The organism is Streptococcus sp. ST16 (assembly GCF_046098135.1).
Classification (GTDB): domain Bacteria; phylum Bacillota; class Bacilli; order Lactobacillales; family Streptococcaceae; genus Streptococcus.
The window spans coordinates 1-41,415 of record NZ_JBJUSE010000014.1; the positions used below are offsets into that span (position 1 = coordinate 1).

The window sequence follows — 41,415 nt, forward strand, 5'->3', positions numbered from 1 at the left end:
CATAGTCCGTACGGGATTCGAACCCGTGTTACCGCCGTGAAAAGGCGGTGTCTTAACCCCTTGACCAACGGACCTTGAGCTTTTCAACTCTTTCTATTATACCTACTTTTCCTACTTTGTCAAGATCTTTTTTTCAATGAAGTTGATTTTTTATTTTCTTCACTAACTTAACAACTGCTTCTGTTCGTGCAGTGTGGGGAAACATATCGACCGACTGGATATACTGGAGATCATAGACTTTTACCAGTTTAACTAAATCTCGCGCCAAGGTAGAAACATTGCAGGATACATAGACCATTTTTTCTGGAACATAGGTTAGAATGGTATCCAACAGCTTATCATCTAAACCCGTCCGAGGAGGATCGACTATCAATGCATCTGCTCGGTAACCATCTTGATACCAGCGGGGAATAATCTCTTCAGCTGTACCAGCTTCGTAATGAGTATTGTCAAATCCCATTTTTTTAGCATTTCGCTTGGCATCTTCTATGGCTTCTGGGATAATATCCATCCCTCTGAGACTCTTGACCTTCTTCGCGAAGGCAAATCCAATCGTTCCAACACCGCAATAGGCATCAATCAGATGATCTCTTTCGCTAACATCCAGAGCCTTAACTGCTTCACTATAGAGAATCTCAGTCTGCTCCGGATTAAGCTGATAGAAGGCTCGAGGGGAGAGAGAAAACTCATAGTCGAGCACTCCTTCTCGAATACTCTCTTGGCCCCAGATGATTTCTGTCTTTTCACCATAGATTTCACTTGTTTTTGCTGTATTTGTATTGACTGCAACCGTAACGACTTCTGGAAAATCTTTGACTAAGTCTTTGATTAGTTGATTTAAATTAAGCTGGCGATTTGTGACGATGATAATCTGGACTTGTCCAGTTTTTCTCGCTCGACGTACCATGATGGTGCGAACACCTTGCGTTTTTCTCTCATCGGTGATGGGGATTTGATGGTAAGTGAGAAGCTCAGCTAGGCGATTCGCAATCACTTGGGTTTCCTTATCTTGCACCAAGCAGTCTTTCAATTCTACGAGGTAATGAGAGTTTTGCGCATACAAACCTGCCTTGACCTGATTGTTGAATTTTCGGGTCTGAAATTGCAACTTAGCACGGTAGTACTTTGGTTCCTGCATTCCGATAGTTGGACGGATTTCATAGTTTTCATATCCTGCAGGAGCAAATTTTTTCAAGGCTTGGCGGAGCAAATCCGTTTTGAACTCTAACTGTTTATCATAGTGAAGGTGCATGATTTGGCAACCACCACATTCATTGTAAATCGTACATGCTGGTACCACTCGAAATTTAGACTTCTTATTAACCTTTAGCAATTTGGCTTCAACAAAGTTACGTTTAATAGAAGTAATCTGACAATAGATGTCTTCTCCTTTGAGGGCGCCTGGCACAAAAACGAGGGTTTTCTGGTAGAAACCGATTCCCTCACCATTGATACCCATCCGCTTGATTTTTAAAGGTATTTTTTGTTTGACTTTCAGATTCATACCCCTATCTTATCACATTTTAGGGTATAATAGAACCATGAAAATCACAAAACTCGAAAAGAAAAAACGTCTCTATCTGCTAGAACTCGATAATGACCAATCCTGCTACATTACCGAGGATACGATTGTTCGCTTTATGCTGTCTCGAGATAAGGTCATTAGCAAAGAGGAACTTGCCGAGATTCAGGACTTTGCCCAGTTTTCTTATGGCAAAAATCTTGCTCTCTACCATCTATCCTTCAAGGCCCGTACTGAAAAAGAAGTGCGAGAGTATCTGGACAAGTATGATATTGAAGATACAATCGCTAGTCAAGTTATCGCTAATCTAAAAGAAGACAACTGGATTAATGATCGTCAGTATGCCTACTCTATTATCAATGCCAATCAACTTTCTGGAGATAAGGGACCTTATGTGCTAGCTCAAAAACTATCTCAAAAAGGGATTGCCAAATCAACTATTGAAGAGGTTTTAAAGGATTTTGATTTTTCAGAGGTTGCTCATCGTGTGGCGGAGAAACTACTTAAAAAATACACGGGAAAGCTTCCCACTCGTGCCTTGCAGGATAAGATTATTCAAAACTTGACCAACAAAGGCTTCTCCTATGCTGATGCTAAAAATGCCTCTGACGACTTGGATAGTAAAGTTGACCAAGAAACGACTCAAGAACTTATTTTTAAAGAGCTAGATAAACAATATGCTAAGTATGCTCGAAAGTATGAAGGATACGAACTTAAACAGCGTTTAACCCAAGTTTTAGCTCGAAAAGGCTATGATTTTTCGGATATAGCTAGCGCTCTCAGAGAATATCTTTAACATTTTCGTGTAAAATTCAAAAAAATTAGACCAATTTATGATATAATAGTAGACGATAAACTTATAAATTGTAGAAAGTTGGTTAGTTATGAAACTTCCAAAAGAAGGCGACTTTATTACAATTCAAAGTTATAAGCATGATGGGAGTCTTCACCGTACTTGGCGGGACACCATGGTACTAAAAACAACAGAGAACGCCATTATCGGCGTCAACGACCACACACTTGTTACCGAAAGTGACGGTCGTCGTTGGGTGACTCGAGAACCGGCTATTGTTTACTTTCACAAAAAATATTGGTTTAATATCATTGCTATGATTCGCGATAATGGGATTTCCTACTATTGCAATATGGCTAGCCCCTACTATCTAGATGAGGAAGCCCTGAAATACATTGATTATGATTTGGATGTCAAGGTCTTCACTGATGGTGAAAAACGTCTCTTAGACGTTGAGGAGTATGAGCGCCATAAACGCAAAATGAAGTATTCTGATGATTTAGACTATATTTTGAAAGAGCATGTTAAAATCCTTGTTGATTGGATTAACAATGGACGCGGTCCTTTCTCAGAAGCCTATGTCAACATTTGGTACAAACGCTACATAGAACTAAAGAATCGGTAAAGTTGTCAAACTGGGGTGAAAGCCCCGGTTTTTTTATTTGAAAAACCCAGCTTTACAGCTGGGTTGATTTCTATATATCTAATTTAGTAACAGTAAACTTGATGTGGGAATAGTCTTTCTCAACATCCTTATCCAACAAGAAAGCCGTGGCATCCTTCTTAATCTGAACAAGATCAATGTCCTGGGCTTGAGCTGCATAGACGCATCCACAATAACATTGACGATAGATATCATACTCCTCGCACATCTCCACCGAACGCTTGTAGCCTTGATTTTTCTTGAAATCACTTGGGAGATAGTGGGTGGTATAAATCTTTTGCACATCAATTCCGATACTGTTGATGGTTTGAGAATTCTTATGGGGACTGATGGTCAAGGCTGAACCAAAGTAGTCAAAGCCCAAATCCATAGCCACTTGCGCTGTTTTGTCCAGACGGTAGTCAAAACAAACCTTGCAACGGTCACCACCTTCGGGTTCTTCTTCCAGTCCTCTGACTAACTTCCGGTATTCATTTGGTTCGTAGGGAGCTTCAAGGTACTGAACCGTATTACCTGTTCGCTCATTGAAATCACTGACAAATTTCTTGGTGACGTAAGCCCGCTTGTGGTATTCTGCCTTGGGATGGATATTGGAGTTGGCAAAATAGATGGTCACATCCGCGTACTTGGTCAGATACTCTAGGGTGTAGGTACTACAAGGAGCACAGCAAACATGCATGAGAATAGTTGGACGTTGCTCATTTTTCTCCCAAACCTGAACCATTTTCTGCATGACACGGTCATAATTAATCTTCTGATTGGGATTCATCTTGCTCAGAATTTCTTCTACATCGATCATGTTCTTCTCCTTTTACTATTAGTTATTTTACCATATATCACCAACCAGCTCAAATCTATTTTATAAAAAGGAAGCGATAAAAGGAGGGATGCTCATTCCCTCCTTTTGTGTTTCTTATGAATTGTTTAGTATAAACAGCTTACATCATTCCGCCCATCATGCTTGGATCCATGGCTGGAGCAGGTGCTACTGGTTCAGGTTTATTGGCTACGACTGCTTCTGTAGTCAAGATCAAGCTAGCTACAGATGCTGCATTTTGAAGGGCAGAACGGCTAACCTTAACTGGGTCGATGATTCCTTCTTCAATCATATTAACCCACTCACCAGTTGCTGCGTTGAAACCTGTACCAAGCTCAGCATTCTTCAAGCGATCGATAACGATAGACCCTTCAAATCCTGCATTGTGGGCAATTTGACGAACAGGTTCTTCCAAGGCACGGAGAACAATATTGCGTCCTGTTGCTTCATCACCTGTCAATTCCAAATCAGCAACGGCTGGAATGACATTGGCAAGAGCAGTTCCACCACCAGCAACGATTCCTTCTTCAACAGCTGCACGAGTAGCGTTGAGGGCATCTTCGATACGAAGTTTCATTTCCTTCAACTCAGTTTCAGTTGCTGCACCGACCTTGATGACTGCGACACCACCTGACAATTTAGCCAAGCGTTCTTGGAGTTTTTCACGGTCGAATTCAGAAGTTGTGGTTTCGATTTGTGACTTGATAACCGCAACACGGTGGGAAATGGCTTCAGGATTGCCAGCACCTTCTACGATAACCGTACTGTCTTTGTCCACAGTCACTCTAGCAGCTTGACCAAGCGCCTCAATTGTAGCATCTTTCAACTCAAAACCAAGATCTTCTGTGATGACTGTTCCGCCTGTCAAGATAGCGATGTCTTCTAACATAGCCTTACGACGGTCACCAAAGCCAGGTGCCTTAACAGCAACTACATTAAAAGTACCACGAATCTTGTTCAATACAAGGGTTGGAAGAGCTTCGCCATCTACATCATCCGCAATAATCAAGAGAGGACGATTGCTTTGGAGAATGCTTTCTAGAAGTGGCAAGATTTCTTGGATATTGGAAATCTTCTTGTCGGTAATCAAGATATATGGATTTTCAAGGTCAGCCACCATTTTTTCGCTATCTGTCACCATGTACTGTGATAGGTATCCGCGGTCAAACTGCATTCCTTCTACGACTTCAAGCTCTGTTTCCATACCACGTGACTCTTCAATGGTGATAACACCGTCTTTACCAACTTTTTCCATGGCTTCAGAGATGTATTCGCCGACTTTTTCAGAACGAGAAGATACGGCAGCAACCTGAGCGATGGCTTCCTTATTGGCAACAGGGATGGCATTGTTTTTCAAGGCTTCTACTGCAGCAGCAACTGCTGCTTCAATCCCCCGACGGATACCGATTGGATTGGCACCTGCAGTAACGTTTTTGATTCCTTCGCGGACGATGGCTTGAGTCAAGACAGTTGCAGTTGTCGTTCCGTCACCTGCGATATCATTGGTCTTTGAAGCGACTTCTGATACCAACTTGGCACCCATATTTTCAAAATGATCTTCCAACTCGATTTCTTTGGCAATGGTCACCCCGTCGTTGGTGATGAGTGGTGAACCGAATGATTTTTCAAGAACAACATTACGACCTTTTGGTCCTAAGGTTACTTTAACAGTGTCTGCAAGGATATCGACACCACGAACCATAGCTGAACGAGCATCAGATGAAAATTTAATTTCTTTTGACATACTTACTTTCTCCTTCTATTCTTCAATGATCGCCAAGATGTTGGCTTCGCCTACGATGATATACTTTTCATCGCCATCTTTGACATCAATACCTGCATGGGCTTCCACTAAAACACGGTCTCCAGGCTTCACGCTTGGAGCTACCAAGTCACCGTTCAAAGTACGAACACCTTGTCCAGTAGCTACAACTTGGGCTGTTTTTGTTTTTTCTTGGGCTGAGCCTGCAAGGACAAAGCCTCCAACAGTTTGTTCTTTTTCTTCGATTTTCAAGACCACACGGTCTCCTAATGGTTTCAACATCTGTCTTCCTCCATGATGAGATACATATTATTAGCACTCTTTATATCTGAGTGCTAATTCATAGTTCTATTGTATCACTTGGTCAGAAATAGTCAAGAAAAAAGTCTGACTTTCTCAACATAAAAAAGCCTAAGATTGACTCAGGCTTTTCTATGCTTAAAATGGCAATTCCTCCTCTTCCAAAACCAAATCCGCCAAATCCTGACCTGCGTTATTTTCACGCATAGCACGTTGAGCGCGGCTTTCCAAAAGTTGGAATCCTGTGGCAAGAACTTCAGTCACGTAGTTCATCTGGCCATTTTTCTCAAAGCGACGGGTACGAAGTTCTCCATCCACAGAGATAAGACTACCTTTAGTTGCGTAACTTGCCAAGGTTTCAGCCAATTTCCCCCAAAGAACCAGATTGACAAAGTCAGCTTCGCGTTCCCCATTTTGGTCTTTGTAACGACGGTTCACAGCGATAGTTGCTCGCGCTACTGACTTGTCATTGTTGGTTTTGTGCAATTCTGGTGTAGACGTCAAACGCCCAATCATGATAACTTTATTATACATATTTTCTTCCTCCTACTTATCTATTCGTAGGAAATCAAAAAAAGTTACAGAAATTTGTAACTTTTCGAGGAAATTTTTTACTTTTTATGAACCATAAAACCAGTCGCCTGTTGATTGGCCATAATGGTCATATCTGTAATCTGCACACGACGGGGTTGGCTGGTCACATAGACTACTGTGTCTGCGATGTCTTGTGCCTGCAAGGCTTCAATTCCCTGATAGACTGTCGCAGCCCGCTCTTTGTCACCATGAAAACGTACTGTAGAAAAATCTGTTTCGACAATCCCCGGTTGAATGGTTGTCACCTTGATATCCGTTGCGATAGTATCAATTCGCAGTCCATCTGAAAAAGTCTTAACCGCAGCCTTGGTCGCTGAATAAACAGCGGCTCCCGCATAGGCATAGATTCCTGCGGTCGATCCCATGTTGATAATGTGACCTTGATTGGCTTTTACCATTGCTGGCAAGAAAAAGCGAGTCACTGCCATTAAACCTTTGACATTGGTATCTAGCATGGTCAGCATATCCAACTCTTCATAGTCTTGATAGGGAGCCAAGCCAAGAGCTAGTCCAGCATTATTGACCAAGATATCAATCTGCCCTATAGTTTCTAGAATATCGGAGCAGACAGTCTTGACCATGGTCATATCCGTGACATCCAGTGGAAAAGTCCAAACTGTTTGATTTGGAAAAGTTTCTGCAAACTCTGACTTGAGGACTTCTAGTCTGTCTGTCCGTCGCCCTGTTAGAACGATATTCTCACCCTGCTCCAGATAAGCACGTGCAATCGCTTCACCGATTCCTGAGGTCGCCCCTGTAATCACTACATTTTTTGCCATCTTATTTCCTTCTATCTAGTGTATCAGATACTAACAACTTCTTAAACAGTCCAGTGCTTAGCTGGGTCGAATGGTGTTCCGATAACTTGGTCTTCTGATAATTCAAGCACCCCACGTTTTTGCGGAGCATTTGGCAAATGCAACTCACGAGGACTGCACATCATGCCAAAACTCTTTTCACCACGAAGTTCACCTGGGAAAATGAGATTGCCTTTGGGCATCATAGCTCCAGGAAGAGCGACAATGGTTTTCAACCCAACACGCGCATTAGGTGCTCCTGCAACGATTTGCACTATCTTGTCACTTGCGACGGCCACTTGGCAGATATTAAGGTGGTCACTATCTGGGTGAGCTACCATCTCGACAATTTCACCAACAACAAACTTAGGTTCCTTGTCATTGACAATTTCTTCTGTAAAGCCTTCCGCCTGCAATTCTTGGTTCAAACGTTCTACTTGCTCATCTGTCAAAAAGACTTGGCCGCGCTCCGCAATTTCAAACAAACTTGAAACTTCGAAAATATTCCAAGCTACTGTTTCTCCATTTTCTTTGATGAAAACACGGGCAATATTGCCTTTGCGCTCCACGTCCAACTTGGCATCTCCGCTGTTTTTCACGATAACCATAAGGACATCGCCAACATGCTCTTTATTATATGTAAAAATCATTCTTTCCTTTTTCTCCTATTTCAGTCCTGCTAAAAAGTCGTTAATTTCTTCCTTGCTTTTACGGTCGCGATTAACAAAACGGCCGATTTCCTTGTCCTTTTCTAGAACAACAAGGCTAGGGATTCCATAAACATCCCAGAGTTTGGCCAGATCCAGATACTGGTCTCGGTCCACTCGAATAAAGGTGAACTCTGGATTAGTCTCCTCAATCTCTGGCAAGGATGGATAGATATAACGACAATCGCCACACCAGTCCACCACAAAAAGGAAGACCTTCTTGCCATCTTTTTCTACTAAAGATGCCAATTCTTCTATACTTGCTGGTTGTATCATAAGACTTCCTCCTCATAGACTAGGTCTTCATTTTCATAGACAAAGGTATAGTGACGACCATCCTCGAAAATGACTCCTCCGACGAGTCGCTCTAGACTACTTTCGTAGACTTGAACATAGAGAGTCGCAATCTCACCCATATCCGAGAAATAGTCTCGTACAATCGCTGTCAACTCTTCTTGAGTCTTCATGAGTTTGTGGTTATCTGCTGCTTTTTTGGCACCCAAAGCGAGTGCACTTAGACCAGCCACAGTCAGGCCAGTCATCCATAATTTCTTAGCTTTCATACCATTCATTGTAACACAAAAAGGGCTCTAGGACAAATAGGGAAGCCGTATAGGAGCAAGGCAATTAAAAAACCTCTGAGATTGTTCTCAAAGGTTAAGATTTTGCTAATTACTGTTCTCAACTGCTGCAGTGACAAAGGCAGTATAGAGTTCTTCTGGACGGTTTGGACGGCTGGAAAGTTCAGGGTGATACTGACAAGCCACAAAGAATTTATTTTCTGGAATTTCCACAATTTCTACCAAACGATTATCTGGAGAAACTCCTGAGAAGACAAAACCTGCCACCTCAAACTGTTCACGAAAGGCGTTGTTAAACTCATAACGGTGACGGTGACGGCGTTGCACCACTTCTTGATTGTGATAAGCAGCTGCTGCCTTAGAACCACGTTTCAACTTAGATGGATAAAGTCCCAAACGAAGGGTTCCACCCATATCTTCAACATCAACCTGGTCACGCATGATATCAATGATAGGATATTTTGTATCAGGATCAAGCTCTGCAGAATTGGCACCTTCAAGACCTAAAACGTTACGAGCAAACTCGATACAAGTCAACTGCATTCCCAAGCAGACTCCCAACATTGGAATATCATTCTCACGCGCATAACGGATGGCTTGGATTTTCCCTTCCGTACCACGTTGACCGAAACCGCCTGGTACGATGATTCCGTCCGCATCAGACAAAATCTCTGCTACATTCTCTGCTGTCACATCATTGGCATTGATCCAATTAATCTTCACTTCTGCATCGTTGGCATACCCTGAGTGTTTCAAGGCTTCGACCACTGAGATGTAGGCATCTTGCAACTCCACATACTTACCAACGAGGGAAATCTTGACTTGTTTCTTGAGGTTCATGACCTTGTCCACCATGGCTGACCACTCTGTCATATCCGCTGCTGGTGCATCTAATTTCAAATGATCACAAACAATTTGGTCCATACCTTGTGCCTGCAAATTCAATGGAATTTGGTAAAGGTGTTCGACATCCAAAGACTCGATAACAGCTTCTGGTGCCACGTCACAGAACTGAGCTAGTTTATTTTTAATGCCCTGACCAGCTGGTTTTTCTGTACGAATGACTAACATATTTGGCTGGATTCCCAAACCACGCAATTCTTTTACAGAATGTTGAGTTGGCTTGGTCTTCATTTCACCAGCAGCCTTGAGGTAAGGAAGCAAGGTTGTATGGATGTACATGACATTATCTGCACCCACATCTGCCTTCATCTGACGAAGGGCCTCTAGGAATGGCAAGGATTCGATATCCCCAACGGTTCCACCAACCTCTGTGATAATGACATCAGAGTCTGTCGTTACAGCAGCACGCTTGATTTTCTCTTTCAAAGCATCTGTGATATGAGGAATGACTTGGACAGTTGCCCCAAGGTATTCGCCACGGCGTTCCTTACGAAGAACTTCACTGTAGATTTTACCAGTTGTCACGTTGGAATATTTGTTGAGATTGATATCGATGAAACGTTCATAGTGACCCAAGTCCAAATCGGTCTCAGCCCCATCATCTGTCACAAAGACTTCCCCGTGCTGGTAAGGACTCATAGTTCCCGGGTCGATATTGATATAAGGGTCAAACTTCTGAATAGTCACTTTGAGACCACGATTTTTCAAAAGTCGCCCCAGACTTGCTGCGACAATCCCTTTCCCAATAGACGACACCACACCACCAGTTACAAAAATATATTTCGTAGACATAGATTCCTCTTTCTAAAATGCTCAAGGCCTTGTTAACTACGAGGGGAAATAGAAAACAAGACCCTTATGAATAACGACTTTTCAAGAAAACTTCCTGAAAAACAAAAATAGCTCCCTAGTAACTAGGGAGCCCCGACCTCTAAAAGAGGTGCCCGAACAATATAATACCTTAAAGCAGAACATTTGTCAACCCGAATTGGTAAAACATGAAAAAAGGAGATTGTTTTCAGAAAATCAACTAAAGATCCACATCCAAACAGATGACTTGCTCAAGGAACGAAAAAGGAGATCAGGCGATCTCCTCTGTGAAGTCTTTTACTCTTCTTCACTTGTTTCAGCGTCATCGTCAGAAAACTCATCGTCTTCTTCGTTGAGATCCACGTCTTCACCCAAGTCATCAGGGGCGATTTCATTGATTTCTGCATCGTAAGCTTCCACTTCATTTTTCTCATCATCTGGATTTTCATCATCGTATGAAAGAGCTGGATCTGCTTCGTATGCATCTTCGTCTTCTGGATCATCTGCGTTGTAGTCAATGGCATCTGAATCACCATCCATAAAGGCATTGACACGTTTTTTCTTAGCTTTTGGTGCTACTTCATCATCGTCACTTTCTTCAAGAGCGATGATTTCTTCGTCTATTTCGTCCACACCATACCATGAACGAAGCCCCCATTTATTGTCTCCAAGAGAGATAAAGCTACCGTCAAAGTTCAACTCTGTGTAGAACAAAGGCAAAGCTTCGCGGATATCGCTGTTTGATGTTCCAAGGTAGTTTTGAATTTCGTTTACAAGATCGCTAAAATGCATCTCATGATCGCGACCACGAAGTTCCAAGATAGCACGCGCTACCTCAATCATAGATAGTTCACTTTTTTCTTGCCCAGCAAATACTTCTAATTCCAAAGCGTTTCTCCTCATTTTTACTACTATCGCCAGAGCGAACAGACTCTGACCTCATTTTATCATGTACTCTTTATTGTACGATAATTTTGCGGAATAGTCAAAGGTTAAATGGGGTAAAGTTACAGGACTTTTTATTTCTTTGCTACCCAGCCGATGGTGTCGCTTGGTGGAGTTTTAAGAACAAATTGACTGAGTTTTTTATGTGGTAAGACGATTTCTAAAATATTGATTTTTTCCAGTATAAGGATGAATAAATCTTTTACTTATAATTTTCATTCAAGAAGATATAACCAAATCAAATATTCAACTATTTCTTTAGATAATCTATGGACAAAACGAAATGAAAAAATCACAGATTGCTGCTTTTCTTCTAGTGATGGATATACCTCGTTTATTTCCTTCTCCCGTTTTCATCAAAGTTTTTCTTCAATGCAATCTCTGTTGAAATCATCGCGCCAACTAAAGGGGTTGTCTGAATCATCGTGATAATAAAGCCAACAGTACTCATTGTCTCCGTTCCCTTTTCAAAAACAATGGCCATGGCAATCACGGAGAGAGGTGCTGAAAGTAGTCCGCAAAGATACCATACTTTCCCAAAATATTGATTCGCAAACTTCCATGTTTCTTCATTCCTCATGGACCTTTTTGTTCGGTATCCGAATACATAATTGATTTCTTTCGGTGTTCTCCTGAAAAATAGCCAGCCAAATAAAAGCATAGTTAACGGAATAAGTAAAACTACGATTAGCATGAATATCCTAAATCCCATTTAAATTCCCTCCATTACTTTTACCTCTAAATGATAGATTCCGATCATGTCAGCAATCTGCTTGTCTTTTTGATCGATTTGATCCACTAGTTGAGTACGTTCACGCTCAAAATCATCGCGCAATTGCTCAATTTGACTTTGTAGCATTTTTTTACACGTGCGCTAGAACGTGCTACATCATCTATAATACATCTATCTAAAACATACTGAGTCAGACTTTTGTTCTGTTTTTTAGATATTTCTACAAGTCTTTCTTTCTGTTCTTTTGATACACGCATACTAATTTGCACGCTCATATTCTCACCTCTTTTTTGTCGATTATATACGTTGTACATAACGTTATGTATAACGATTATAGCACTTTCTATACATTTTCTGTACAGATATTTTGTTAAAATCGATTCTAAACTCTCATTTCCTTATCAATTACTGTAGAAAACAAAATTAAAGTGGTCGGTAAGGTAAATATACCACCCCGATTTTTAATTCTTCAAAACATAATAAAACAATTATAAAATGCAGCTAAAAATTGAAGCCCTATTTTTTACGATTTAATAATCTAACTAGGCTATTAACCTAGTTAAAAACAAAGCAATAAAAAAGACGGATAAACCGTCCTTTTTATTGTTCTCTCGGATCGTCTAATTTTGCAATCATTCTTTGGACAAGTTAATCGATATTCTTCATTCATACTTAATATTAAGTTTTGAATTTTTTCAGCTCTTCTTTTTTGTTTTATTTCTTCTTCACTCTCAGCTTCTGTAATTTTGTTTTGGACGAAAGTTCCAATTATTCCTCTATCCAAATAATTAAAACAGATTTCTGAATACAACATACTGTTATAGAAATCATTATATTTTCTCCCATCAGACTCATAAGATAACTTTTTAAATTCTGGAAGAGAAAACTCTCTCTCTCCTTTCTCGTATAGCTTGAATAGCTTATTTAATTTAAAACGTAAAAAATCTTCATTTTGATCTTGCAATTCTTTCTCATCTTTGGAATTTAATTCATTCTTCAATTCATAGAGAATAGAAATAAGAAAATCCCGATTAAAATAAACATATACCCTCCGAGATAAGTTTTCTCTCTTCAAATTATACCAAAAAAACACGGTTCATCACCGTGTTTCTGTGTTTATTTCACCAACTTCTTCATCTCATCAATACGTGCTACGGTCGCATCGTACTTGGCTTGGTAGTCGGCTTGTTTGTCGCGTTCTTTTTGGACGACTTCTGGTTTGGCATTGGCTACGAAGCGTTCGTTAGAGAGCTTCTTGCCTACCATGTCCAGTTCTTTTTGCCATTTAGCGAGTTCCTTGTCAAGACGAGCCAGTTCTTCTTCGACATTGAGGAGGTCTGCCAGTGGCAGGTAGATTTCTGCTCCTGTGATGACGCTTGACATCGCGAGTTCAGGTGCAGGGATGGTTGACGCGATTTCCAAGTGTTCTGGATTTGTGAAGCGTTTGATGTAGTTGACATTGCTGTTAAAGAAGGCTTCCAAGTCGCTATCGCTTGTCTTAACTAGGATAGTGATAGGCTTGCTTGGGGCTACGTTTACTTCCGCACGCGCATTACGAACGGCACGGATCAAGTCTTTGAGGCTTTCCACGCCAGTGTGAGCCGCCAGGTCTTCAAAGGCTGGGTTGACAGTTGGGTATTCCGCTGTAACGATAGATCCTTCTGAGATTTGTCCAAAGATTTCCTCTGTCACGAATGGCATGATTGGGTGGAGGAGACGAAGGATCTTATCCAAGGTGTAAAGGAGAACAGAACGTGTGATGACTTTCTCTTCTTCGTTGTCGCTATAAAGGACTTCTTTGGTCAACTCAACGTACCAGTCCGCAAACTCATCCCAGATGAAGTTGTAGAGGATGTGTCCAGCCACACCAAACTCAAATTTATCAAAGTTTTCAGTGACTTTTCCAATGGTTTCATTGAGGTTGTGGAGAATCCAGCGGTCTGTGACATTTCCAGCTTCCTTGTTGGCAACTTTTTCCACATTGGCAGTTGCTTGCTCAAGGGTCAAGCCTTCATTGTTCATGAGGATGTAGCGAGAGATATTCCAGATCTTGTTAATGAAGTTCCATGAAGCATCCATTTTCTCGTAAGAGAAGCGCACGTCTTGTCCTGGTGCAGAACCGTTTGAAAGGAACCAACGAAGGGCATCAGCACCATATTTCTCGATAACATCCATTGGGTCAATCCCGTTACCGAGAGACTTCGACATCTTGCGTCCTTGCTCGTCACGGATGAGACCGTGGATAAGAACGTTTTGGAATGGCTGACGTCCCGTGAATTCCAAAGATTGGAAAATCATACGAGACACCCAGAAGAAGATGATATCGTAACCGGTTACCAAGGTTGAAGTTGGGAAGTAACGTTTGAAGTCTTCTGAGTCCACATCCGGCCAGCCCATGGTTGAGAAGGGCCAAAGGGCAGAACTGAACCAAGTATCTAAGACGTCTTCGTCCTGAGTCCATCCGTCACCTTCTGGAGCTTCTTCGCCGACGTACATTTCACCCTCAGCATTGTACCAAGCAGGGATTTGGTGCCCCCACCAGAGCTGACGAGAGATTACCCAGTCGTGGACATTTTCCATCCATTGAAGGAAGGTATCATTGAAACGAGGTGGGTAGAAGTCAACCTTGTCCTCTGTGTCTTGGTTTGCAATAGCGTTCTTAGCCAATTGGTCCATCTTGACGAACCACTGAGTAGACAAGCGTGGCTCAACCACTACACCTGTACGCTCTGAGTGACCAACACTGTGGACACGTTTTTCGATTTTAACAAGGGCACCGATTTCTTCCAACTTAGCTACGACTGCCTTACGAGCTTCGAAACGATCCATGCCTGCAAATTCAAAGGCCAAGTCGTTCATGGTTCCGTCGTCGTTCATGACGTTCACTTGCGGAAGATTATGGCGTTGACCAACCAAGAAGTCGTTTGGATCGTGGGCAGGAGTGATTTTCACGACACCAGTACCAAACTCAGGGTCTGCGTGTTCGTCCCCAACGATTGGAATCAATTTATTAGCGATAGGAAGGACGACGTTTTTACCGATCAGGTCCTTGTAGCGTGGGTCTTCTGGATTGACCGCAACCGCAACGTCCCCAAACATAGTCTCAGGACGTGTTGTTGCTACTTCAAGGGCGCGTGAACCGTCTTCCAACATGTAGTTCATGTGGTAGAAGGCACCTTCCACATCCTTGTGAATCACCTCGATATCCGAAAGGGCTGTACGAGCTTTTGGATCCCAGTTGATGATAAATTCACCACGGTAAATCCATCCTTTCTTGTAAAGCTCCACAAAGACCTTGCGAACAGCTTTTGACAAACCTTCGTCAAGGGTGAAACGCTCGCGAGAGTAGTCTACAGAAAGCCCCATCTTGCCCCATTGTTCCTTGATAGTCGTCGCATACTCGTCTTTCCATTCCCAGACTTTATCTAGAAATTTTTCACGACCGAGGTCGTAACGACTAATACCTTCACCACGCAAGCGCTCCTCAACCTTAGCCTGAGTGGCAATCCCAGCATGGTCCATTCCTGGAAGCCAAAGTGTATCGAAGCCTTGCATGCGTTTTTGACGGATGATGATATCTTGCAAAGTTGTATCCCAAGCGTGACCAAGGTGGAGTTTACCAGTTACGTTTGGTGGTGGAATCACGATTGAATAAGGCTTAGCCTTTTGATCTCCTGAAGGCTTGAAAACATCCGCATCAAGCCATTTTTGGTAACGACCAGCCTCAACCTCGGCTGGATTGTATTTAGGTGAAAGTTCTTTAGACATGTGTGTGTCCTTTCTCTATTGTATTCATTTTATCTTGAATCTGCTTGGCAACTTCGGCTACAGACAGATTCGTATTATTTATTTTAAGGTAGTGGTGCAACTCATTCGGTTGGTTTTGAGAATTTAATTGAAGGGTTTCAGTGGTCTCTAAAATTTCTCTTTCAGATATCTCAATATGCCGTTTCAAGGGCTTGTGCTTCAACCGGTTCTCCGTTCGATTTCGACGTAAACGCTCTTCAAGACTTGTTTCCAACTCAACAAACAGAATCTCTTGATGAAAGTTATCCAATAAATCCTGAATTTGCTTTAAATACGTCAACTGGTACTGATTTGAAAAATCAATTACGTCTGTTAAAATCATCAACCTATGATTCCGAGCGCTTGTTTCCAGAAATGAAAAGGTAATCCCTCGAACAAACTCCCACATTTCTTCTGTAAAGTCCTGATAGATTTCTAGTGCAAAATCAATGGCTTGATGGTTATAAAAGAGGGTAGCATTCGTCTTTCGAGATAGTTCTTGACCTATCGTCATTTTTCCTGATGCTGGAGCACCAATGATGAAAAAATGCATCAAATCACCTCCCACTCACTCCTTAGTAAGCCATATATCAGACTGTCACAACGGTTACCTTGAGCATCTTTGCGGTCTCTTATGCGAGCTTCGAGGGTGAAACCAAGTTTCTCAGCGACTCGTTGACTTTGGACATTGTATCCAAAGCAGACCAGTTCTATCTTGTGAAGGCCCAATTCTTTAAAGCCTAGGTCAATCAAGGTACGCGCTGCTTCTGGTACATAACCGCAACCCCAATAGTCTGGATGCAAGGTATAGCCGAGTTCCAACACATCATCTTCGTGACGGTGATTGAAGTCAACAGACCCAATGACCTTATCGGTTCCTTTGACGACAATTCCATAACCAGCTGGGAGATTTTCCTTTTGATTGCGCTCAGGAAGAATATGTTTCAGGTAATAAATCTCATCTTCCAAGGTCTTGACGGGGTGAAATGCTGCTGGATAGGCGACCTCTGGCAAACTAGCGTAGGCATGAATATCCTCGGCATCCGCCACTGTACGGACGCGTAAGACAAGTCGCTCCGTTTCGATTTGTTCTGGCAATTCAGTTCTTGTCATCCTTCTTCCTCGCTTTCTTGATGAAGCTTCCCATGGGATCGACCCGGTCATCCAGATAACGGTAAACGCGCTGATGCCCGTCCCCCATAAAGTAAGTTGGCGCAAAACGGTCATTTTTCAAATGACCCTTGTCATCTAGCAAATCAGAATCAACAAGTCGCTCGAGAATCTTGGCAAAGATATGGCAAATTCCATCTTCCTCGATAATCCTATCTACCTGGCAATCCAATACAACTGGACAGGCCTTTAAAATCGGTGCCTGAGTCCGTTCAGAAATCTCGTAGGCAAGCCCCAGATGTTTCAATTTCTCTAGATGACTGATAAAACCAGCCTGCTCCGTCTCGAGCATGAGATTTTCATCAGGGATATTCACAGTAAACTTCTGGTAATGCTTGATTTGCTCAGCTGCATTTTCATCAGCACCAACACCAATGACTAGCCAATCTCCCAAGCTATAAGAGGAGCTACAGGTCGTAATATTGTGCCCAAAATTCTGATCCTGATACCCCAAAACGAAAATAGGAAAACCATAGTAGAGCTTACTTGTTTTAAAGGATTGCTTCATGAAAACCTCCTTTGACTAAGACGCAAAAGAAAAGCCCTGCCATCTACATGACAGGGACGAATGTGTTTATCCGCGGTACCACCCAATTTCGGGCAGAGCCCGCAACTCTCGTCTTTATAATAAAAAGACAATATTATTCATTTTTCATCCATCAGCAACTAGTTTTGACACATTTGTGGACTTCTCAGCTCCGCCACTTTCTGTAAAATGTGGGATTCAAAACACCTCTAATGGCTTTATTGTAGCAAGTTTTTGACGGAAATGCAAGGGGCAAGAAAAATTACTTGAACTTGATGCCATTTTCTTTCAATTTCTTGATGGTAGCTGGGCCGATTCCTTTCAAGGCAAGGAGTTCTTTTTCAGTCCAGTTTTTGAAATCAGAAACTGACTTGATGCCTTCATCATAGAAAGTCTTAGCGCGATCTACTGAGAGGCCACCCAGACTAGCTGCAAAATCTTCTACTGAATTCGCCACTTTTTGAGCTTGTTCCTTGGTCGCTTCTACTGCTTGTTCCACTTTTTTAGAGACGACTTTTCCTGCTTGGTTGGCAGATTTTTCCGCATGTTTCACGACTTTTTTGGTCTCTTCTACAACTTTGGTCACTGTAGTTGAAAATGCACCTGAACGGCGAAGGCTATTTCGCAATTGTTTTTTACGTTGGAGTTTCTTTGACATGATAAAATCCTTTCAATAAAAAATCCCTGCTCTGACAAGGATTTAATAAAAATATTCTATCAAGATTTTGAGAAAAAATCAAGAAAGTATCTGAATTTTAATAGTTTCGCTCACCAAACAAGCCCTCTGGTAAATCATGGAAACCCTTGCCTGCTTTGAAGTTTTCAAACTTACCTAGCAAGAACTGATAAGCATCCAAGCGGCTTTCGTAGCGAATCATGGCATCTTTGGCACGCTCGTCTTGGTCTTCTTCGTAAACCTTTTGACTTTCCTTGTGCGCCATGTCATTGATCATAATCTGGGTATTGACCCAAGCTTCAAATTCCTTCATAAATTCCTGTTCGTAACTCATTGGTTCTCCTTATTCTAATCCACGGAAATAGTCCGTATCAATCTCTCGGTAGGGCTGGATATCCTGAACATACTCTAGCACGCCTTGGAATTCCCCGTTTTCATCGTGTACCGCAGCATAGGTGATGTGGACAAACTTGCCTCGCGACTCCGACTTGAACCACATTTCATACTTGTCCTTTTTACCTTCACGAAGACCTTTCATAACAGCCTTCACCTTGTCTAAGTACTTGGGCGGATGGCAGAGTTCTACATTACGCCCGACTTGGGACGGCGTCCGTTTGAAAATCATCTCATCAGCTGGCGCATTGTCATTGTAATACTGGAAAATATCGTCTTTATTGACAAAGGTGATCTCCATGGGAAGGTGATTGAGAATAAGGTTGGCCTGCTCAACTGAGAGATAGCCATTCCCAAAAGCCTGTTGACTATGGCGGTCCAGCACTGCTTCCTTTTCCTTAGGGGTAAAGGTAATAGTAAACTGACCTTCTGGCGTATCGATAACTTGATGTACTGGGCCTTCAGCAGTGTCTAGCTGCACGGGCTCCTCTGCACTCTTTTCCTCAACAAAGCTCTGGCGTTCTGGAACCCATTTCTCAGACGGACGGATGATGGCATAGCCGTAGGCATCGCTCTCCTCCGCAATCTGAATCCAATCATCCTGGGTGAAAGACTCAAGGAGAATCATGAGGAGGATGGACTCTTCCTTGAAAATCATACTTTCAAACTCTGTCGCAAAAGCTTCGAAAGTTTCCTTTACAGTGGAAATCGGCACTTCTGGTAGTGACTTGGCTGTCGCTAGAGCTGTCTGAAAGAGTTCTCTATTCTGATCATCCACTCCCCACATGACCTTAGGGGGTGAATCGTGACCATAGCGCTCCATGATGGGAAAGAAGAGCTCTTCCTTGCGCTGGTAATGGACATCAAATTGCCCCAAAAGTCCCATTTGACGAACCAAACCCTTACGCATCTCTGCCAGCATTTCCTCGTCTTCCATAGACTCATAGGTATCTAACAATCTCCGAATGCGAATCAAGGCTGCACGAAGAGCCAGATTTTCATCCTTGAAGACGCGAACGGGGTGGCCAGGATGCTCGGTATCCTCTACTTCGACACCCTTAACTGCATTTTTAAAAAGATTAGCATGAACATCACAGAGTTCCATGACATCTTCAAAGGTGACACCTGAGTCTGAGTTCATCAGCTCGTGCTCCATGAGGGAAATCTCGATGGCTGAAACACCCGTAAAAGTCGCATCAAAACGCTCCTGAACTGACTCAGGAGAGGCACCATTGTGCAATTCTAACAAAATATCCCGTAGGATATGAATCCGTTCATCTGCCATTAGTCTAATCCAATCACTTCATAGCCGTTCGCTTCTAGCGTGCGGACAATCTTGTCCATAGGAGTTCCTTCAAGTTTAGAACCCTGCTTCAGCGATACTTTGCGACCGACTGTGCTGCGCATCAGGGGATTAGCAAGTGGCTTAAAACCCAGCTCCACTAGGATTTCCAAGACTTCTGGATGCTTGTCCACTACTTCTGCAACGGGAATTGACACATCGATGATATTATCCATGACGACCTCCATGTATGTTCTAATACTCTTTGAAAATCTCTTCAAACCACATCAGCGTTGCCTTAACGTAGGTATGGTTACTGACTTCGTCAGTTCCATCCACAACTTCAAAACACTGTTTTGAGCAACCTGCGGCTAGATTCATAGTTTGCTCTTTGATTTTCATTGAGTATAAAATGATTTTACTGATTATATTATACCATATGGGAAGAGATTAAAAAACTAGCAGCGGAGTTCCTGCTAGTTTCTTTCATTTCAAGTTATTCCTTATCCTCTGGTTTTGCGAGCCACTGGGCTACATCCATCAGCATGTCAGCAAGCAGTACTTTCCCGAAACCTACTAGAGCATTGTCATCTTTTTTCATGTTTTTCAGAACTTTGACGCTTTGCATCACAAAAAAGTAATTCCCGTAAGTCTTGGCTAGAATTTTAATGAATCCCATATTACCTTCCCTCGTCTAGCTGCAGTTTCTAGCTGATTGCTCTACCAGACTAGCTAGTTATTGATAAGAAATCATTTCATCTCACTCTTTCCAATTTCTATACTATCATACAAGCTGAGCTTTATAAAGCTTTTTAACAATTTTTTACTCTAGAGAGATTCCCCCAGTATTTTTTATTGCCATTTCTCCACCAAGAAAGAGGGTTCCCCCTCTTTCTTAGTTCTTATCCAGATTGCGTAGCATCTCGTCAATCTTGTTCCCATATTCGATGGATTCGTCTTTGACGAAGGTCAAATCTGGGATTTTGTACAATTTCAAATTGCGACCAAGTTCACGTTTGATAGTACCAGTTGCTTTTTCAAGCCCGATTTGGGCTTTTTGGTTATCCGAAGCAAGGTTACTCAAAATGGTGTAGTAGACCTTAGCAACAGACAAGTCACCCAGCATCTGAACATCTGTGATGGTCACACCTTGGACACGCGGATCACGGACTTTCTTATGCAAAATCTCATTGACTTCACGCTTGATTTCCATGCCCACACGATCCGTACGGAAATGATTTGCCATGATATTCCTTTCTCTACTTTGAACCAAAAGCTAGGCCAGCAGACCTAGCTATTTTAAACTTCTTGATTTTCATTTCAAATTGAAACAAAGTTCAATTTGAAATCATCTGCTTCTTTCGCCGTGGTGAAAGTGATGGAACTGATTTATCAGTCCCATCACAGGGGATTTTTGAGACCCTAGGCTCAAAAATAAGCAATGAAACCATCGGTTTGCTTGCGTCCCTCCCCACCTAAGAAAGGAGCAAAAATCTTATCTCTTAATTTCTTCCATGATGTAGGCCTCAATCACATCATCCATCTTGATATCATTGTAGCCATCAATCATCAATCCACCTTCACGGCCGTTTGTAACTTCTTTGACGTCATCTTTGTAGTGTTTCAAGCTTGCAAGTTCACCATCATAGATAACAACACCATCACGAATAACACGGACTTTAGAGTCACGGGTAACTTTACCACTCGTAACCATGAATCCACCGATGGTTCCCACTTTAGATACCTTGAAGGTTTCACGGATGATTGCTTCACCGATAACTTTTTCTTCGAATTCTGGATCAAGCATTCCTTTCATGGCTTCTTCCATCTCTTCGATAACCTTGTAGATAATGCTGTGGAGACGGATTTCTACATCATCTTCTTCTGCTTGTTGACGAGCTTGTGGTGTAGGACGCACGTTGAAACCGATGATAAAGGCATTTGAAGCTTCCGCAAGAGTCACATCGGATTCGTTGATGGCACCGACCGCTGAGTGAACGATGGTAACTTTGACACCTTCTACATCGATCTTTTGAAGCGAGGCAGAAAGGGCTTCAACCGAACCTTGTACGTCGGCCTTGATGATGACGTTAACAGACTTGAGCTCACCCGCTTTAAGCGTATCAAAGAGGTTTTCAAGGCTGACACGTTGGGTTACTTGACGTTGCTTCATAAGAGCACGTTTTGCACGTTCTTCACCTGCTGCACGCGCAGATTTTTCATCTTCGTAAACAGCAAAATGGTCACCCGCCATTGGCGCTTCGTTCAAACCTGTGATAGAAACTGGCGTTGATGGTCCTGCTACCTTGACACGACGACCAAGATCATTTGTCATAGCACGGACACGACCGAAGGTATTTCCGACAACGATAGGATCTTGCACATTCAGAGTACCTTGTTGGACAAGAAGGGTTGCGACCGCACCTTTCCCTTTATCCAAGCGAGCTTCGATAACAGTACCAATGGCACGAACTGTTGGATCTGCTTTGAGTTCTTGGATTTCAGCCACAAGTAGAACCGTTTCCAAGAGTTCATCGATATTTTGGTTGAATTTAGCTGAGATTTCTACAAACTCAGAATCTCCACCCCAGGCAGTTGACATGACACCGTGTTCAGCCAATTCACCGATAACACGTTCTGGATTAGCACCTGGTTTATCAATCTTGTTGATGGCTACGATGATTGGAACGTTCGCTGCTTTTGAGTGGTTGATGGCTTCGATAGTTTGAGGCATAACCCCGTCGTCTGCCGCTACAACCAAGATGGTAATGTCGGTAACAGAGGCGCCACGCGCACGCATAGATGTAAAGGCCGCGTGTCCTGGTGTATCAAGGAAGGTAATCTTCTTGCCATTTTCCACAATTTGGTAGGCACCGATATGCTGAGTGATACCACCCGCTTCACCCGTCGCAACACGAGAGTTACGAAGGGTATCTAGAAGGGTTGTTTTACCATGGTCAACGTGTCCCATAATGGTGACAACTGGTGGACGCTCTACCAATTCATCTTCATTGAGATAACCATCTTCGACGAAGAAACGTTCGATGTCCGCATTGTCCACTTCAACCTTTTGTTTGGCTTCGATACCGTAATCCACCATGAGAAGTTCAATGGTTTCTCCATCCAAGGATTGGTTTTGTGTGGCCATAATTCCCATCATGAAAAGCTTCTTAACGATTTCAGCTGGTTCACGTTTGATACGTTTTGCGATTTCTGCAACAGTCATACCATCTGTATATTCGAATTCTGTTGGCAATTCGTGGAACTTACGCTCTGTAACAGGTTTTGGAGTCTGATTACGATTGTTCTTGTTATTGCCTTTTTTGTTCTTCTTATTGTTATTCCAGTTACTATTTCTTTGATTTCTCACTTGATTTTGACTACTTCGATTCTTTTGTTGTTTTCTAGGACCATCTTCTTCGTGATCATAATCGTCACGTTCTTTGTCTGGTCGAGCCTGTTTTTTACGACGTGTATCCACTGGCGCTTCTTTCGCTACAGGAGCTACTGTTACGGCTGGCTGCGTTTGTTCAGCTAGCTTAGCAGCTTCTTCAAAGATTTCCTCTGGCTCCTTGCGTTTATTAGCTTGAGCCAAGGCTTCTTTGGCAGCTTGCGATTGTTTGAAGCGCTCCTCGCTTGAGCGTGCGTACTCTGCATTTTGCTCTGCTTTTAGGGCTGCTGCACGGGCTTTAAAGTCAACACGTGGTCCAGCTTGTTTTGGCTGGAAGTCTTGTTGCTGACGGCGATTATTGCCACGATTCCCTTGACCTTGTGGTTTTTTCCCTTGATCGTTAAAACGGCGATTGTCGCGGTTTCCTTGACCAGGTTTGCCACCATTACGGCCGTCGTTTTTCTGACGGTTACCGTTTTGTTGTTGGTCACGGTTATTGCCCTTGTTTTGTTTGCGTCGCTCTGCCTGCTCTTTGGCACGCGCCTCACGCTCCGCCTTGAAGTTTCGACTTTGTGGTCTCGCTGCCACTACTTTTTCTTCCTTAGGAGCTGCGGGTGTAGCTGGTTTACTTTCTTCCTTAGCAACAGCTGGTTTAGCTGATGCAGGCTTTTCTGCTTTCTTTTCTACACTTGCTTTTGGTGCTACAGGTTTTGCTTCTGCCTTAGGAGCAGGTGCAGATTTAAAGCTCGCTGCGATTTGCTCAGCAGCAGCAGCTTCCACGCTCGATGAGTGGCTTTTCACATCCAAGCCCAACTCTTTTGCACGCGCTACAACTTCTTTACTTTCTTTTCCAAGTTCTTTTGCGATTTCGTACAATCTTTTCTTAGACAAATCATGTCCTCCTCTTCTATTCCATAAGAGACCTCATTTTCTTTGTAAATCCAGCATCTGTCACAGCCAAAACCTTTCTCGGCTTCCCGACTGCTATGCTTAATTCCAGTGTTGAAAACACGGTTATAACTTCTACTTGATAATAGTCACTTTTATCTTGAATCTTCTTGGTCAGATTAGGAGCAGCATCATGGGCTAGAAAGACTAGCTTGGCTTTCTGGTCTTGGATGGCCTTGACCACCAATTCCTCACCCGATATAATCCGGCCTGCTCGCTGAGCAAGTCCCAAGAGATTGCTTATCTTTTGCTTATTCAAGTCCTAACTCTCTTCTTTTTACTTTGTGATCCACATAAGCGATCAACTCGTCATAAAAGCTTTCTTCCACTTCCATGTTAAAGCTGCGGTTAAAGACTTTCTTCTTTTTTGCCTCTAGGGCTTCGGCATTGTCTAGCTTGATATAAGCGCCACGGCCATTGGCCTTGCCTGTCGGATCGATAAAGACCTGTCCTTCTTTGTTCTTGACAATGCGGAGCAAATCACGCTTATCAATCACTTCGTTGGATACAACAGACTTGCGCAAAGGGATTTTTCTTGTTTTCATCTTTCCCTCCTCTAGCAGCTTTTATTCTTCTGTCAATTCATCCGCAGCTGCGTAATCCACTTGACCTGCTTCTTCCATAGCTTCAAATTCACTTGCAGACTTGATATCGATACGGTAACCTGTCAAATGAGCTGCTAAGCGAACGTTTTGTCCACGGCGACCGATTGCAAGAGAAAGCTTGTTATCAGGTACAACGACCAAGGCTCGTTTGCTGTCATTTTCATCAAAGATAACTTGGTCAACTTCAGCAGGAGCAATGGCATTGTAGATAAACTCAGCTGGATCTGCTACCCACTCGATAACGTCGATGTTTTCTTCGACAGGAATCATGCGATCGCTCTTGGCATCGTAACGAGCTGGGTGGAATTTGCTGGTGATTTTCTTGATGTTGGCACCACCACGCCCAACGATTGTCCCAATAGCGTCCACGTTGGGATTGTGGCTACGAACAGCAACCTTAGTACGGTCACCAGCTTCGCGGGCTACGCTCATGATTTCAACAGTTCCATCGTACACTTCTGGAATTTCTTGCTCCATCAAGCGTTTGATCATTTCTGGATGGCTACGGCTAACAAAGACGTTGACACCACGAGGATTGTCTTCAACCTTGTAGACATATACTTCGATACGGTCGTGGGAAGCAAAGACTTCTCCAGGGATTTGGTCTTGTTTGGACAATTGGGCTTCGATGCTGCCAAGGTTGACGTAAATAAAGCGGTTGTCAAAGCGTTCTACTGTACCAGACATGATTTCTTGTTCATGTTCTTTATAAGTATTGTAGGTGATGGCACGTGTTTGCTTGCGCATTTTTTCCATGATGGTTTGTTTGGCAGATTGGGCTGCTACACGACCAAACTCAGCTGGTGCTTCTTCAAACTTGATTTTGTCACCAAGCTCATAGGCTGAATTAATGGCAAGAGCATCTTTCAAGCTGATTTCCAAACGGCTATCAAATACTTCATCAACAACTTCACGAACAGTATAGACAGTAAAGTCACCTGTTTTTTCGTTGAAGTCAATGGCTACACTGTCAGATTGACCATAGCGTCTGCGATAAGCGGAACGAAGCGACTCTACTACTGCGTCGATGATGTCTTCTTTTTTGATTCCCTTGTCTTCTTCCAAAATGCGGAAGGCCTCTAGCATTTCTTTACTCATGTTCTTTTTACTTTTGAATCCTCAAAAGCTATCCTTTCTTTTCTATAGTTTTACTGCTAAACGTGCTTTTGATACTAAACTGTATGGAATTTGGACAGTTTTCTTACGTGTTTTGTCCATATACTCCATAGTCAACTCATCCCCTTCAAAGGATACTAAGGTCCCTTCAAAGACTTTTTGCTTATCGATGGCTTGGTAGAGCCCGACATGAATGTATTTCCCAACTGCTCCAGCGACAGCATCCTTGGCTTTCAAAGGACGTTCCAAACCTGGACTGGTGATTTCTAGGAAATATTGTTCCGGGAAGGGATCGGGCTTGATGGTGTCTAGGACAGGACTGATAATTTCTGTCAGGTCTGCCGTGTCGTTCAAGGTAATTCCTTCGGGTTTATCTACAAAAATACTGAGAATCATGTCACTGCCAATCTTTCCATACTCGATATCCACGAGTTCGAAAGGTGCTTGGATGACAGGTTCTACAACTTCTCTGACTAATTCTACGATTGTTGCGATTGCGTCCACCTCCTCATAAGCAAGAGGCGAAGATATTTCCCCGCCTCTCTTTCTCATATTCTTACTATCAGTATAGCACGTTTGTCAATTTATGTAAAGCATTAGCACTCAAACAGCTGGTTTTCAAGCTATTTCTTAAAATTCTGCTTCAACTCGGTAGATCACTTGACCTTTGCTGGAGAATTTTTGCTCATACTCTGTCATGACATTGCCTTCAAAATCACTGGCATGCAAGTTCAGCCAAACACCATTGAGTTTCATCCCATACTGGGAAAAGCTCACTAGACTATACTCAAACAAGCCACGGTTATCTGTCTTGAAATGGATTTCCCCATTCTCAGGCAAGATGCGCTTGAAGGTATCCAAGAAACTCTTGTAAGTCAAACGACGTTTTTCATGGCGTTTTTTAGGCCAGGGATCTGAAAAGTTTAGGTAGAGACGATCAATCTCACCGTCTTCAAAGTAGTCAGTCAAATCTGAACCATCTACCCACAGCAACTTGATGTTGGGCACTCCAACTTCTAATACCTTATCCAAGGCATAACTCAATACCGACTTTTGAATGTCAATCCCGATGTAGTTGATGTCAGGGTTTTGTTTGGCCATTCCAGATACGAAGGCCCCTTTCCCACTTCCAACCTCAACATGAATAGGATGATCATTTCCAAACAAGTCTCGCCATTTCCCTTTTGCTTCTAAGGGATTGAGGACCACATACTGAGGATTCGCCTCTAGTAATTCTGTCGCCCCTTTACGATTTCTAACTCTCATCTCTTCTTTCCATACTTGTCACGGAAGACACGCAAGGCGTAAATCTCCCGGTTTACATTGTCTAAATCTTGATTTTCACAGTATTTGGCAATCTGGTTCAAATAAGAATACTGACCATACCAATACAATTTATCTAACACTGTCTGATTGTACTTATAGCCGTAGTCTCTCAACCATTGACGCCACTGATGATCTGGAATGTAGTGGCATAGCAAATGCGCCACATCAAACATACGATCCGTCAGGCGAACCGAATCCCAATCCACTAGATAAACGAGTCCACTCTCTGTCTCAATCCAATTACTATGGCGAAGATCCCCATGCACAATCGTTGCATGGTCTTCCCTAAAACCTGGAACCGTCTTACCTAGCTCCGCAATCACACTGTTCAAATAGTGATTCTGCTTCAAGATTTCTGGCACTCCTTGCTGCCAAGAACGCAATAAATCAACTGGTGTTTCCATGGTATATCCCAAACGGCTCAACTGCTTCATCAAAGGACGCGAGCGGTGAAGGCGGTTCAAGATATTGATAATCTGCTTACGATTCATGTCGTAAGGGGTCAAGATTTTGCCCGTCAGCCATTCCTGAGCACACATATCACTGCCATCTGGCAAACGACGAGTCCATAGTAATTGAGGAGCGATCTGTTCTCTGGCTAGGCCAGGTAGGATTGGAGAGGTGTTCATTTTTACAAAGACGCGCTTCCCATCAGGGTAGCTTCCCATATAAGCCTTGCCGCTCTTCCCAGGTATCGGGGTCAGCGTTAGCTCATTATCACCCAAGTCCATTTCTTTCCTCCGTATAAAGTTTCCTTACTATTCTACTAGTTTTTGGTCTATTCGTCAACCAATCTTTTTAGTTGGTAAGGCAAATAAAACAATTGTAGGAAGAGACTAGCTCCTACAAGAGCCAACAAGGCTATTTTTTCTTGAAAAACTACTGCTCCGACCAGCAATTCTAACAAAAGAACTGCACTTCCCACACCGACTACAATCTGTTTCAATCCCTTTTCTTTCTCCCCTTTTTCTAATGGAAAGAGCTGGGTCAAGTATTGGTAGTCAAAGGCGTGATAGAGGGCTAGCAATTGGAAGAGCAAGAGGTAGTTAAATAGAACCACCACTGCTGTCGCTATCCAAGCTTGCTTGATAAAAACTAGAGCTAGCAAGGATAGGAGCAAGAGGCGCAAACTGAGAGCAAAGAGATCTCCATTTCGCAGATAAGAACGAAGATAGAGGTTTTGCCAAATCTTCCCTGGAACCTTTTGAACAGTCTTTAGGATAAAATCCAAATAAGCGCGACGTCTGACACTATTTGAAACGCCCTTGACCTGCGTAAAGAGAGCAAAGAAACGAAGCAAGACTTGCTTTCGCTTGCTTTCTTGGGAAATGACAAAGTCCCAGTCGAGACCAGTCTCAGTAAAAAATTTACTGGCTTTTTGGCGAAAGAGGAGGTATTTCCCAGCTCCCAGTAAAAGCACATAGATGAGAAAGACTGGCAAACCATAGCCCATGGCTAAAAATAAGGGCGCAAATAAAAGCAAGAAAAGGGTTTGGACAAAGAGCCAAAAGACCAGTGAGCGCACCGTCTGCCCTTTGAGGTGAGACTTAACCTCCTCTTCACTGACTAAGAGAAAGAGCTTGTCTGGTGCCTCCATATAGGTCGCGATTCCTCCCCAGGCCAAAAGCAAGGCAGATACAATCCCCAAAAACAAGAGGATAGGCCAATGATTTCCAGGAAAATGTTGCAAGAGTTGACTGTACTGGTAGGCTAAAAAACCGATGAGAACTAGCAGGAACAAGACAAAGTGGTCATTGAGGACATAGCGCAAATAACCAAGACACTCCTTACGAAAAGCCTGCTTTCGCTTTAAAAACAAGTCTTTCATAGCTCCTCCTCTTTGGTCAGAGCCAAGTAAATGTCATTCAAACTCGCTTCAGGCATGTCAAATGCTTCGCGCAGTTGCTCCAAATTTCCCTGAGCCCGAACCTCTCCCTTGTGGAGAATGACAAAGGCATCACACATCTTTTCCGCCGAGTCCAGAACATGGGTACTCATGAGAATGGACTTGCCTTTTTGCTTTTCTACTTCTAGAAGCTGAATCAAGTCAGAAATGGCCAGCGGATCGAGCCCAAGGAAAGGCTCATCAACGATGAAAAGACTCGGATCCACGACAAAAGCACAGATAATCATGACCTTCTGCTTCATCCCTTTGGAAAAATGCACTGGGAACCAGTCTAATTTTTGATCCAAACGAAACATTTTTAACAAAGATTCTACTCGCTCAAAAGCCACTTTTTGATCAATACCATAGGCCATGGCCACCGTCTCGATATGCTCTCTAAGAGTCAATTCCTCATACAGACTAGGCGTTTCTGGGATATAGCCAATCTGTTTGCGATAGTTGGTTGCATCTTCCCGCAGGGTGAAACCATTAATCCTGATTTCCCCACTGTAAGGTGTCAACAGACCAATAATCTCATTGATTGTCGTTGATTTCCCAGCACCGTTGAGCCCAATCAAACCGACCAACTGCCCACTTTCAACTGTAAAGGACACATCTTTCAAGACAGGAACGTGAACATAACCTCCTGTCAGGTTTTTAATTTCTAACATATTTTCTCCGAATCTGGTATAATGTAGCTATATTATATCAAAATTCAATACAGTAGAGGTGGATTTTATGTCAGATTGCATTTTTTGTAAGATCATCGCAGGGGAGATTCCTGCTTCAAAAGTATACGAGGATGAGCAGGTGCTTGCCTTTCTTGATATCTCTCAAGTAACGCCTGGACATACCTTAGTCGTACCAAAAGAACATTATCGCAATCTTTTGGAGATGGATGCAGCAAGTGCCAGCCAACTCTTTGCCCAAGTGCCATTAGTAGCTCAAAAAGTTATGAAAGCTACCAAAGCTGCTGGTATGAATATCATCGCCAACTGCGAGGAAGTCGCGGGTCAAACGGTCTTTCATACACACGTGCACCTCGTACCTCGCTACAGTGCAGAAGATGACCTTAAGATTGACTTTATCGCCCACGAACCAGACTTTGACAAACTTGCTCAAGTCGCTGAAACTATTAGAAATGCCTAAGGAGATGCCATGAAACTATCCAATCTATTGCTATTTGCAGGTGCTGCAGCTGGAAGTTATTTTGTCGTAAAAAATCGCCAAGCCATCACAGAGGAATTTATGGATACTAGCGACCGTGTCGAAGCTATGAAGGAGGATTTAGATGTCATTCAAAACAGCCTGCAAATCATCGACCAACAAAAAGCCCTTATCAAGGAATACCAAAAAGACTTGACCTACAAATTCAAAGTCTTGGAAAAAGATTTCCAAACCAGAATGGCGGTCCTCCAAGAAGAAAAACAAGAATAAGAAAGCCTCCAACTTTCCTTAAATCCATTTTGGGTTACTAGATTCGAACAGAAAAGGGAGGGAATGAAAGTGAAACAGTTTTTAAAAGTTCTAGCGAAGGTCATCGCGATCCCTTGCGGCTGCCTCTGCCTTCTTGTAGCCTTGGCATTTCTACTAGTGGCCAATCTTTTCAAGGCTTCACCGAGTGACATCCGTGAGGGAAATGAAGCCTTAAAACAAATCTTTATCTCCCTTGACCTCCCTCCCGAGAAAGTCGAATCAGATGGACACTATCAATACGAGGGTGGAGGCCTAGATTTTTATGTTACTTTCTCAGACGAGGTCATCAATAATCACCCCGTCCTAAAAGAAAGTCCAAAACTCACCAAAAACCGACTGGAAGTCTATGTCCTACAGGCAGGGGATATTTCATACCATAAGGTAGGAGACAACTTGTTCAATCACGGTTTAATACAATTTTTAGAGGAGGAGGGCGAGAAGTATTTCCAAGAAAAAGGAAAGAAATCAAAATCTTCTTACACAATTCTAAATTGGAATGATCAGGAAAGTCTTAAAAAGGGAATTGCATTCTATGAAAAAGCTTTGACCTTAGTGGATATTCAGGATAATTCGGCGATCAAACATATCGATACTGTCACTGTGAAACCTGGTAAAGAAGCGGAACTCAAGCAACTCATTCAGGAGATGGATACAGCTAGCTTGCTCACTCAAAAGTATAAATAGTAGACTAACTGGAAAATGATTTTTCGACGCTAAATTTTCAATGATAACAAAAAAGAGCCCACCGGCTCTTTTTGTTTTATTCTCCTTCAAAGGCATCTTTTATGTGGTCAAAGAAGCCTTTTTTCTTTGGATTGACTTTCAAGTCACCTGCAGCTGCGAATTCTTTAAGCGCAGCTTTTTGGCGGTCGTTCAAACCTGTCGGAGTCACGACATTAACTGTAACATATTGGTCACCAACGGCACCACCACGAAGGCTCGGTGCTCCCTTGCCACGTAGACGGAATCTCTTGCCAGTCTGAGTTCCCTCTGGGATGACCAATTCAACATCACCATGCACGGTTGGAATTTCCACAGTATCACCAAGAGCTGCTTGGACAAAGTTGAGGTTCAGATTGTAGAAAATAGTCGTTCCTTCACGTTCAAACTTATCACTAGCTTCCACAGAAACCACTACATACAAGTCTCCGTAAGGTCCACCGTTAAAGCCAGCTTCACCTTGACCAGCTAGACGAATTTGTTGGCCTGTTTCCACACCAGCAGGGATTTTTACATGTACGCTATGAGCTTGTTTTTCATGACCTGTACCGTGACAAGTTGTACATGGGTCTTTGATTTCTTTTCCACGACCATGACAGACATCACAGGTTACTTGGCGACGCATCATACCAAGAGGAGTCTGCGTATCGACGTTAATAACACCAGCGCCATGACAGCGTCCACAAGTTACTGGACTTGTCCCTGACTTAGCACCAGATCCATTACATGTACGACAGCTTGCTTCACGGTTGTACTTGACTTCTTTTTCAGTTCCGAAGATAGCTTCTTCAAAGGTCAAGTTCACACGATACTGGAGGTCATCCCCTTGACGAGGGGCGTTTGGATTGCGCGAAGCACCGCCTCCACCAAAGAAACTTGAGAAAATATCCTCAAAACCACCGAAGCCACCTGCTCCGTCAAAGCCACCGAAACCGCCAGCACCACCAAAGCCACCGTTGGCACCTGCAGCACCATATTGGTCGTAGGCTGCACGTTTTTGGTCGTCACTCAAAGTCTCATAGGCTTCTTGAACTTCCTTGTATTTTTCCTCAGCGCCAGGCTCCTTGTTGATATCTGGGTGGTATTTCTTCGAAAGCTTACGATAAGCCTTTTTGATCTCGTCTGCCGAAGCGTTTTTTGACACCCCCAGACGATCATAAAATTCAGTATTGTTCATACAAGATACTAAGAGCGAACAGAAAGCGACTGAAATTTAGGAAACCGACAAGAAATCCTGATTTCTTAGGAGTTTTATCTAATTTCCAAGCTTTCCGCTCGAGTTCAATTACGAACACCCTTATTCCTTTCTGTTAATATTGCGGAACGAGACCACGATTTAGGTCGGATTCAATTCCTTTCTTTTATATTGAGTCAGAAATTTTGGAACCCGTGTTCAGTTACGAACACTCTTTGTTCCTTTCTATAATTTATAGGTAAATCATTAGAGGGTATTTTCTATACTCTGCTTCACTTCATCAAACTCTTTGTCCGATAGAGTAAAAATCAAGTCCTCTTCTGAATATTCGTTCTGTTCTTTAAAATAGTTGTCAGTATTTTCGGCCAAACCTAGACCAAGAATCACTTTTCTTGCAAACTCTTGATGTGCAAAGCCAATAGCAGTAATGATATTTTTATCTTGCAGGACAGCTTTTGCTTTGAAATTTTCCCGAGGAAGAAACTCAAAATAGTCAAAGAAGTTTTGCCAAATCCCACCAGTAAATTTCGTGTTATTCAACAAGCCAGCTTTCGCTAACAAAATGGGCGCAGAAGAAATTGCTGTAATTAAGATATCCTGCTCACCGAGTTCTCTCAAAAAAGAATTTAATTTTTCATCCTGTAGAGCAGGTCCTATATTTACCATTCCTGGTAAAATGATACAAGAATACTCTTCTATACAGATTCGATCCAATGTTTTTGTAGGTTGACAAGGTAAACCATCATCAGATATAACTATCGAATAATCTGAAGCAACATAATCAATCGTGATGTCAAAAGACAGAGCTAAAGTACTTGTTAAAGCGGTTATCTCATAAAGAGAAAAATTAGAATAAATGATACAAAGTACTTTTTTCATACGCAACATCCTCTATTTTACCGAAAAACAGAGGCTGGGTTGCAACCTCTGGATTTCTTCCTATCATTACGACGTTCGAGTTTTAAAAATCAAACTAGTAATGCTAAATCGAGCACTCCCTAACCTCTTGGCGAAAAAGACAAATCTTCCTAGAAACTAAAGTTTCTGCGTCAGATTCCTATTTTCACTGTGAGGTTTTAACGGGCTTTGCATCTTATTTTTCAGTAAACTCTCCGTCTACGACGTCATCGCCTGCGTTTCCTGTTGCTTGTGCACCTTCTGCTCCTGCTTGAGCTTGTTGTGCTGCTGCAGCTTGTTCGTAAAGTTTAACAGCAAGGCCTTGAGCTTTTTCGTTCAAAGCTTCGAGTTTTGCTTTCATTTCGTCCAAGTTGTTGTCTTCTTGGGCTTTCTTAAGCTCATCAAGGGCAGTTTGGGCAGCATCGCGTTCTGCGTCGAAGCCTTTGCCTTCAGTTTCCTTGATGGTCTTTTCAGTCGCAAAGATAGCTTGGTCTACTTCGTTACGAAGATCAACTTCTTCTTTACGTTTCTTATCTGCTTCAGCGTTTGCTTCTGCATCTTTCATCATGCGGTCGATTTCTTCGTCTGTCAAACCTGAGTTTGATTGGATAACAATTGTTTGTTCTTTTTGAGTTCCAAGATCTTTAGCCTTAACAGATACGATACCGTTCTTGTCGATATCAAATGTTACTTCGATTTGTGGGATACCACGAGGTGCAGCTGGGATATCAGTCAATTGGAAACGTCCAAGAGTCTTGTTATCTGCTGCCATTGGGCGTTCACCTTGAAGAACATGAATATCAACGGCTGGTTGGTTATCTGCTGCAGTTGAGAAGACTTGTGATTTAGATGTTGGAATAGTAGTGTTGCGATCGATAAGTTTTGTGAAGACGCCACCCATTGTTTCGATACCAAGTGACAATGGCGTTACGTCAAGAAGGACAACGTCTTTAACATCACCAGTGATCACACCACCTTGGATGGCAGCACCCATAGCAACTACTTCATCAGGGTTTACTGATTTGTTTGGCTCTTTACCAGTTTCAGCCTTAACAGCTTCTACAACAGCTGGGATACGAGTAGAACCACCAACAAGGATGACTTCATCGATTTCTGACAAGCTCAAACCTGCATCTGAAAGGGCTTGACGAACTGGAACTTTTGTACGTTCTACAAGGTCACGAGTCAAATCGTCAAATTTCGCACGAGTCAAAGTCATTTCTAAGTGAAGAGGTCCAGATTCACCAGCAGTGATGAATGGCAAGCTGATTTGTGTTGAAGTCACACCAGAAAGGTCTTTCTTCGCTTTTTCTGCCGCATCTTTCAAACGTTGCATTGCCATCTTATCAGTAGACAAGTCAATACCGTTTTCTTTCTTGAATTCTGCAATCATGTGATTGATGATTTTTTGGTCAAAGTCGTCACCACCGAGTTTGTTATCCCCTGCAGTCGCCAATACATCGAAGACACCGTCACCCAATTCAAGGATAGATACGTCGAATGTACCACCACCAAGGTCAAATACCAAGATTTTTTCTTCTTTGTCAGTCTTGTCCAAACCATAAGCAAGAGCTGCTGCAGTTGGTTCGTTGACGATACGTTCTACTTCAAGACCAGCGATTTTACCAGCGTCTTTTGTTGCTTGACGTTGAGCATCGTTAAAGTAAGCTGGAACTGTGATAACTGCTTTAGTAACTTTTTCACCAAGGTAGTCTTCAGCATAACCTTTCAAGTATTGAAGGATCATAGCTGAGATTTCTTGTGGAGTGTATTCTTTTCCATTTGCAGAAACTTTTTCAGAAGTTCCCATCTTAGATTTGATAGAGATCACTGTATCTGGGTTTGTTACTGCTTGACGTTTTGCAGCGTCACCAACAATGATTTCACCATTTTTGAATGAAACTACAGATGGAGTTGTGCGGTTTCCTTCTGGGTTTGCGATGATTTTACTTTCAGTTCCTTCAAGAACTGCAACTGCTGAGTTTGTTGTACCTAAGTCAATACCTATAATTTTAGACATGTGTTTTTCTCCTTAAAATTTATATTCTATTTTTGACTTTTCTTAATATTCCCCTTAAGTGGTGGGGACGTGAGCAACTCCCTCTGGGACTTCATCACTTATTTTTGAGCCTATTGTCTCAAAAATCCCCTGTTTCACCACGGCGGGCAATATCTTCCTTGCAAGCCTCTGGCTTGCCTTTTATCTTTCTTCATAGTTTATTGTCGTTTCGGACAAGATTTTTCAAGTTTTCTAGCCTAGTTATAGACTACCACCATTGCTGGGCGTAGAATGCGATCATGGAGTTTGTAGCCTTTTTGAAAGACTTGGGCGATGGTATCTGCTGGATGTTCATCGTCTGCTGGGAGAGTTTGGATGGCCATATGATAGTTATGGTCAAATTCGCCATCAGCTGCGATTTCTTCGATTCCTTCTTCTTTCAAAGCATGAATCAAGCTTTCTTGCACCATCTCCAATCCTTTTTTGACGTCATCTGTCAAACCTTCAACGGCGAGTGCACGCTCAAGGTTGTCTAGTGAAGGAAGGATAGCCTTTCCTAAGTCTTGGCTTCGATAGCGTTGCAAGTTTTGACGCTCTTCATTAGCACGGCGTTGGATATTTTGCATTTCTGCATGAGCGCGAAGGTATTTATTTTCGAACTCGTCCGCACGTTCATTTGCCAAGTCCAACTCAGACTTCTCAGGAGTTGTTTCTTCTGTCGTCTCAACAACTTCCTCTTCTTTTATTTCTTCATTTTTTATATCTTGGGACATTTTCGCCTCCTTTAATGATTTCAATCTTAATGTACTTCATAATGATTACTGCTGAGATAGCGGTAAAAATCTGTCAACTTCATGGTCAAAACACGATTGACCACATTGACTTGATTGACCAATTGCTGGTAGTCCAGATTGACTGGACCGATAATCGCCAGAATTCCAAAACCTCGATAAGGGATGAGGAATTTACTGCTAATCACTGCCAGATCAGCTAGACAAGATTCTTGACTGTCCGCAACACGGACATTTTGCATCTGATCTTCATGCAGACCTTCACGAATTTCTAAGGCCACCTTCTGTGGTTGGTCAAAGAACTGATAGGCCGCTAGATTAGCAAAATTCAAGAGATTGACCTTGCCTGCCACCACAATATTTTCATTGAACATTTCTTTAAAAATGTGTTCAAAGAGATCCATGACATTGTCCGTTATTGTGAAGTAACGCTGGATAATCTGCGGAATCTCCGTCCGAATCTTGTAGTGAATATCTAGAACGGTGTGACCGAGGAAACGTTCCTGAATGATGCTCTTCAGTTTCAGTAAATCCTCCTGCAAGAAGTTCCTTGGAATCAGAAACTGACTAGTCACCGTTCGCGACTCGTCTAGGGTGAATACTGCCAAGGCTGTATGTTGCCCCAAAACAACGATATCAAAGGCTGTCAACCGTTGCCTGCTCGGCTCAACATCCAGTGCTACTACCGTACAGCCACTCAGGTCTGTCAGTAGATTAGCGGCCTCTTGCAGAATATCCTCCAATTTGAAGAATTCCTGATCAAGGGCTTTGACAATCTCGTATACCTCATTTTCAGCCAATCGGTCAAAATCCAGTGAGTGTTTCACATAGTATTGAAAACCAGCGACACTTGGCATCCGACCACTGGAAGTATGAGCCTTCTCAAGCAAACCTTGCTTTTCTAGAGCCGCCATGTCATTACGAATGGTAGCACTGCTAGAGTTAATAGACTCTTGCAAAGCTTTGGATCCGACAGGTTCGTGCGTTTTGGTAAAGATGTCGATAATCAGATTTAGAATATCCTGCTGACGCTCTGTAACCATCTCATCACTCCTCTCTGCCAGATTGATTAGCACTCGATACATCCAAGTGCTAACTCATGATTCTATTATACACCCTTAAAAGAGAATGTCAAGACAAAAACTCAAAAAATTAGCACTCTTTTATCAAGAGTGCTAAAAATCAGTCTGAAGACCTAGAAACTTACCTTCCATCTACTCGATATTTCCTTCTAAGTCTGAAAAAACCATAGATTAGATAAGAAATCATAAAGGCATATAGGGCAAAAATGACGAAGAAAGATTGCGACAGTTCTTCTCGAAACAAACTCATACAAACAACAAGACCACCTGAGAAAGCAGCTATACAGGAACGAAGCCTATACCGCATAACTTCCCACCTGATGGTCTTACTCATATAGACTTGATCCTCCGGAAGTAAATCAGAAAATGATTTACGAAGAATTGAACAAGAACCTGTTTCTATCAGTTCCCAACCTCTATTTCTAAAATCTTGCAGTTCATGCTTATACTTTTTAAGAAATCTAGAATCATAGATACGGTAGATGATATCGTCTGGTTGACATTGGTCAAAATAGAAAAAACCAAAGCGACTCGTTCTATACCTCCAACCTTTCAAATGCATCTCATGTAAATATTCTTCTACCTTATCCAAATCAAGAATAGTGAAGATCCTGAATTGCTTTTTATTTATCATGACTTCCCCTACAATTTTGAGCATAGGTACCCTATCATAAATCTGATAATTCCTTCTTTTTATGCCATAACTTCCAGCTAATATGAACGACTAAGAGCAGAAGGAGTAAAAACAAGAACAGATCTAGCCCAACCACAAGAAGCGCCCATAAACTAAAACCATTACTTCTTAGGAGAAATCTAAATAAGATTGGTGTCAGTATAGCTAACAAAAATAGAATGGGTAATAGTCTCAACTTTAAAATCCGATTAATCATACATAACTTACTCGTAGCATCGTTATAAATTTCAAACTCGGCATCCGACTCAATTCCAGAATGAAGCTTTCTAAAGTAGGAAAAACCATTAAAGTCTGTAATATGCTCCCATCCACAGTCTTTAAACAGTTGTAAATAGGAAGCTCTCTCTGATTTTTTCATAGGATAAAAATCCAACTGATAAGATACTTGCTCAGGTTGGCACTTTTCAAAGATATACTTAACTGTAGCCACTAAGATAGAATAGCTCACTTTTCTAAGTTTCCACCCCTTAGAATGCATTTCCCCTAGAAAAACTGCTTCCCTCTCATCATCCGCAATTGTAACAATTCTATAAACAACCTTCTTTTCCATCAACCTTCCTCCCGACTGTTTCTATAGAGCCGTCCAATACGTTTGACTTCGATTTCTAAAACTTTCCGACCCAAGTCTGTTATCTGATAGATTTTCCGTTTTTCCTCTTCGCGGACAAAGGAAATCAAACCATCCTTTTCCATCTTTGACAAGGTTCCATACATAGTCCCTGGACTAATCGAAACTTGCGAATCCGTCATATCTTTGACCTTTTGCGTAATACTATAACCATGACGTTCCTTTTGCAGACAGAACAAAATATAAAAACCCGTTTCCGTCATCGGAAGATAAACTCGACGAATCTTATCCGTTAATTCCATTTATAACCACCTCCTATCCAGTTCGATATATCGCAATTCGTTATACAAAATATATCACAGCTCGATATAAAACGCAAGAAAAAAGACCGCCCTCAGGTAATCTTTCTTCTATATTAGTAAAGATCTAAATAATTATCAACTTCCCATTGTGAAACAAATGTTGCATAGCTAGCCCACTCGATACGTTTCGCTTCAAGGAAGCTAGTGTAGATGTGTTCACCTAGGGCTGCCTTGACCACTTCATCTTCTGTCAAAGCTTTCAAGGCGTTATGAAGAGTTGATGGAAGGTCGGTAATTCCAGCTTCCTTACGCTCTTCTGCTGTCATGATGTAGATATTTTCTTCGATCGGAGCTGGTGCTTCGATTTTGTTTTCAATACCATGCAAACCAACTTCCAAAAGAACCGCCATAGCGATGTATGGGTTTGCCATTGGGTCCACTGAACGCAACTCAAGACGAGTTCCCATACCACGTGAAGCAGGCACGCGCACAAGTGGCGAACGGTTACGACCAGCCCAAGCAATGTAAACAGGCGCTTCATAACCTGGAACCAAACGTTTGTATGAGTTAACTGTTGGATTCATGATGGCAGTATAGTTGTAGGCATGCTTGATCAAACCACCAAGGAAATGGTAAGCCGTTTCTGACAACTGCATTCCTTTTGGATCGTTTGGATCAAAGAAGGCGTTATTTCCTTCAGCGTCAAACAAGGACATATTGCAGTGCATGCCTGATCCAGCAATACCAAATTTTGGTTTCGCCATAAAGGTTGCGTAAAGCCCGTGTTTACGAGCAATGGTTTTTACTACGAGTTTAAAGATTTGAATCTTATCACAGGCACGGAGGACTTCATCATACTTGAAGTCAATTTCATGTTGTCCAACCGCGACTTCGTGGTGACTTGCTTCTACTTCAAATCCCATTTTGGTCAAGACATTCACAATCTCACGACGTGTATTGTCCGCAAGGTCAGTAGGCGCCAAATCAAAGTAGCCACCCTTGTCATTTACTTCAAGTGTTGGGTCTCCATCTTCATCCAGTTTAAATAGGAAGAATTCTGGTTCTGGACCAAGGTTGAAGGATTTGAATCCTACTTCTCCCATGTGACGAAGAGCACGTTTCAAATTGCCACGAGGGTCACCTGCAAATGGTTTACCTTCTGTTGTATAGACATCACAAATCAAACCTGCAACACTTCCGTTTTCATCTCCCCAAGGGAAGACTGTCCATGTATCCAAGTCTGGGTACAAGTACATATCTGACTCATTGATACGTACAAAACCTTCAATAGAAGATCCATCAAACATAGCCTTATTTGACAAGACTTTATCTAACTGTTCATCTGTAGCAGGAATTTCGACGTTTTTCATCGTTCCCAAAATATCTGAGAACATGAGACGAATAAAGGTAACATTTTTTTCCTTGACTTCACGACGAATATCTGCAGCTGTGATTGGCATGGTTTTTCTCCTTAATATATGACTACTTGCGATTGCCTAACCGCGACCAAAAGGTGAATGTGCTGAAGCAAAGCGTCCCTGCTGGAGGAGTTCATTATGAAGTGCGCGACGCACCTCCGTCTGACTCACCACTTTCTTGGACTTCGCCTCACGTTCAGCATATTTTTTCTTAATGGCAGCGATATTGTAGCCTTCAGAGATATAATCTTTGATTTCAAGCAGACGATCCATATCATTCAACGAATACATGCGACGGTTTCCTTCGTTTCGATCAGGTTTAATCAACTCTTGATCTTCATAATAACGAATCTGACGCGCCGATAAATCGGTCAACTTCATAACACTGCCGATAGGAAAAACAGCCATGTTTCGGCGAAATTCTTTTTCCTTCATTTACAATTTCCTTCCTTCTGTCTATTATAGTCTAAAAAAAAACAAACGTCAATCGATAATGTTATAAAATGTAACATTATTTTTCTTTTTTCTCCAAAAAGAGATGAATACGATCAATATCATAATTTACGAGAATTGCGACAAAAACTCCCATAAAAGTTTCCGATACGCGTGCAAACACGTACAAAATTGTTTCACCGCTCGGTATTGATAGGGTAATGATTAACATAGCTGCTACACCACCAATAACCCCCGATTTATTATTCATGGCCACATTTGTCATAATGGTTAACATAGTGCAGATTGGAACAACCACCAAGGTCACCCAAAAGGCTCCGTGAAATAAGGTATTTAAGAGAAAAAAGATAAGGGCGTAAAAACCACCGATACTATTTCCTAGAATACGTGAAGTTCCAAAATGAACACTCTTATCAAAACTCTCCCTCAGACTAAAAACCGCTGTCAAAGCACCAATTTGAAGACCTTTCCAGCCAAAAAAGCCAAAAAGCAAAAGAACTAGAAAAACAGCAATTCCCGTTTTGAAAGTTCGCATACCAAGTTTGAACTGTGACTTATCAAATTTATATTTTTTAAAATAACTCATAATCTCAACTTTCTACTACCATTTTAACATAAATTAGTTGATTTTATGAGCCAGAATCAATCGGAAACGTTTTTAATTTAGGATATAAAAAAGAGGAAACAGAGTTCCTCTTTTCTATTTAACTTGGCTCTATAATTTCTGTAGTGGGTAAAACCACCATAGGGATTATGGAGCCTATTTTGTTGTAGAAAAAAGTCCCATA

General features: G+C 42.2%; 50 protein-coding genes and 1 tRNA gene. 5 read left to right on the plus strand and 46 right to left on the minus strand.

Annotated features, from left to right (window positions below):
- Window positions 1-2: 2 nt before the first annotated feature.
- Window positions 3-74: transfer RNA gene (locus ACIY14_RS08105), tRNA-Glu, on the minus strand.
- Window positions 75-133: 59 nt separating this feature from the next.
- Complete coding sequence (gene rlmD / locus ACIY14_RS08110; RefSeq protein ID WP_409002206.1) at window positions 134-1,504, minus strand: 23S rRNA (uracil(1939)-C(5))-methyltransferase RlmD; 1,371 nt, start codon at window positions 1,502-1,504, stop codon at window positions 134-136.
- Between the two features lie 37 nt (window positions 1,505-1,541).
- On the opposite strand from rlmD, the gene recX reads away from it, so the two are divergent.
- Window positions 1,542-2,318: a recombination regulator RecX gene (gene recX, locus ACIY14_RS08115; RefSeq protein ID WP_409002207.1), complete on the plus strand. Its 777-nt coding sequence runs from the start codon at window positions 1,542-1,544 to the stop codon at window positions 2,316-2,318.
- Window positions 2,319-2,406: 88 nt separating this feature from the next.
- Window positions 2,407-2,940 carry a DUF402 domain-containing protein gene (locus ACIY14_RS08120; protein WP_000775318.1) on the plus strand — a complete coding sequence of 178 codons (534 nt, stop codon included), beginning with the start codon at window positions 2,407-2,409 and terminating at the stop codon, window positions 2,938-2,940.
- Window positions 2,941-3,010: 70 nt separating this feature from the next.
- Here ACIY14_RS08120 and ACIY14_RS08125 read toward each other — a convergent pair whose 3' ends face one another.
- The 33 genes from ACIY14_RS08125 to ACIY14_RS08285 all read right to left on the minus strand — a co-directional run bounded on the left by ACIY14_RS08125 (window position 3,011) and on the right by ACIY14_RS08285 (window position 29,703).
- Window positions 3,011-3,778: an epoxyqueuosine reductase QueH gene (locus ACIY14_RS08125; RefSeq protein WP_409002208.1), complete on the minus strand. Its 768-nt coding sequence runs from the start codon at window positions 3,776-3,778 to the stop codon at window positions 3,011-3,013.
- 139 nt (window positions 3,779-3,917) lie between these two features.
- Window positions 3,918-5,540: a chaperonin GroEL gene (gene groL, locus ACIY14_RS08130; protein ID WP_409002209.1), complete on the minus strand. Its 1,623-nt coding sequence runs from the start codon at window positions 5,538-5,540 to the stop codon at window positions 3,918-3,920.
- Window positions 5,541-5,555: 15 nt separating this feature from the next.
- Complete coding sequence (gene groES, locus ACIY14_RS08135) at window positions 5,556-5,840, minus strand: co-chaperone GroES (RefSeq protein WP_000917326.1); 285 nt, start codon at window positions 5,838-5,840, stop codon at window positions 5,556-5,558.
- A gap of 156 nt (window positions 5,841-5,996) precedes the next feature.
- Window positions 5,997-6,392 (minus strand): single-stranded DNA-binding protein, encoded by a 396-nt coding sequence (locus ACIY14_RS08140; RefSeq protein WP_000282459.1) that lies wholly within the window; start codon window positions 6,390-6,392, stop codon window positions 5,997-5,999.
- A gap of 77 nt (window positions 6,393-6,469) precedes the next feature.
- On the minus strand, window positions 6,470-7,231 hold the full coding sequence (locus ACIY14_RS08145) for an SDR family NAD(P)-dependent oxidoreductase (protein ID WP_409002210.1): 762 nt from the start codon (window positions 7,229-7,231) through the stop codon (window positions 6,470-6,472).
- 41 nt (window positions 7,232-7,272) lie between these two features.
- Window positions 7,273-7,899: a YtpR family tRNA-binding protein gene (ytpR, locus tag ACIY14_RS08150; RefSeq protein WP_409002211.1), complete on the minus strand. Its 627-nt coding sequence runs from the start codon at window positions 7,897-7,899 to the stop codon at window positions 7,273-7,275.
- A 15-nt stretch (window positions 7,900-7,914) separates the two neighbouring features.
- The gene (locus ACIY14_RS08155) at window positions 7,915-8,232 is read right to left on the minus strand and encodes a thioredoxin family protein (protein ID WP_409002212.1); all 318 of its coding nucleotides are present in this window, start codon (window positions 8,230-8,232) and stop codon (window positions 7,915-7,917) included.
- The gene (locus ACIY14_RS08160; RefSeq protein ID WP_061415744.1) at window positions 8,229-8,528 is read right to left on the minus strand and encodes a DUF4651 domain-containing protein; all 300 of its coding nucleotides are present in this window, start codon (window positions 8,526-8,528) and stop codon (window positions 8,229-8,231) included. The genes ACIY14_RS08155 and ACIY14_RS08160 overlap by 4 nt, the downstream gene beginning before the upstream one ends.
- Before the next feature lie 96 nt (window positions 8,529-8,624).
- A complete protein-coding gene (locus tag ACIY14_RS08165) occupies window positions 8,625-10,232 on the minus strand; it encodes a CTP synthase (RefSeq protein WP_409002213.1) in 1,608 nt (535 codons plus the stop codon).
- A 315-nt stretch (window positions 10,233-10,547) separates the two neighbouring features.
- The gene (rpoE, locus tag ACIY14_RS08170) at window positions 10,548-11,138 is read right to left on the minus strand and encodes a DNA-directed RNA polymerase subunit delta (protein ID WP_000418415.1); all 591 of its coding nucleotides are present in this window, start codon (window positions 11,136-11,138) and stop codon (window positions 10,548-10,550) included.
- A 391-nt stretch (window positions 11,139-11,529) separates the two neighbouring features.
- Window positions 11,530-11,907: an SdpI family protein gene (locus tag ACIY14_RS08175; protein ID WP_409002214.1), complete on the minus strand. Its 378-nt coding sequence runs from the start codon at window positions 11,905-11,907 to the stop codon at window positions 11,530-11,532.
- Window positions 11,908-12,054, minus strand: a complete 147-nt coding sequence (locus ACIY14_RS08180) for a hypothetical protein (protein WP_156025221.1) — start codon at window positions 12,052-12,054, stop codon at window positions 11,908-11,910.
- A 433-nt stretch (window positions 12,055-12,487) separates the two neighbouring features.
- Window positions 12,488-12,892 carry a hypothetical protein gene (locus tag ACIY14_RS08185; protein WP_409002215.1) on the minus strand — a complete coding sequence of 135 codons (405 nt, stop codon included), beginning with the start codon at window positions 12,890-12,892 and terminating at the stop codon, window positions 12,488-12,490.
- A 152-nt stretch (window positions 12,893-13,044) separates the two neighbouring features.
- A complete protein-coding gene (locus ACIY14_RS08190; protein WP_409002216.1) occupies window positions 13,045-15,696 on the minus strand; it encodes a valine--tRNA ligase in 2,652 nt (883 codons plus the stop codon).
- A complete protein-coding gene (locus tag ACIY14_RS08195; protein WP_409002217.1) occupies window positions 15,689-16,267 on the minus strand; it encodes an AAA family ATPase in 579 nt (192 codons plus the stop codon). Before ACIY14_RS08195 ends, ACIY14_RS08190 begins: the two co-directional genes overlap by 8 nt.
- The gene (locus tag ACIY14_RS08200) at window positions 16,267-16,827 is read right to left on the minus strand and encodes a GNAT family N-acetyltransferase (protein ID WP_409002218.1); all 561 of its coding nucleotides are present in this window, start codon (window positions 16,825-16,827) and stop codon (window positions 16,267-16,269) included. Before ACIY14_RS08200 ends, ACIY14_RS08195 begins: the two co-directional genes overlap by 1 nt.
- Entirely contained in the window at window positions 16,814-17,392 is a 579-nt protein-coding gene (locus ACIY14_RS08205; protein ID WP_409002219.1) for a flavin reductase family protein, read from the minus strand. Before ACIY14_RS08205 ends, ACIY14_RS08200 begins: the two co-directional genes overlap by 14 nt.
- Before the next feature lie 280 nt (window positions 17,393-17,672).
- Complete coding sequence (locus tag ACIY14_RS08210) at window positions 17,673-18,068, minus strand: helix-hairpin-helix domain-containing protein (protein ID WP_409002220.1); 396 nt, start codon at window positions 18,066-18,068, stop codon at window positions 17,673-17,675.
- A gap of 97 nt (window positions 18,069-18,165) precedes the next feature.
- Complete coding sequence (locus ACIY14_RS08215; protein ID WP_000119707.1) at window positions 18,166-18,420, minus strand: DUF1912 family protein; 255 nt, start codon at window positions 18,418-18,420, stop codon at window positions 18,166-18,168.
- Window positions 18,421-18,429: 9 nt separating this feature from the next.
- Window positions 18,430-19,764 carry a DUF438 domain-containing protein gene (locus ACIY14_RS08220; RefSeq protein WP_409002221.1) on the minus strand — a complete coding sequence of 445 codons (1,335 nt, stop codon included), beginning with the start codon at window positions 19,762-19,764 and terminating at the stop codon, window positions 18,430-18,432.
- Entirely contained in the window at window positions 19,764-19,997 is a 234-nt protein-coding gene (locus tag ACIY14_RS08225; RefSeq protein WP_084932749.1) for a DUF1858 domain-containing protein, read from the minus strand. The genes ACIY14_RS08220 and ACIY14_RS08225 overlap by 1 nt, the downstream gene beginning before the upstream one ends.
- A gap of 19 nt (window positions 19,998-20,016) precedes the next feature.
- Window positions 20,017-20,163 (minus strand): hypothetical protein, encoded by a 147-nt coding sequence (locus ACIY14_RS08230; RefSeq protein WP_409002222.1) that lies wholly within the window; start codon window positions 20,161-20,163, stop codon window positions 20,017-20,019.
- A gap of 94 nt (window positions 20,164-20,257) precedes the next feature.
- Window positions 20,258-20,440 (minus strand): hypothetical protein, encoded by a 183-nt coding sequence (locus tag ACIY14_RS08235; protein ID WP_084920428.1) that lies wholly within the window; start codon window positions 20,438-20,440, stop codon window positions 20,258-20,260.
- Window positions 20,441-20,656: 216 nt separating this feature from the next.
- A complete protein-coding gene (rbfA, locus tag ACIY14_RS08240; protein ID WP_061599029.1) occupies window positions 20,657-21,007 on the minus strand; it encodes a 30S ribosome-binding factor RbfA in 351 nt (116 codons plus the stop codon).
- A 249-nt stretch (window positions 21,008-21,256) separates the two neighbouring features.
- Entirely contained in the window at window positions 21,257-24,043 is a 2,787-nt protein-coding gene (gene infB, locus ACIY14_RS08245) for a translation initiation factor IF-2 (RefSeq protein WP_409002223.1), read from the minus strand.
- Window positions 24,044-24,059: 16 nt separating this feature from the next.
- The gene (locus ACIY14_RS08250) at window positions 24,060-24,359 is read right to left on the minus strand and encodes a YlxQ-related RNA-binding protein (protein ID WP_409002224.1); all 300 of its coding nucleotides are present in this window, start codon (window positions 24,357-24,359) and stop codon (window positions 24,060-24,062) included.
- Window positions 24,352-24,645: an RNase P modulator RnpM gene (gene rnpM / locus ACIY14_RS08255; protein ID WP_000857560.1), complete on the minus strand. Its 294-nt coding sequence runs from the start codon at window positions 24,643-24,645 to the stop codon at window positions 24,352-24,354. The genes ACIY14_RS08250 and rnpM overlap by 8 nt, the downstream gene beginning before the upstream one ends.
- 21 nt (window positions 24,646-24,666) lie before the next feature.
- Window positions 24,667-25,803 (minus strand): transcription termination factor NusA, encoded by a 1,137-nt coding sequence (gene nusA, locus ACIY14_RS08260; RefSeq protein WP_000032278.1) that lies wholly within the window; start codon window positions 25,801-25,803, stop codon window positions 24,667-24,669.
- A 42-nt stretch (window positions 25,804-25,845) separates the two neighbouring features.
- Window positions 25,846-26,325 carry a ribosome maturation factor RimP gene (gene rimP / locus ACIY14_RS08265; RefSeq protein WP_409002240.1) on the minus strand — a complete coding sequence of 160 codons (480 nt, stop codon included), beginning with the start codon at window positions 26,323-26,325 and terminating at the stop codon, window positions 25,846-25,848.
- Between the two features lie 126 nt (window positions 26,326-26,451).
- Window positions 26,452-27,087: a tRNA (guanosine(46)-N7)-methyltransferase TrmB gene (trmB, locus tag ACIY14_RS08270; RefSeq protein WP_409002225.1), complete on the minus strand. Its 636-nt coding sequence runs from the start codon at window positions 27,085-27,087 to the stop codon at window positions 26,452-26,454.
- A complete protein-coding gene (ccrZ, locus tag ACIY14_RS08275) occupies window positions 27,084-27,878 on the minus strand; it encodes a cell cycle regulator CcrZ (protein ID WP_221161125.1) in 795 nt (264 codons plus the stop codon). The genes trmB and ccrZ overlap by 4 nt, the downstream gene beginning before the upstream one ends.
- A 47-nt stretch (window positions 27,879-27,925) precedes the next feature.
- Window positions 27,926-28,975 (minus strand): ABC transporter permease, encoded by a 1,050-nt coding sequence (locus ACIY14_RS08280; protein ID WP_409002226.1) that lies wholly within the window; start codon window positions 28,973-28,975, stop codon window positions 27,926-27,928.
- A complete protein-coding gene (locus ACIY14_RS08285; RefSeq protein ID WP_409002227.1) occupies window positions 28,972-29,703 on the minus strand; it encodes an ABC transporter ATP-binding protein in 732 nt (243 codons plus the stop codon). Before ACIY14_RS08285 ends, ACIY14_RS08280 begins: the two co-directional genes overlap by 4 nt.
- Before the next feature lie 67 nt (window positions 29,704-29,770).
- Between ACIY14_RS08285 and ACIY14_RS08290 the strand changes: the two genes are divergently transcribed.
- The 3 genes from ACIY14_RS08290 (at window position 29,771) to ACIY14_RS08300 (ending at window position 31,192) form a co-directional block, all read left to right on the plus strand.
- The gene (locus ACIY14_RS08290) at window positions 29,771-30,181 is read left to right on the plus strand and encodes an HIT family protein (RefSeq protein WP_409002228.1); all 411 of its coding nucleotides are present in this window, start codon (window positions 29,771-29,773) and stop codon (window positions 30,179-30,181) included.
- Between the two features lie 9 nt (window positions 30,182-30,190).
- The gene (locus tag ACIY14_RS08295; RefSeq protein ID WP_409002229.1) at window positions 30,191-30,469 is read left to right on the plus strand and encodes a hypothetical protein; all 279 of its coding nucleotides are present in this window, start codon (window positions 30,191-30,193) and stop codon (window positions 30,467-30,469) included.
- 63 nt (window positions 30,470-30,532) lie between these two features.
- Window positions 30,533-31,192, plus strand: coding sequence for a hypothetical protein (locus ACIY14_RS08300; RefSeq protein WP_409002230.1), 660 nt, complete (start codon window positions 30,533-30,535; stop codon window positions 31,190-31,192).
- A 76-nt stretch (window positions 31,193-31,268) separates the two neighbouring features.
- Here the strand turns inward: ACIY14_RS08300 and dnaJ are convergent, their stop codons facing one another.
- The 11 genes from dnaJ to ACIY14_RS08355 all read right to left on the minus strand — a co-directional run bounded on the left by dnaJ (window position 31,269) and on the right by ACIY14_RS08355 (window position 41,213).
- Window positions 31,269-32,405 (minus strand): molecular chaperone DnaJ, encoded by a 1,137-nt coding sequence (gene dnaJ / locus ACIY14_RS08305; protein WP_409002231.1) that lies wholly within the window; start codon window positions 32,403-32,405, stop codon window positions 31,269-31,271.
- Window positions 32,406-32,669: 264 nt separating this feature from the next.
- Window positions 32,670-33,302: a DJ-1/PfpI family protein gene (locus ACIY14_RS08310; RefSeq protein WP_409002232.1), complete on the minus strand. Its 633-nt coding sequence runs from the start codon at window positions 33,300-33,302 to the stop codon at window positions 32,670-32,672.
- Window positions 33,303-33,516: 214 nt separating this feature from the next.
- Window positions 33,517-35,340: a molecular chaperone DnaK gene (gene dnaK, locus ACIY14_RS08315; protein WP_409002233.1), complete on the minus strand. Its 1,824-nt coding sequence runs from the start codon at window positions 35,338-35,340 to the stop codon at window positions 33,517-33,519.
- A 236-nt stretch (window positions 35,341-35,576) separates the two neighbouring features.
- Complete coding sequence (gene grpE / locus ACIY14_RS08320) at window positions 35,577-36,092, minus strand: nucleotide exchange factor GrpE (RefSeq protein ID WP_409002234.1); 516 nt, start codon at window positions 36,090-36,092, stop codon at window positions 35,577-35,579.
- Between the two features lie 26 nt (window positions 36,093-36,118).
- Window positions 36,119-37,153, minus strand: a complete 1,035-nt coding sequence (hrcA, locus tag ACIY14_RS08325; protein ID WP_409002241.1) for a heat-inducible transcriptional repressor HrcA — start codon at window positions 37,151-37,153, stop codon at window positions 36,119-36,121.
- A gap of 160 nt (window positions 37,154-37,313) precedes the next feature.
- On the minus strand, window positions 37,314-37,826 hold the full coding sequence (locus tag ACIY14_RS08330; RefSeq protein WP_409002235.1) for a DUF2812 domain-containing protein: 513 nt from the start codon (window positions 37,824-37,826) through the stop codon (window positions 37,314-37,316).
- Between the two features lie 34 nt (window positions 37,827-37,860).
- Window positions 37,861-38,436, minus strand: coding sequence for a DUF2812 domain-containing protein (locus ACIY14_RS08335; protein ID WP_409002236.1), 576 nt, complete (start codon window positions 38,434-38,436; stop codon window positions 37,861-37,863).
- Window positions 38,436-38,756, minus strand: coding sequence for a PadR family transcriptional regulator (locus tag ACIY14_RS08340; protein ID WP_409002237.1), 321 nt, complete (start codon window positions 38,754-38,756; stop codon window positions 38,436-38,438). Before ACIY14_RS08340 ends, ACIY14_RS08335 begins: the two co-directional genes overlap by 1 nt.
- A gap of 113 nt (window positions 38,757-38,869) precedes the next feature.
- Complete coding sequence (gene glnA / locus ACIY14_RS08345; protein ID WP_409002238.1) at window positions 38,870-40,216, minus strand: type I glutamate--ammonia ligase; 1,347 nt, start codon at window positions 40,214-40,216, stop codon at window positions 38,870-38,872.
- 36 nt (window positions 40,217-40,252) lie between these two features.
- Window positions 40,253-40,609: a transcriptional repressor GlnR gene (glnR, locus tag ACIY14_RS08350; RefSeq protein ID WP_000659550.1), complete on the minus strand. Its 357-nt coding sequence runs from the start codon at window positions 40,607-40,609 to the stop codon at window positions 40,253-40,255.
- Window positions 40,610-40,685: 76 nt separating this feature from the next.
- Window positions 40,686-41,213, minus strand: coding sequence for an FUSC family protein (locus ACIY14_RS08355; RefSeq protein ID WP_409002239.1), 528 nt, complete (start codon window positions 41,211-41,213; stop codon window positions 40,686-40,688).
- Window positions 41,214-41,415 lie beyond the last annotated feature (202 nt).

What these genes read in the sequence shown, in the direction of transcription:
- ACIY14_RS08210 (WP_409002220.1), bottom strand. Translation starts at nt 18,068, where the DNA reads ATGTCAAAGAAACTCCAACGTAAAAAACAATTGCGAAATAGCCTTCGC.
- grpE (WP_409002234.1), bottom strand. Translation starts at nt 36,092, where the DNA reads ATGTCCCAAGATATAAAAAATGAAGAAATAAAAGAAGAGGAAGTTGTT.
- ACIY14_RS08230 (WP_409002222.1), bottom strand. Translation starts at nt 20,163, where the DNA reads ATGAAAATCAAAGAGCAAACTATGAATCTAGCCGCAGGTTGCTCAAAA.
- nusA (WP_000032278.1), bottom strand. Translation starts at nt 25,803, where the DNA reads ATGAGTAAAGAAATGCTAGAGGCCTTCCGCATTTTGGAAGAAGACAAG.
- ACIY14_RS08290 (WP_409002228.1), top strand. Translation starts at nt 29,771, where the DNA reads ATGTCAGATTGCATTTTTTGTAAGATCATCGCAGGGGAGATTCCTGCT.
- glnA (WP_409002238.1), bottom strand. Translation starts at nt 40,216, where the DNA reads ATGCCAATCACAGCTGCAGATATTCGTCGTGAAGTCAAGGAAAAAAAT.
- ccrZ (WP_221161125.1), bottom strand. Translation starts at nt 27,878, where the DNA reads ATGGACTTGGGTGATAATGAGCTAACGCTGACCCCGATACCTGGGAAG.
- ACIY14_RS08145 (WP_409002210.1), bottom strand. Translation starts at nt 7,231, where the DNA reads ATGGCAAAAAATGTAGTGATTACAGGGGCGACCTCAGGAATCGGTGAA.
- ACIY14_RS08140 (WP_000282459.1), bottom strand. Translation starts at nt 6,392, where the DNA reads ATGTATAATAAAGTTATCATGATTGGGCGTTTGACGTCTACACCAGAA.
- ACIY14_RS08300 (WP_409002230.1), top strand. Translation starts at nt 30,533, where the DNA reads ATGAAAGTGAAACAGTTTTTAAAAGTTCTAGCGAAGGTCATCGCGATC.
- ACIY14_RS08205 (WP_409002219.1), bottom strand. Translation starts at nt 17,392, where the DNA reads ATGAAGCAATCCTTTAAAACAAGTAAGCTCTACTATGGTTTTCCTATT.
- glnR (WP_000659550.1), bottom strand. Translation starts at nt 40,609, where the DNA reads ATGAAGGAAAAAGAATTTCGCCGAAACATGGCTGTTTTTCCTATCGGC.
- ACIY14_RS08235 (WP_084920428.1), bottom strand. Translation starts at nt 20,440, where the DNA reads ATGGGATTCATTAAAATTCTAGCCAAGACTTACGGGAATTACTTTTTT.
- ACIY14_RS08125 (WP_409002208.1), bottom strand. Translation starts at nt 3,778, where the DNA reads ATGATCGATGTAGAAGAAATTCTGAGCAAGATGAATCCCAATCAGAAG.
- recX (WP_409002207.1), top strand. Translation starts at nt 1,542, where the DNA reads ATGAAAATCACAAAACTCGAAAAGAAAAAACGTCTCTATCTGCTAGAA.
- trmB (WP_409002225.1), bottom strand. Translation starts at nt 27,087, where the DNA reads ATGAGAGTTAGAAATCGTAAAGGGGCGACAGAATTACTAGAGGCGAAT.
- dnaJ (WP_409002231.1), bottom strand. Translation starts at nt 32,405, where the DNA reads ATGAACAATACTGAATTTTATGATCGTCTGGGGGTGTCAAAAAACGCT.
- groES (WP_000917326.1), bottom strand. Translation starts at nt 5,840, where the DNA reads ATGTTGAAACCATTAGGAGACCGTGTGGTCTTGAAAATCGAAGAAAAA.
- ACIY14_RS08295 (WP_409002229.1), top strand. Translation starts at nt 30,191, where the DNA reads ATGAAACTATCCAATCTATTGCTATTTGCAGGTGCTGCAGCTGGAAGT.
- ACIY14_RS08190 (WP_409002216.1), bottom strand. Translation starts at nt 15,696, where the DNA reads ATGTCTAAAGAACTTTCACCTAAATACAATCCAGCCGAGGTTGAGGCT.
- ACIY14_RS08340 (WP_409002237.1), bottom strand. Translation starts at nt 38,756, where the DNA reads ATGGAATTAACGGATAAGATTCGTCGAGTTTATCTTCCGATGACGGAA.
- ACIY14_RS08165 (WP_409002213.1), bottom strand. Translation starts at nt 10,232, where the DNA reads ATGTCTACGAAATATATTTTTGTAACTGGTGGTGTGGTGTCGTCTATT.
- ACIY14_RS08355 (WP_409002239.1), bottom strand. Translation starts at nt 41,213, where the DNA reads ATGAGTTATTTTAAAAAATATAAATTTGATAAGTCACAGTTCAAACTT.
- ACIY14_RS08335 (WP_409002236.1), bottom strand. Translation starts at nt 38,436, where the DNA reads ATGGAAAAGAAGGTTGTTTATAGAATTGTTACAATTGCGGATGATGAG.
- ACIY14_RS08280 (WP_409002226.1), bottom strand. Translation starts at nt 28,975, where the DNA reads ATGAAAGACTTGTTTTTAAAGCGAAAGCAGGCTTTTCGTAAGGAGTGT.
- groL (WP_409002209.1), bottom strand. Translation starts at nt 5,540, where the DNA reads ATGTCAAAAGAAATTAAATTTTCATCTGATGCTCGTTCAGCTATGGTT.
- ACIY14_RS08220 (WP_409002221.1), bottom strand. Translation starts at nt 19,764, where the DNA reads ATGGCAGATGAACGGATTCATATCCTACGGGATATTTTGTTAGAATTG.
- rnpM (WP_000857560.1), bottom strand. Translation starts at nt 24,645, where the DNA reads ATGAAAACAAGAAAAATCCCTTTGCGCAAGTCTGTTGTATCCAACGAA.
- ACIY14_RS08310 (WP_409002232.1), bottom strand. Translation starts at nt 33,302, where the DNA reads ATGAAAAAAGTACTTTGTATCATTTATTCTAATTTTTCTCTTTATGAG.
- ACIY14_RS08155 (WP_409002212.1), bottom strand. Translation starts at nt 8,232, where the DNA reads ATGATACAACCAGCAAGTATAGAAGAATTGGCATCTTTAGTAGAAAAA.
- ACIY14_RS08120 (WP_000775318.1), top strand. Translation starts at nt 2,407, where the DNA reads ATGAAACTTCCAAAAGAAGGCGACTTTATTACAATTCAAAGTTATAAG.
- ACIY14_RS08175 (WP_409002214.1), bottom strand. Translation starts at nt 11,907, where the DNA reads ATGGGATTTAGGATATTCATGCTAATCGTAGTTTTACTTATTCCGTTA.
- ACIY14_RS08285 (WP_409002227.1), bottom strand. Translation starts at nt 29,703, where the DNA reads ATGTTAGAAATTAAAAACCTGACAGGAGGTTATGTTCACGTTCCTGTC.
- rbfA (WP_061599029.1), bottom strand. Translation starts at nt 21,007, where the DNA reads ATGGCAAATCATTTCCGTACGGATCGTGTGGGCATGGAAATCAAGCGT.
- ACIY14_RS08225 (WP_084932749.1), bottom strand. Translation starts at nt 19,997, where the DNA reads ATGGATAATATCATCGATGTGTCAATTCCCGTTGCAGAAGTAGTGGAC.
- ytpR (WP_409002211.1), bottom strand. Translation starts at nt 7,899, where the DNA reads ATGATTTTTACATATAATAAAGAGCATGTTGGCGATGTCCTTATGGTT.
- ACIY14_RS08195 (WP_409002217.1), bottom strand. Translation starts at nt 16,267, where the DNA reads ATGCATTTTTTCATCATTGGTGCTCCAGCATCAGGAAAAATGACGATA.
- ACIY14_RS08215 (WP_000119707.1), bottom strand. Translation starts at nt 18,420, where the DNA reads ATGAGTTACGAACAGGAATTTATGAAGGAATTTGAAGCTTGGGTCAAT.
- ACIY14_RS08180 (WP_156025221.1), bottom strand. Translation starts at nt 12,054, where the DNA reads ATGCTACAAAGTCAAATTGAGCAATTGCGCGATGATTTTGAGCGTGAA.
- ACIY14_RS08330 (WP_409002235.1), bottom strand. Translation starts at nt 37,826, where the DNA reads ATGATAAATAAAAAGCAATTCAGGATCTTCACTATTCTTGATTTGGAT.
- ACIY14_RS08200 (WP_409002218.1), bottom strand. Translation starts at nt 16,827, where the DNA reads ATGACAAGAACTGAATTGCCAGAACAAATCGAAACGGAGCGACTTGTC.
- dnaK (WP_409002233.1), bottom strand. Translation starts at nt 35,340, where the DNA reads ATGTCTAAAATTATAGGTATTGACTTAGGTACAACAAACTCAGCAGTT.
- hrcA (WP_409002241.1), bottom strand. Translation starts at nt 37,153, where the DNA reads ATGGTTACAGAGCGTCAGCAGGATATTCTAAATCTGATTATCGACATC.
- ACIY14_RS08160 (WP_061415744.1), bottom strand. Translation starts at nt 8,528, where the DNA reads ATGAATGGTATGAAAGCTAAGAAATTATGGATGACTGGCCTGACTGTG.
- rlmD (WP_409002206.1), bottom strand. Translation starts at nt 1,504, where the DNA reads ATGAATCTGAAAGTCAAACAAAAAATACCTTTAAAAATCAAGCGGATG.